The sequence below is a fragment of the Ramlibacter sp. genome (genome assembly GCF_036676645.1).
In the GTDB taxonomy this organism is placed as follows: Bacteria; Pseudomonadota; Gammaproteobacteria; order Burkholderiales; family Burkholderiaceae_C; genus Ramlibacter.
The window spans coordinates 1-56343 of sequence record NZ_JAKFCM010000041.1; the positions used below are offsets into that span (position 1 = coordinate 1).

The 56343-nt window shown below is 71.2% G+C and carries 49 protein-coding genes and 2 pseudogenes (1 of these 51 only partly in view); 29 read left to right on the forward strand and 22 right to left on the reverse strand.

Annotation, left to right across the window (positions count from 1 at the left end):
• Positions 1-10 precede the first annotated feature (10 nt).
• Entirely contained in the window at positions 11-121 is a 111-nt protein-coding gene (locus tag V6M57_RS18515; protein WP_442968788.1) for a DUF6494 family protein, read from the forward strand.
• Between the two features lie 40 nt (positions 122-161).
• Here V6M57_RS18515 and V6M57_RS06680 read toward each other — a convergent pair whose 3' ends face one another.
• Positions 162-299, reverse strand: coding sequence for a hypothetical protein (locus V6M57_RS06680; protein ID WP_332814211.1), 138 nt, complete (start codon positions 297-299; stop codon positions 162-164).
• Here V6M57_RS06680 and V6M57_RS06685 point away from each other — a divergent pair.
• Together V6M57_RS06685 and V6M57_RS06690 are read left to right on the forward strand one after the other, a co-directional pair.
• Positions 298-780 (forward strand): IclR family transcriptional regulator domain-containing protein, encoded by a 483-nt coding sequence (locus V6M57_RS06685; RefSeq protein ID WP_332814212.1) that lies wholly within the window; start codon positions 298-300, stop codon positions 778-780. The genes V6M57_RS06680 and V6M57_RS06685 overlap by 2 nt on opposite strands.
• A gap of 196 nt (positions 781-976) precedes the next feature.
• Positions 977-1531, forward strand: coding sequence for a DUF2939 domain-containing protein (locus tag V6M57_RS06690; protein WP_332814213.1), 555 nt, complete (start codon positions 977-979; stop codon positions 1529-1531).
• A 46-nt stretch (positions 1532-1577) separates the two neighbouring features.
• Here V6M57_RS06690 and V6M57_RS06695 read toward each other — a convergent pair whose 3' ends face one another.
• The 9 genes from V6M57_RS06695 to V6M57_RS06735 all read right to left on the reverse strand — a co-directional run bounded on the left by V6M57_RS06695 (position 1578) and on the right by V6M57_RS06735 (position 9825).
• Positions 1578-1883: an acylphosphatase gene (locus V6M57_RS06695; protein ID WP_332814214.1), complete on the reverse strand. Its 306-nt coding sequence runs from the start codon at positions 1881-1883 to the stop codon at positions 1578-1580.
• A 2-nt stretch (positions 1884-1885) separates the two neighbouring features.
• Positions 1886-2365 (reverse strand): TlpA disulfide reductase family protein, encoded by a 480-nt coding sequence (locus V6M57_RS06700; protein ID WP_332814215.1) that lies wholly within the window; start codon positions 2363-2365, stop codon positions 1886-1888.
• A 58-nt stretch (positions 2366-2423) separates the two neighbouring features.
• On the reverse strand, positions 2424-3323 hold the full coding sequence (locus V6M57_RS06705; protein WP_332814216.1) for a 2-hydroxy-3-oxopropionate reductase: 900 nt from the start codon (positions 3321-3323) through the stop codon (positions 2424-2426).
• Positions 3320-4114, reverse strand: coding sequence for a hydroxypyruvate isomerase (gene hyi / locus V6M57_RS06710; protein WP_332814217.1), 795 nt, complete (start codon positions 4112-4114; stop codon positions 3320-3322). The genes V6M57_RS06705 and hyi overlap by 4 nt, the downstream gene beginning before the upstream one ends.
• Before the next feature lie 12 nt (positions 4115-4126).
• Positions 4127-5917, reverse strand: a complete 1791-nt coding sequence (gene gcl, locus V6M57_RS06715) for a glyoxylate carboligase (protein WP_332814218.1) — start codon at positions 5915-5917, stop codon at positions 4127-4129.
• Between the two features lie 76 nt (positions 5918-5993).
• A complete protein-coding gene (locus V6M57_RS06720; protein WP_332814219.1) occupies positions 5994-6917 on the reverse strand; it encodes a LysR family transcriptional regulator in 924 nt (307 codons plus the stop codon).
• An 83-nt stretch (positions 6918-7000) separates the two neighbouring features.
• Positions 7001-8221: a pyridoxal-phosphate-dependent aminotransferase family protein gene (locus V6M57_RS06725; protein ID WP_332814220.1), complete on the reverse strand. Its 1221-nt coding sequence runs from the start codon at positions 8219-8221 to the stop codon at positions 7001-7003.
• A gap of 81 nt (positions 8222-8302) precedes the next feature.
• Positions 8303-9109, reverse strand: a complete 807-nt coding sequence (locus V6M57_RS06730) for a GntR family transcriptional regulator (protein ID WP_332814221.1) — start codon at positions 9107-9109, stop codon at positions 8303-8305.
• Positions 9100-9825: a maleate cis-trans isomerase family protein gene (locus tag V6M57_RS06735; RefSeq protein WP_332814222.1), complete on the reverse strand. Its 726-nt coding sequence runs from the start codon at positions 9823-9825 to the stop codon at positions 9100-9102. Before V6M57_RS06735 ends, V6M57_RS06730 begins: the two co-directional genes overlap by 10 nt.
• Before the next feature lie 303 nt (positions 9826-10128).
• Here V6M57_RS06735 and hydA point away from each other — a divergent pair, with 303 nt between their 5' ends.
• From hydA to V6M57_RS06775, 8 genes are all read left to right on the forward strand, one after another.
• A complete protein-coding gene (gene hydA, locus V6M57_RS06740; protein ID WP_332814223.1) occupies positions 10129-11550 on the forward strand; it encodes a dihydropyrimidinase in 1422 nt (473 codons plus the stop codon).
• Positions 11551-11562: 12 nt separating this feature from the next.
• Positions 11563-12309, forward strand: a complete 747-nt coding sequence (locus V6M57_RS06745; protein WP_332814224.1) for an aspartate/glutamate racemase family protein — start codon at positions 11563-11565, stop codon at positions 12307-12309.
• 68 nt (positions 12310-12377) lie between these two features.
• Positions 12378-13424, forward strand: a complete 1047-nt coding sequence (locus V6M57_RS06750; protein ID WP_332814225.1) for a TRAP transporter substrate-binding protein — start codon at positions 12378-12380, stop codon at positions 13422-13424.
• Complete coding sequence (locus V6M57_RS06755) at positions 13421-14104, forward strand: TRAP transporter small permease subunit (RefSeq protein ID WP_332814226.1); 684 nt, start codon at positions 13421-13423, stop codon at positions 14102-14104. Before V6M57_RS06750 ends, V6M57_RS06755 begins: the two co-directional genes overlap by 4 nt.
• Positions 14101-15393, forward strand: coding sequence for a TRAP transporter large permease (locus V6M57_RS06760; protein WP_332814227.1), 1293 nt, complete (start codon positions 14101-14103; stop codon positions 15391-15393). The genes V6M57_RS06755 and V6M57_RS06760 overlap by 4 nt, the downstream gene beginning before the upstream one ends.
• Positions 15394-15409: 16 nt before the next feature.
• Positions 15410-16816 carry an amidase gene (locus tag V6M57_RS06765; RefSeq protein WP_332814228.1) on the forward strand — a complete coding sequence of 469 codons (1407 nt, stop codon included), beginning with the start codon at positions 15410-15412 and terminating at the stop codon, positions 16814-16816.
• Between the two features lie 61 nt (positions 16817-16877).
• On the forward strand, positions 16878-17642 hold the full coding sequence (locus V6M57_RS06770; protein WP_332814229.1) for a 2-keto-4-pentenoate hydratase: 765 nt from the start codon (positions 16878-16880) through the stop codon (positions 17640-17642).
• 45 nt (positions 17643-17687) lie between these two features.
• A complete protein-coding gene (locus tag V6M57_RS06775; RefSeq protein WP_332814230.1) occupies positions 17688-19994 on the forward strand; it encodes an NADP-dependent malic enzyme in 2307 nt (768 codons plus the stop codon).
• A 5-nt stretch (positions 19995-19999) separates the two neighbouring features.
• On the opposite strand, the gene V6M57_RS06780 is transcribed toward V6M57_RS06775, so the two are convergent.
• The 3 genes from V6M57_RS06780 to V6M57_RS06790 are packed head-to-tail and all read right to left on the reverse strand — an operon-like array spanning position 20000 to position 25290.
• A complete protein-coding gene (locus tag V6M57_RS06780) occupies positions 20000-21502 on the reverse strand; it encodes an NAD(P)H-hydrate dehydratase (RefSeq protein WP_332814231.1) in 1503 nt (500 codons plus the stop codon).
• An 18-nt stretch (positions 21503-21520) separates the two neighbouring features.
• Positions 21521-24103, reverse strand: coding sequence for a DNA ligase D (gene ligD / locus V6M57_RS06785; RefSeq protein WP_332814232.1), 2583 nt, complete (start codon positions 24101-24103; stop codon positions 21521-21523).
• Between the two features lie 59 nt (positions 24104-24162).
• On the reverse strand, positions 24163-25290 hold the full coding sequence (locus V6M57_RS06790; protein WP_332814233.1) for a ferritin-like domain-containing protein: 1128 nt from the start codon (positions 25288-25290) through the stop codon (positions 24163-24165).
• A gap of 253 nt (positions 25291-25543) precedes the next feature.
• On the opposite strand from V6M57_RS06790, the gene V6M57_RS06795 reads away from it, so the two are divergent.
• The gene (locus V6M57_RS06795) at positions 25544-26434 is read left to right on the forward strand and encodes a hypothetical protein (protein WP_332814234.1); all 891 of its coding nucleotides are present in this window, start codon (positions 25544-25546) and stop codon (positions 26432-26434) included.
• Between the two features lie 122 nt (positions 26435-26556).
• Here the strand turns inward: V6M57_RS06795 and metK are convergent, their stop codons facing one another.
• Positions 26557-27741 (reverse strand): methionine adenosyltransferase, encoded by a 1185-nt coding sequence (metK, locus tag V6M57_RS06800; RefSeq protein WP_332814235.1) that lies wholly within the window; start codon positions 27739-27741, stop codon positions 26557-26559.
• Positions 27742-27878: 137 nt separating this feature from the next.
• Between metK and V6M57_RS06805 the strand changes: the two genes are divergently transcribed.
• Together V6M57_RS06805 and V6M57_RS06810 are read left to right on the forward strand one after the other, a co-directional pair.
• Positions 27879-28697, forward strand: coding sequence for a lysophospholipid acyltransferase family protein (locus V6M57_RS06805; protein WP_332814236.1), 819 nt, complete (start codon positions 27879-27881; stop codon positions 28695-28697).
• On the forward strand, positions 28697-29563 hold the full coding sequence (locus V6M57_RS06810) for an LpxL/LpxP family acyltransferase (RefSeq protein ID WP_332814237.1): 867 nt from the start codon (positions 28697-28699) through the stop codon (positions 29561-29563). Before V6M57_RS06805 ends, V6M57_RS06810 begins: the two co-directional genes overlap by 1 nt.
• Before the next feature lie 220 nt (positions 29564-29783).
• Here the strand turns inward: V6M57_RS06810 and V6M57_RS06815 are convergent, their stop codons facing one another.
• Together V6M57_RS06815 and yihA are read right to left on the reverse strand one after the other, a co-directional pair.
• Positions 29784-30695, reverse strand: a complete 912-nt coding sequence (locus tag V6M57_RS06815) for an alpha/beta fold hydrolase (protein WP_332814238.1) — start codon at positions 30693-30695, stop codon at positions 29784-29786.
• Positions 30692-31372 carry a ribosome biogenesis GTP-binding protein YihA/YsxC gene (gene yihA, locus V6M57_RS06820; RefSeq protein WP_332814239.1) on the reverse strand — a complete coding sequence of 227 codons (681 nt, stop codon included), beginning with the start codon at positions 31370-31372 and terminating at the stop codon, positions 30692-30694. The genes V6M57_RS06815 and yihA overlap by 4 nt, the downstream gene beginning before the upstream one ends.
• A gap of 85 nt (positions 31373-31457) precedes the next feature.
• Between yihA and V6M57_RS06825 the strand changes: the two genes are divergently transcribed.
• From V6M57_RS06825 to V6M57_RS06845, 5 genes and pseudogenes are all read left to right on the forward strand, one after another.
• Positions 31458-32132: a c-type cytochrome gene (locus V6M57_RS06825; protein ID WP_332814240.1), complete on the forward strand. Its 675-nt coding sequence runs from the start codon at positions 31458-31460 to the stop codon at positions 32130-32132.
• 101 nt (positions 32133-32233) lie between these two features.
• Complete coding sequence (locus V6M57_RS06830) at positions 32234-34363, forward strand: cytochrome c biogenesis protein ResB (protein ID WP_332814241.1); 2130 nt, start codon at positions 32234-32236, stop codon at positions 34361-34363.
• Entirely contained in the window at positions 34360-35679 is a 1320-nt protein-coding gene (gene ccsB, locus V6M57_RS06835; RefSeq protein ID WP_332814242.1) for a c-type cytochrome biogenesis protein CcsB, read from the forward strand. The genes V6M57_RS06830 and ccsB overlap by 4 nt, the downstream gene beginning before the upstream one ends.
• A gap of 64 nt (positions 35680-35743) precedes the next feature.
• Positions 35744-36739, forward strand: a complete 996-nt coding sequence (gene msrP, locus V6M57_RS06840) for a protein-methionine-sulfoxide reductase catalytic subunit MsrP (protein ID WP_332814243.1) — start codon at positions 35744-35746, stop codon at positions 36737-36739.
• Positions 36739-37356, forward strand: a pseudogene (locus V6M57_RS06845) (sulfite oxidase heme-binding subunit YedZ); the annotation flags it as partial. The gene msrP and the pseudogene V6M57_RS06845, both read left to right, overlap by 1 nt.
• Positions 37357-38632: 1276 nt before the next feature.
• On the opposite strand, the gene V6M57_RS06850 reads toward V6M57_RS06845, so the two are convergent.
• The gene (locus tag V6M57_RS06850; RefSeq protein WP_332814244.1) at positions 38633-38992 is read right to left on the reverse strand and encodes a hypothetical protein; all 360 of its coding nucleotides are present in this window, start codon (positions 38990-38992) and stop codon (positions 38633-38635) included.
• Between the two features lie 233 nt (positions 38993-39225).
• On the opposite strand from V6M57_RS06850, the gene V6M57_RS06855 reads away from it, so the two are divergent.
• Both V6M57_RS06855 and V6M57_RS06860 read left to right on the forward strand, forming a co-directional pair.
• Complete coding sequence (locus tag V6M57_RS06855) at positions 39226-39516, forward strand: hypothetical protein (protein ID WP_332814245.1); 291 nt, start codon at positions 39226-39228, stop codon at positions 39514-39516.
• Positions 39517-39647: 131 nt separating this feature from the next.
• On the forward strand, positions 39648-39851 hold the full coding sequence (locus tag V6M57_RS06860; protein ID WP_332814246.1) for a hypothetical protein: 204 nt from the start codon (positions 39648-39650) through the stop codon (positions 39849-39851).
• Between the two features lie 10 nt (positions 39852-39861).
• Here V6M57_RS06860 and V6M57_RS06865 read toward each other — a convergent pair whose 3' ends face one another.
• From V6M57_RS06865 to xdhA, 3 genes and pseudogenes are all read right to left on the reverse strand, one after another.
• Positions 39862-40191 (reverse strand): hypothetical protein, encoded by a 330-nt coding sequence (locus V6M57_RS06865; protein WP_332814247.1) that lies wholly within the window; start codon positions 40189-40191, stop codon positions 39862-39864.
• A gap of 28 nt (positions 40192-40219) precedes the next feature.
• Positions 40220-42637, reverse strand: coding sequence for a xanthine dehydrogenase molybdopterin binding subunit (gene xdhB, locus V6M57_RS06870; protein ID WP_332814248.1), 2418 nt, complete (start codon positions 42635-42637; stop codon positions 40220-40222).
• Between the two features lie 263 nt (positions 42638-42900).
• A pseudogene (xdhA, locus tag V6M57_RS06875) lies at positions 42901-44337 on the reverse strand (xanthine dehydrogenase small subunit); the annotation flags it as partial.
• Positions 44338-44431: 94 nt separating this feature from the next.
• Here xdhA and V6M57_RS06880 point away from each other — a divergent pair.
• The 6 genes from V6M57_RS06880 to V6M57_RS06905 all read left to right on the forward strand — a co-directional run bounded on the left by V6M57_RS06880 (position 44432) and on the right by V6M57_RS06905 (position 51443).
• Complete coding sequence (locus V6M57_RS06880; RefSeq protein WP_332814249.1) at positions 44432-45361, forward strand: LysR family transcriptional regulator; 930 nt, start codon at positions 44432-44434, stop codon at positions 45359-45361.
• Between the two features lie 130 nt (positions 45362-45491).
• Positions 45492-47033, forward strand: a complete 1542-nt coding sequence (locus tag V6M57_RS06885) for an ABC transporter ATP-binding protein (protein WP_332814250.1) — start codon at positions 45492-45494, stop codon at positions 47031-47033.
• Complete coding sequence (locus V6M57_RS06890; protein ID WP_332814251.1) at positions 47026-48105, forward strand: ABC transporter permease; 1080 nt, start codon at positions 47026-47028, stop codon at positions 48103-48105. Before V6M57_RS06885 ends, V6M57_RS06890 begins: the two co-directional genes overlap by 8 nt.
• The gene (locus tag V6M57_RS06895; protein ID WP_332814252.1) at positions 48105-49025 is read left to right on the forward strand and encodes an ABC transporter permease; all 921 of its coding nucleotides are present in this window, start codon (positions 48105-48107) and stop codon (positions 49023-49025) included. Before V6M57_RS06890 ends, V6M57_RS06895 begins: the two co-directional genes overlap by 1 nt.
• Positions 49026-49064: 39 nt before the next feature.
• The gene (locus tag V6M57_RS06900; RefSeq protein WP_332814253.1) at positions 49065-50231 is read left to right on the forward strand and encodes a BMP family ABC transporter substrate-binding protein; all 1167 of its coding nucleotides are present in this window, start codon (positions 49065-49067) and stop codon (positions 50229-50231) included.
• A 168-nt stretch (positions 50232-50399) separates the two neighbouring features.
• Positions 50400-51443: an adenosine deaminase gene (locus V6M57_RS06905; protein WP_332814254.1), complete on the forward strand. Its 1044-nt coding sequence runs from the start codon at positions 50400-50402 to the stop codon at positions 51441-51443.
• Between the two features lie 339 nt (positions 51444-51782).
• On the opposite strand, the gene V6M57_RS06910 is transcribed toward V6M57_RS06905, so the two are convergent.
• Positions 51783-52877, reverse strand: coding sequence for a M14 family metallopeptidase (locus V6M57_RS06910; protein WP_332814255.1), 1095 nt, complete (start codon positions 52875-52877; stop codon positions 51783-51785).
• Positions 52874-54070, reverse strand: a complete 1197-nt coding sequence (locus V6M57_RS06915; RefSeq protein ID WP_332814256.1) for a M20 aminoacylase family protein — start codon at positions 54068-54070, stop codon at positions 52874-52876. Before V6M57_RS06915 ends, V6M57_RS06910 begins: the two co-directional genes overlap by 4 nt.
• An 81-nt stretch (positions 54071-54151) precedes the next feature.
• Between V6M57_RS06915 and argE the strand changes: the two genes are divergently transcribed.
• Together argE and V6M57_RS06925 are read left to right on the forward strand one after the other, a co-directional pair.
• The gene (gene argE, locus V6M57_RS06920; RefSeq protein WP_332814257.1) at positions 54152-55327 is read left to right on the forward strand and encodes an acetylornithine deacetylase; all 1176 of its coding nucleotides are present in this window, start codon (positions 54152-54154) and stop codon (positions 55325-55327) included.
• A 190-nt stretch (positions 55328-55517) separates the two neighbouring features.
• On the forward strand, positions 55518-56343 hold the 5' end (the start) of the coding sequence (locus tag V6M57_RS06925) for a molybdopterin-containing oxidoreductase family protein (RefSeq protein ID WP_332814258.1). Its footprint extends 1211 nt past the window's final position; only the first 826 of its 2037 coding nucleotides appear in the window; it begins with the start codon at positions 55518-55520; the stop codon falls past the right edge of the window.

A 56343-nucleotide genomic window follows, 5' to 3' on the forward strand; every position in this document is an offset into this window, starting at 1 on the left:
GGCCCGCGCGATCGAGCAGGGGAAGGTGGCCGGCAGCGAGGCCCTGCCGGCCACCATGACGCTGGAGGTGCCCGCGCTGGACCTGCGCGTCAGCTTCGACGGTGAACTGAAGCTGCAATAGCGCGGCCCCGCCCCGGCGCGGCCGGGCCGGGGCCGCGCCCTCAGGTGCCGAGCAGCACCCCGGGCAGCCAGAGCACCGGCTGCGGGAACAGGATCGTCAGCAGCAGCCCGATCACCTGCAGCACCACGAAGGGCACGATGCCCTGGTAGATCGTGCGCGTGGCGATGTCCGGCGTCATGGGAAAGCGGACGGGCGTCCGGGGGCGGGTCTGGGGCACCTTCGGGCCCACCATCGTGCGGCTGGACGAGCCGGTGCAGCCCATGCACGTGAACCTGCGCGCCGGCTCCGTGATGGCGCTCAGCAACACGGCCACCGGCCGGCTGTTCGCCGCCTACATGCCGCCGAAGGTGATCGCCTTCGCGCGCGAGCACGACCTGACGCTGCAGGGCCGCAATGCCGAGCCGCAGTCGCGCAGCCAGTACGAGGCGCTGGTGGAGGAAACCCGCCGCCACGGCCTGTCGCGCACGCTGGGGCAGCCGATCGCCGGCATCGATGCGTTCTGCGCGCCCGTGTTCGATTCGGCCGGCAACCTGGTATTGGGCATCACCGCCATGGGCCCCTCGGCGAGCTTCGACGGCGACTGGGATGGCGCCGTCGCCACCGCATTGAAGCGCTGCGCCGAAGAGGTGTCGGCGCGGCTGGGACACATGCGGCCCTGAGCGCAGTCCCCGTTCACGGTGGCGGACCGCCGGCCCGGCTGGGTCGGGAGCACCGGCGCATCCCCCGGGCCCGCGGCCTCAACTGGTTACTTCGCTTGAGCCTGGCCGTCGCTACAGTGCCCGGGCATTCCTGCCCGGAGGCATCGCGATGGCATTCCGCCGTAGAGCCCGGCTTGCGGCTGCATGTGCGCTGGTGTTGGCCACTGCGCTCGCAGCCTACTGGTACTTCTCGCCCTACCTGGCGATCCGGAAGCTGCACGCAGCGGCCGAAGCCGGGGACCTCGGCACGATCAACGAACACGTGGACTACGCGCGGCTTCGCGCCAGCCTCAAGGCACAACTCGGCGACGCCATGGCCGGCAGCATGAGGGAAACGGAAGGCCACCCGCTGGCGTCGGCCGGCGCCGCCGTGGGCCGCATGATGATCGCCGGCGTGGTCGAGGCGCTGGTGCAGCCCCCGGTGCTGATGTACAGCATCCGCACCGGCCTGGCCAGGCCCCGGCCGGCCGGGGCGCCCCCGCCCGCAGCCGGCGCGTCGCCGGAGGCGCCGGCGACGGCAAAGGCGCGGGGTCGGTCGCCCATGTGGCGCGCGGAGCGCCTGGGTGCCAACCGGGTGGTGTTCCATCCGGTCGACGGCCAGCGCGACGACAGCGCGGGTCTGGTCCTGGACCGCTACGGCTTCGCCACCTGGAAGCTGACCGGCATGCAGCTGCACCTGCCGTCCTCCAGACCGGCGGGCGCCGGCAGCTGACGCCCTCGCTGCCGGATGGCCGGCGAGGATGGCCGGCCGCGAGCCTTCACACGGTCGATCGCTGGTCGAAGCCGTCGAGCGCGTCGACGTCGGGCGGAACCTCCCGGGCTTCGATCGCGTCGACCCGCGCGCCCGGGACATCCGCGTGCATCCATCGGCACATGCGTTCGACCTGTCCGGGTGGGCCCTGCAGCAGCGCCTCCACCGATCCGTCCAGCCGGTTGCGCACCCAGCCGGTGAGGCCCAGGGCGCGCGCCTGCTGCACGCAGGCGTAGCGGTAGCCGACGCCCTGCACCAGGCCGCGCACCCGCACCAGGCGGGCTGCGCGGGCCGGAGCCTGGGGCGCTGCCAAGCTCACTTCCCTTCGGCCACCAGCGAGCCGATCAGCGCGCCCAGTCCCAGGTCGGGCTGGTGCCCGAGTTCGTTGAACCGCAGGCGCCCCTGCCGGTCGATCAGCGCCACGCTGGGCGTGCCGCCGAAGCCGTAGGCGCGCATCGTCAGCGGGACCGCATCGCCGTCGTGGCGGTCGATGCCGATCGGGAAGGTGAGCCGGTTCTCGTGCACGAAGGCCTTGAGCGCCACCGGCGTCATCGCGTCGTGGTGCTCGAACACGGTGTGCAGGCCGATCACGGCGACCTCGTCGCCCCCGAACAGGTCCTGCAGCTTCTGCATCTGCGGCGTGGCGAGCTGCACGCAGGCCGGGCAGAGCATCTGGAAGGCGTGCAGCACCACCACCTTGCCCTTCAGCTGCTCGAGCGCCAGCGGCGACTTCGTGTTCAGCCATTCATCGACCTGCAGCGCCGGCGCAGGACCCAGGACCTCGAGCATTCGCATGGGGGCCTCCTCGTGCAGGCCAGTGTGGCAAATGACGCGAGGCAGCGCCCGCGCAGGGCTATTGCGCTGGCCCCGGCTCGATGCCGGCCAGGCTTTCGAGTGCGCGCACCAGCGCCGAATGGTCCCATCCGGTGCCGCCCATCGCCACGCAGGCATTGAACAGCTGCTGCACCGCAGCCGTGTTCGGCAGCGGCACGCCCAGTTGCCGGGCGCTGGACAGCGCCAGGTCCAGGTCCTTCTGGTGCAACCCGATCCGGAACCCGGGTTCGAAGCTGCGCCGGATCATCCGCTCGCCGTGCACCTCCAGCACGCGCGAAGCCGCGAAGCCGCCCATCAGCGCCTGCCGCACGCGCGCCGGATCGGCGCCGGCGCTGGCGGCAAACACCAGCGCTTCGGCCACGGCCTGGATGTTCAGGGCCACGACGATCTGGTTGGCCACCTTGGCGGTCTGGCCGTCGCCGTTGCCGCCGACCCGGTTGATGTTCCTTCCCATCAGCTCGAAGAGCGGGCGCACCTGCTCGAACACCGGCTCCGGTCCGCCGACCATGATGGACAGGGTGCCGCTCTTCGCCCCGACCTCGCCGCCGGAAACCGGCGCGTCCAGGTACCAGCCGCCCAGTGCCTCGATGCGGCGGGCGAAAGCCTGGGTGGCCACCGGCGAGATCGAGCTCATGTCGACCACGACCTTGCCGCGGGCCAGGCCCGCCGCCACGCCGGTTTCGCCGAACAGGACGTCCTCCACGTGCGGCGTGTCCGGCACCATCAGGAAGACGACGTCGGCCTGCTCGGCGACCGCCCGCGCGGTCGGGCAGCACATCGCGGCGGCGGCGATCGAAGCCGGCACCTTGCTGCGGGTCTGCACGAAGAGCCGGTGGCCGGCGGCGACCAGGCGCTCGCACATCGGCGTCCCCATGGTGCCCAGGCCGATGAAGCCCAGGCGCTGCACGTCGGTGTTCATGCGGGACTCCCTTCCTCCTGGAACGCTTCCAGCCAGTCCAGGCCGGCCTCCGTGCCGGCCGCCGGCTGGTATTCGCAGCCGACCCAGCCGGCATAGCCGATCCGGTCCAGGTGGCGCAGCAGGAAGTCGAAGTGGATCTCGCCCGTGCCCGGTTCGTGGCGGCCCGGGTTGTCGGCCAGCTGCACGTGCGCGATGCGCGGGAGGTGCCGCTCCAGCGTGGCCGCGAGTTCGCCCTCCATGCGCTGGGCGTGGTAGAGGTCGCACTGCAGGAACAGGTTGGGCGCTTCCACCCGGTCGATCAGCCGCAGCGCCTGCCCGGTGTGCGAGACGAAGAAGCCCGGGATGTCGAAGGTGTTGATCGGCTCGATCAGCAGCCGCAGGTCGTGCGCGGCCAGCCGGCGCGCCGCGTAGCGCAGGTTGTCCACCAGGGTCTGCTGCAGCAGCTCGCCGGAAGTCCCGGCCGGCGCCCTGCCCGCCAGGCAGTTCAACTGCCGGACGCCGAGCCGGCTCGCATAGCCGACCGCCTGCTCCACCCCGGCGCGGAATTCGTCCACCCGGCGCGGATTGCAGGCGATGCCCCGTTCGCCGGCGGCCCAGTCGCCGGCCGGCAGGTTGTGCAGCACCAGGGTGAGGCCGTTCCCCGCGAGCCGGCTGCGGATCTCCTCGACCGGGTACTCGTAGGGGAACAGGAACTCGACGGCTTCGAAGCCGGCCCGGGCGGCGCGTTCGAAACGGTCGAGGAAGGGCACCTCGGTGAACAGCATCGAGAGGTTGGCGGCGAAGCGGGGCATTCGTGTCTCCTGTCAGTCCTGCAGCGCCAGGGCCGTCGGCACGTCGGCGGGGCTTGCGGCCATGGGCTCGAACTCGACGACGTTGTCGATCTCGGTGCCCATCGCGATGTTGGTGACGCGCTCGAGCATCACCTCGATCACCACCGGCACCCGGTACTGCTCCATCCAGCGCTCGGCCTGGCGCACCGCGCCCGCGAACTCGCCGGGCGCATGGACCCGGATGGCCTTGCAGCCCAGCCCCTCGACCACCTTCACGTGGTCGACGCCGCAGGCGCCGTCGGCCTCGGCGGCCGGGCTGTTGACGTTCTCGAAGGCCAGCTGCACGCAGTAGTCCATCGCGAACCCGCGCTGCGCCTGCCGGATCAGCCCGAGGTAGCTGTTGTTGAGGACCACGTGCAGGTAGGGCAGCCTGAACTGCGCGCCCACGGCCAGCTCCTCCAGCATGAACTGGAAGTCGTAGTCGCCCGACAGCGCCACGATCCGGCGCTGCGGGTCGGCGGCGCGCACCCCCAGGGCTGCCGGGATGGTCCAGCCGAGCGGGCCGGCCTGGCCGCAGTTGATCCACTGCCGCGGCCCGTACACGTGCAGGAACTGCGCGCCGGCGATCTGCGACAGCCCGATGGTGGACACGTAGGTCACGTCGCGGCCGAAGGCGCGGTTCATGCACTGGTACACGCGCTGGGGCTTCATCGGCACTTCGTCGAAATGGCTCTTGCGCAGGTTCGCCAGGTCGCCCTTGCGCGCGCTGCATTCGCGGGCCCATTCGCTCCAGCGGCGCAGCCGGCCGGCCGCGAGGCGCTCGCGGGCCACTTCGATGAACAGCCGCAGGGCCGCCTTGGCATCCGAGGCGATGCCCAGGTCGGGCGCGAACACCCGCCCGATCTGGGTCGGCTCGATGTCCACGTGGACGAAGCGGCGGCCCCGGCAATAGACCTCGGGCGAGCCGGTGTGCCGGTTGGCCCAGCGGTTGCCGATGCCCAGCACGAAGTCCGACGCCAGCAGGCTGGCATTGCCGTAGCGGTGGCTGGTCTGCAGCCCGCACATGCCGGCCATCAGCGGGTGGTCGTCGGGAATGGTGCCCCAGCCCATCAGGGTGGGGATGACCGGGATGCCGGTGAGTTCGGCGAAGGCCACCAGCTCGGCCGCCGCGTCGGCGTTGACGATGCCGCCGCCGGCCACGATCAGCGGCCGCTCGGCCGTCTCCAGCAGGTCGAGCGCCTTGTCGACCTGCTTGCGGGTGGCGACCGGCTTCCAGGGCACCAGCGGCTCGTAGGCGTCGATGTCGAACCCGATCTCCGCCATCTGCACGTCGAAGGGCAGGTCGACCAGCACCGGGCCGGGCCGACCCGAGCGCATCAGGTGGAAGGCCTGCTGGAACACCTGGGGCACCTGGGCCGGTTCCAGCACCGTGGTCGCCAGCTTGGTCACCGGCCTGGCGATGGACGCGATGTCGACCGCCTGGAAGTCCTCCTTGTGCAGCCGGGCCCGCGGGGCCTGGCCGGTGATGCACAGGATCGGGATCGAATCGGCGCTGGCCGAGTACAGCCCGGTGATCATGTCGGTGCCGGCCGGGCCGGAGGTGCCGATGCACACGCCGATGTTGCCGGCGCGTGCCCGTGTGTAGCCCTCGGCCATGTGCGAGGCACCCTCCACGTGCCGCGCCAGCACGTGCGCGATGGTCTGGCGTTCCCGCAGCTGCGCGTACAACGGGTTGATCGCCGCGCCGGGCACGCCGAAGGCCTGGGTCACGCTCTCCTTTTCCATCACGAGCACGGCGGCCATCGCCGCCTTCATCCTTGCCATCCGGGCCTCCTGGGTCGAATGGCGCCATTGTTCGGACCGGGGCACGCGGCGTGAACGGCCGCGCGCGCCATAGGACTTATTCCGGCGCCGAATGGCCGGCCGGGCGCTCCCACCAGGCGCCGCCGAAGCGTCCCTGCAGGTAGCCGACCAGGCTTTCCACCTTGGCCGGAACCAGCCGGGGCGAGGGAAACACGGCGTGGATCTCCTGCTCCGGCAGGCTGTGGCCGGGCAGCACCTGCACCAGCGCGCCGGTGCGCAGCGACTCCCAGGCCACGTAGCAGGGCAGGGCCGCGATGCCCAGGTGCGCCCGGGCGGCCGCCAGGATGGCCGACAGGTTGTTGGAGCGCAGCGGACCGCGCACGCCGACGGTGACCGCGCCGGCGGCGCTGCGCAGGCGCCACACGTCGTCGCCCTGCACGCTGCTGTAGACCAGCGCGGCGTGGCCGGCCAGGTCGGCCGGCACCTGCGGGGCGCCGTGCTCGCGCAGGTAGCGCGGCGAGGCGGCCAGCAGCCAGGGGTTCATCCCGAGGAAGCGGGCGCCCAGGCTGGAGTCGGCCAGCCGGCCCAGCCGGATGGCGACGTCGATGCCCTGTGCGACCAGGTCGGTGTAGCGGTCCTCGAAGCTCAGGTCCACCCGCAGCTGCGGGTGCTGTTCCATGAAGCCGAGCGCGAGCGGGACCACCACCCGCCGGCCGAAGGCGACCGAACTGCCGATGCGCAGCAGGCCCTGGGCCTGGCCCTGGCCGGCACCGGCGCCGCGGTCGGCCTCGTCGGCGGCGCGCAGGATGGCGCGGCACTGTTCGTAGTAGAGGCGGCCGGCCTCGGTGGCGCTGACGCCGCGCGTGTTGCGGTTGAGCAGGCGGGCCTCCAGCCGCTGCTCCAGCGCGGCCACCTGCCGGGTGACGGTGGGCTGGGTGGTGCGCAGGTCGGCGGCCGCCTTCGAGAAGCTGCCGGTCTCGACCACCCGCACGAAGACTTCCATCGCCTGCAGGCGGTCCACGGCGGTGCGCTTTCCGGAGGCCTTGCGTGCCCGCGCCCGCGCGGCGCCGCGACCGGCGACGCTGCGACGGGGCGCGCCGCGTGCTACTCGGCGGCCGGGCGGTCGGCCCGCTGCGAAGTCTCGGCCAGGTACTCCATGGCGGCGGCGCAGCCGCTGCCCTTCAGCCGCACGCCGGACAGGCGCAGGCCCATCTCGCAGCCGGACAGGGTGGCCATCAGGGTGAGGTCGTTGCACTCGCCGAGGTGCCCGATGCGGAACATGCGGCCCTTCACCTTGCCCAGGCCCGCCCCCAGCGACATGTTGAAGCGCTGATAGACCAGCTGGCGCACGGCGTCGGCGTCCACGCCCTCGGGCATCATCACCCCGGTCAGCACCGGCGAGTAGACCGCCTCGTCGGCGCACTGGATCTCCAGGCCCCAGGCGCGCACGGCGCGCCGGCAGGCTTCGGCCAGCTGCTGGTGGCGCGCGAACACCGCATCCAGCCCCTCGGCGTGCAGCATCGCGATCGACTCCTGCAGCGCGTACAGCAGGTTGGTGTTGGGCGTGTACGGGAAGTAGCCGGTCTTGTTGATCTCCAGCATCTCGTCCCAGGCCCAGAAGGACCTGGGCAGCCGGGCCGCGCGGCTGGCCTCGATCGCCTTGGGCGACACGGCGTTGAAGCTGATGCCGGGCGGCAGCATCAGGCCCTTCTGGGAGCCGCTGACGGTGACGTCCACGCCCCACTCGTCGTGGCGATAGTCGGCCGAGGCCAGGCCGGAGATGGTGTCCACCATCAGCAGGGCGGGGTGGCCGGCGGCATCGATCGCCCTGCGCACGGCCGCGATGTCCGAGGTCACGCCGGTGGAGGTCTCGTTGTGCACCACGCAGACGGCCTTGATCGCGTGCTGCCGGTCGGCGCGCAGGCGCTCGGCGATCATGCCGGCCTGCACGCCGCGGCGCCAGCCCTCGCTGCCCGGCAAGCCCAGGAACTCGGGCTTCAGGCCCAGCCGCAGGGTCATCTTGTTCCACAGCGTGGCGAAGTGGCCGGTCTCGTACATCAGGACGGCGTCGCCCGGGCTCAGGGTATTGGCCAGCGCGGCCTCCCAGGCGCCGGTGCCCGAAGCCGGGTAGATGACGACCGGATGCTGCGTCTTGAAGATGGTGCGGATGCCGGCCAGCACGCTGCGCCCCAGGGCGCCGAACTCCGGGCCCCGGTGGTCGATGGTCGGGTAGCTCATGGCGCGCAGCAGGCGGTCCGGCACCGGGCTGGGCCCGGGGATCTGCAGGAAGTGGCGTCCGGCGGGGTGGAAATTCAGGTTCGGCACGGGGGTCTCCTCGTTGATGGGCGGCAGCGGCGGCAGCGGGCCACCGCCACCGGGGCGGGAAGGGGTGGGCAGGCCGGGCGCCTAGCCCCTGAAGATCTCGGCGAGGTCGACTTCGCCGTTGTCGACGTCCAGCTTCAGGCTGCTCTCGATGTGCTCGAGGTGCTCCAGCATGAGCTTCTCGGATTTCGCCCGGTCGCGCCGGGCCACCGCGTCCACCAGCCGCTCGTGCTCGTCGTTGCGGCACGAGTGCGCCGTCGGCGCGTCGTACAGGAAGATGGTCAGGCAGGTCAGCATGCACAGCTCGCGCAGGCTGCGCGCCAGCGCCGTGTTGCCGGCCAGTTCCGCCGCCAGGGTGTGGAATTCGCCGGACAGCCGGATCACGGCCCGCTTGTCGCCGCGGCGGCGGGCGTCGGCCTCGAGCTCCTGGTGCTGGCGCAGGCGCGCCACCTTCTCGGGCGTGAGGGTGTCGATCAGGCGCCTGAGCACGGCCGGCTCGATCAGCCGCCGGGCCTCGAAGATGTCGCGCGCCTGCTCGATGGAAGGCTTGGCCACGTAGGCGCCGCGCTGCGGGAACAGCTCGACGATCTGCTCGTGCGCCAGGCGCGCCAGCACCTCGCGGATGCGCGCCCGGCTGACGCCGAAGATGTCGGCCATGCGCTCCTCGCCCAGCTTGGTGCCGGGGTGCAGGCGATGCTCCAGGATGGCGACGTAGATGCGCTCGTAGATCTCGTCGACCGACTTCTCGCGGTCGGCGCGCTTGCCGGTCTTGGCCGGTGCGCTGGCCCGCCGGCGTGCCGGCGCGGCGGGTTTCGACGGGCCGGCGGGCGCGACCTCGGCGCGGCTCATGGTTCGGTCGGCGGCGGCGCCGCGCTGCGGGCTCAGGTCCACTGGAACAACTCCCCCCATCCGGTGATGGCGGCCGGCGAGGCGCCGGCCGCGCGAAGCATCCCCCACACCGTGGTGCTCACGGTGTCGAGCAGCGGGATGCCGTGGGCACGCTCGACCTCGGCGGCCAGCTGGGCCGCCCGCAGGTTGGTGCAGAAGGTGGTGATGGCGTCGGGCCGCTCGCGCGCCACCGCGTCCATCAGGCCGCGCAGCTCGGCCGGCGTGACGACCGCGAAGTCGTGGTTGACCCGGATGTCCAGGTGCCGCTCCGGGCTGGCGTCGATGCCGATGCTGCGGTAGTTGGCGACGATGCGCGCCTGCACGTCCTGCGTGTAGGGCGTGACGAGCGCCAGGCGCCGCACCTGCCGCAACGCCAGCAGCTCGTTGAGCGCCAGCACGGCGGTGGTCGCGGGGATGCCGGTGTGTTCGCGGATGCGCTCGACCAGTTGCCGGTCGCGCTCGAAACCCAGCCAGCCCGAGGAGGTGCCGCTCCAGCCGATCACGTCCACCTTGGCGTCGGCCAGCAGTTCGGCCGCCGCCAGGATCTTGCCGTCGTCGAACTGGCCCAGCGCCGCGGCTTCCAGCGAGATCTCGGTCACCCGGAAGCGCGAGAAATGGACGCTCGCACCGGGCACGCCCGCCACGATCGCGCTGGTCAGGGGCTCCAGTGCGGTGTTGGACGAGGGCGTCAGCACGCCAAGGCGCAGCGGGCGGTTCATCGGATCGTCAATGTCGACAACTGAAGTATGGACCAGAAGCGGCACCCGATTCAGCAAGTTTTGGGTGAAAGTGTCTACATCGGTGTAAACACCAGTCGGCGGACCATGCCCCATCCCCGATAGTCCCCTCACCCCTGCGCTCCCGGGGCAGGATGCATCGGCCTTCCGGCACGGCGTCCGTATCCAGTTACATCCGAGGGTAATTCCGGCTTCGCTGCGGCGGTTCGTTCAATAAATTGTCGACAATGATGTATGCATTTGTCGTGTTCCGCTGTCCGTCCAGTGCCACCCGGGAGGCCGCGCATGGCTGATTCCCGACTGGATCTCGTCATTCGTGGTGGCCGCGTCGCGACCGCCGCCGACACCTTCCTGGCCGACATCGGCATCCGCGACGGGCGGATCGCCCTCCTCGGCGAAGGCCTGCCCGCCGGCCGGCGGGAGATCGACGCCGGCGGGCGCGTCGTCACGCCGGGCGGCGTCGACGCCCACTGCCACCTGGACCAGGCCATGGAGGGGCCGGCCAGGATGGCCGACGACTTCCTCTCCGGCACGCGGTCGGCGGCCTGCGGCGGCACCACCACCGTCATCCCGTTCGCCGCGCAGCTCAAGGGCCACTCGCTGGCGGCGGCCGTCGTCGACTACCACGGCCGCGCCGAAGGCAAGGCCTGCATCGACTACGCCTTCCACCTGATCGTGAGCGATCCCAGCCCCGAGGTGCTGGCCAGCGAGCTGCCGTCGCTGATCGGGCGCGGCTACACCTCGTTCAAGGTCTACATGACCTACGACGACCTCAAGCTGGACGACGGCCAGGTGCTGGACGTGCTGGACGTGGCCCGCCGGCACGGCGCCATGGCCATGGTGCATGCGGAAAACGCCGACTGCATCGAGTGGCTGACCAAGCGGCTGGAAGCCGCCGGGCGCACGGCCCCGCGCTGGCACGCCCACGCCCGGCCGATGCTGGTGGAGCGCGAGGCGACGCACCGCGCCATCGCGCTGTCCGAACTGGTGGACGTGCCGATCCTGATCGTGCACGTGTCCGGGCGCGAGGCGATCGAGCAGATCCGCTGGGCGCGCGGGCGCGGCATGCCGGTCCTGGCCGAAACCTGCCCGCAATACCTGTTCCTGACTGCCGAGGACTTGGGACTGGACGACAGCTACCTGGGCGCGCGCTGCATCTGCAGCCCGCCGCCGCGCGACAAGGCCAACCAGCAGCGCATCTGGCAAGGCCTGACCGACGGCCTGTTCACGGTGTTCTCGTCGGACCACGCGCCGTTCCGCTACGAGGACCCGCAGGGCAAGAAGATCGGCGGGCAGGAAGTGCCGTTCCGCCACATCCCCAACGGCATCCCGGGGCTGGAGACGCGCCTGCCGCTGCTCTACTCGGAAGGCGTGCTGGGCGGGCGCATCACGCTGCAGAAGTTCGTCGAGCTCACCGCCACCAACCCGGCCAAGGCCTATGGCCTGCACCCGCGCAAGGGCACCATCGCCGTCGGCAGCGACGCCGACCTGGTGCTGTGGGACGAGCGCGCCGTGACGGTGCGCAACGACCGGCTGCACCATGCCGTCGACTACACCCCCTACGAGGGCATGCAGCTCAAGGCCTGGCCGGGGCTGACCCTGTCGCGCGGCGAGGTGGTGTGGGACGGCCAGGCCTTCACCGGCCAGCCGGGCCGCGGCCGCTTCCTGCCCTGCGGCACGCCCTCGCTGCTGCCGCGGCGCCCCTGAGGAGATCCCGCCATGCGCGTGCTGCTGATCAACCCCAACATCTCCGACAGCGTGTCGGACCTGATCCGGGCGGAGGCGCAGCGCAGCGCGTCGCCCGGCACGCAGGTCGAGGTGCTGACGGCGCCCTTCGGCGTGGCCTACATCGAGACGCGCTTCGAGGCGCTGGTGGGCGCCTATGCGGCGGCGCAACTGGCCGCCGAACACGCGGGCCGGCACGACGCGGTGGTGGTCGCGGCCTTCGGCGACCCGGGCCTGGCGGGCCTGCGCGAAGTCCTGCCGGTGCCGGTCACCGGCCTGACCGAGGCGGCGCTGGCCAGCGCGCACCTGCTGGGCCACCGCATCTCCATCATCGCGATCTCGCAGCGCATCCAGGCCTGGTACCGCGAGACGGTCGAGGCCTATGGCTTCGGCAGCCGGCTGGCCAGCATCCGCGCGCTGGAGCGACCCCTGTCCAGCATCGGCGGCGTGCAGGAGGAGCACGCGCAGGCGCTGCAGTCGCTCGCCGAACAGGCGGTCCGCGAGGACGGCGCCGAAGTGATCGTCCTGGCCGGCGCGCCGCTGGCCGGACTGGCCCGTTCGCTGCAGGGCCGGCTGCCGGTGCCGGTGGTCGACGGCGTCTCCAGCGCGGTGCGCCACGCCGAGACGCTGGCGGCGCTCAAGCCCGGACGGGCGCTGCGCGGCAGCTTCGCCATGCCGCCGTCAAAGCCTCACCGCGGCCTGCCCGACCCGATCGCCCGGCTGCTGGATGCACCGCGCTGACGCCTGCCCGCACCTCGCACCGCACCGATTCCCCCCTGCCCACCTGTGTCAACCCTGAGGAGCTCACCATGAAACGCATCTTCCTCGCGTCGCTCGCCGCACTGGCGCTGGCCGCTTCCGTGACGCTGCCGTCGGTCGCCGACGACCGGATGAAGTGGAAGGCCATCGGCCAGCCGCTGGCCACCGGCCTGATCCAGAAGAACAAGGAGCAGCCGTTCTTCGAGAACTTCGCCGCCAGGACCGGCCTGCCGATCGACATCGACTACAAGCCGATCGACACCCTCGGCCTGAAGGACACCGAGCAGCTGCGCGTGATGAAGGCCGGCCTGTTCGAGATCGTTTCGCTGCGCGTGTCGCAGAACTCGCGCGACGAGCCCACCCTGCTGGGCCTGGACCTGGTCGGTGCCGCACCCGACTACGCCACCGGGCGCAAGGTGGCCAACGCCTACTTCGACACCATCGACAAGCGCCTGCAGAAGCAGTTCAACGTCAAGCTGCTGGGCGTGTGGCCGTTCGGCCCGCAGGTGCTGTTCTGCAAGAAGCCGATCGCCAAGCTGGCCGACATCAAGGGCATGAAGGTCCGCGTGTACGACCAGAACCTGGCCAAGTTCATCGAGATGGTGGGCGGCACCCCGGTGCCGGTGTCCTTCGCCGACACCCACCAGTCGCTGTCGCTGGGCGTGGTGGACTGCGCCATCACCGGCCCCAGCTCGGCCAACTCCGCCGGCTGGCCGGAGGTGACCACGCACCAGATGCCGCTGGGCTTCCAGATGGCGCTGAACGGCTACGCGATGTCGCTCAAGGCCTGGAGCCAGCTCAAGCCCGACCAGCAGGCCAAGCTGAAGGCCGCGTTCGACGGGCTGACCGGCGAGATCTGGACGTACTCGGAGGAGCTGTTCCAGGATGCGCTGAACTGCAACACCGGCAAGGAATGCAAGACCGGCAAGCCATTCAAGCTGACCAACGTGCCCGTTTCCCCGGCCGACCTGGAGCTGGTGCGCAGCGCCGTCACCAAGGTGTCGCTGCCGGTGTGGGCTGAAGTCTGCGACAAGTCCAATCCCGACTGCTCCAAGCAGTGGAAGGCCACGGTCGCACCGGTGCTGGGGCTGAAATGAAGCAAGGCGCGTCCATGCTCAAGGGCGGTGCGCCGCCGGGCGCGCCCGACTCCCACGGGGGCGCGCCCGGCGCCGCTCCCGCCAACCGGGGAGCCGCCGTGAAGGAACACATCGAAAGCGTGCTGGCCTGGGTGTTCGGCACCATCTTCCTGGTCCTGTCCGTGGTGGTGGCGGTCGAGACGCTCTCGCGCAAGCTGTTCAACTACTCGCTGCAGGGCGCCGACGAGCTCGGCGGCTATGCGCTGGCAGTGGGCTCGACCATCGCCTTCAGCCTGGCCCTGATGGGGCGCAACCACATCCGGGTGGACGTCTTCCACGAGCGGCTGTCGATCCGCGCGCAGGCCTTCCTGAACTGGTTCTCGGTCTTCAGCATCGCCGCCTTCGGCGTCTTCATGGCCTGGGTGGCGACCAAGGTGATCGCCGACACCCTGCAGTACGGCAGCACGGCGCAGACGCCCTGGGCCACGCCGCTGATCTGGCCGCAGGCGGTCTGGTATGCCGGGCTGGTGATCTTTGCCCTGGTGGCGAGCGGCTACGCGCTGCGGGCCACCCTGCTGGCCCTGGGGCGCCGCATCGACACGCTCAACAACGACTTCCAGCCCAAGAGCGCCAAGGAAGAACTGAAGGAAGAACTGGAGGACCTCGCCAACCGGCAGGCCGCCGAAGGAGCCCAGCCATGACCCTCCCGTTCTTCGGCATCGCCTTCGCCCTGATGCTGGGCATGATGCTGATCGGCATGCCGATCGCCGTCGCCATGGCGCTGGTCGGCATCGTGGGTGGCATCGCCGCCTACGGCATCCCCTACATGGACTCGATCGCCCCGGTGGTCTGGGGCGTGCACAACGAGAACCTGCTGACCTGCATTCCGCTGTTCGTGCTGCTCGGCGAACTGCTGCTGCGCTCGGGCATCGCCGACCGCATGTACATCGCCCTGTCGGCCTGGCTGGGGCGCCTGCCCGGCGGGCTGCTGCACACCAACATCGGCAGCTGCGCGCTGTTCGCGGCGACCTCCGGCTCCTCCGTGGCCACCGCGGCCACCGTGGGGACCGTGGCACTGCCGTCGCTGCAGAAGCGCGGCTACTCGATGCGCGGCGCCCTCGGCAGCCTGGCCGCGGGCGGCACGCTGGGCATCCTGATCCCGCCCAGCGTCAACATGATCGTCTATGGCTCGCTGACCAACACCTCGATCGGCCAGCTGTTCATCGCCGGCATCATTCCCGGGATCCTGCTGACCTCGATCTTCATGCTCTACATCGCCGTGTCCAGCGCCCTCAGCGGCGAGGTGATGCGCGAGGCGAAGATCCCGCTGGCCGACAAGGTGCGCACGCTGGTGCACCTGGTGCCGCCGCTGGTGGTGTTCGGCATCGTGATGGGCAGCCTGTACTTCGGCATCGCCACCACCACCGAGAGCGCCGCGCTCGGCGTGATCGCGGCGATGTTCTTCGTCTGGCGCTCCGGCCGGCTCAGCCGCGAGCTGCTGCGCAACTGCTTCATCTCCACCGCGCGCGTCAGCGGGATGATCCTGCTGATCATGACGGCCGCGTTCATCCTGAACCTGGCCATCAGCCTCACCGGCGTGGCCGAGGCCATGACCAAGTGGGTGACCGGCCTGGGCCTGTCGGGCACCGGCCTGATCCTGGTGCTGATCGTGTTCTACCTGGTCCTGGGCATGTTCATGGACGTGCTGTCGATGCAGGTCGCCACCATCCCCATCACCTACCCCATCGCCGTGGCGCTGGGCGTGGACCCGATCTGGTTCGGCATCTTCATCGTGCTGATGTGCGAGATGGGGCTGATCACGCCGCCGGTGGGCATGAACCTGTTCGTGGTGCACGGCATCCGGCCCGACAAGGGCGGGATCGAGGACGCCATCTGGGGCGCGCTGCCGTATGCGCTGATCATGATCGGCTTCACGCTGCTGCTGTTGGCCGTGCCGCAACTGGCGACCTGGCTGCCCAGCCACATGTGAGAGTCTTCAACAAGCGATGACATCGACCGAAACGTGGCGGCTGTCCGCCACCGAACTGCAACGCCGCTACCACGCCGGCGACCTCACGCCGACCACGGTGGCGCGGGCCTGCCTGGCGCGGCTGGAAGCGGTGAACCCGACGATCAACGCGGTGATCGCGCGGCGCGACGCCGCCTTCCTGGCCGAAGCCGAAGCGGCGACGCGGCGCTACCGGGAAGGCCGGCCGCTGTCGGCCATCGACGGCATTCCGCTGACGGTCAAGGACAGCCTCTACACCGCCGACCTGCCCACCAGCTGGGGCTGCCCGGCGCTGCGCGACCACCGCACCGGGCAGGACGAGCTGTCGGTGGGGCGGGCCCGCGCCGCCGGTGCGCTGATCATCGGCAAGACCAACGTGCCGGAGTTCGCGCTGGAGGGCTACACCGCCAACCCGATCCACGGCGCCACCGGCAATCCGTGGAACCCGGCGCTCACGCCGGGCGGCTCCACCGGGGGCGGCGTGGCTGCCTGCGCCGCCGGCATCGCGCCGCTGGCGATCGGCCAGGACGGCGGCGGCTCGATCCGCCGCCCGGCCTCGCACACCGGCCTGGTCGGCCTCAAGCCCTCGTTGTCGGCGGTGCCGCGCGAGCACGTGCTGCCCAGCCTGCTGCTGGACTTCGAGGTGATCGGCCCGCTGGCGCGCACGGTGGCCGACGTGCGGCTGCTGTTCGAGGTGATGCGCGGCCCGGCCGACGTGGACCGCTCCTCGCTCGCGGCCGCGCAGGCGGCGGCTGGCACGAAGGCGGGCGCTGCCCTGCGCATCCTGTACGTGGAGCGGTTCGGCAGCGCGCCGCTGGACCCGCAGATCGCGGCCAGTGTCGGTGCTGCCGTGGAGCAGCTTGCCGCGCTGGGCCATTCGGTGGAGACGGGCCCGCTGCCGCTGGACCTCGACTTCTATGCCGAGGCCTGGCCGCAGATCGGCCAGATCGGGCTGGCGCAGCTGTTCGAGCAGCACCCCGAATGGGCCGCGCAGGCGTCGCCCAAGTACCTGGAGATGGCCGCGAAGGGCCGGGCCCTGCCGGGTGCGCGCCTGTGGCGCATCCTGGAGCAGGTCAAGGCCCTGCGCCGGCAGGTGGCGGCGGTGTACCGGCAGGTCGACGTGATCGTGCTGCCGTCCGCCGCCGCGCTGCCCTGGCCGGCGCACGAGGCCTATCCGACGCACATCGACGGCCAGGAGGTCGGGCCGCGCGGCCACGCCGTCTACACCGGCTGGGTCAACGCGGCCGGCCTGCCGGGCCTGGCGGTGCCCTGCGCGCCCTCGCGCGAGGGCCTGCCGATCGGCCTGCAGATGGTCGGCGCCTACGGCAGCGACGACCGGCTGCTCGAACTGGGCGCGCAGTTCGAGGCGGCCGCCCCCTGGGCGCATCGCTGGCCGTCGCTCTGAGCGAAGGCGCATCATTGGCGATGCAACGAATCCCGCTGCTGCCCCTCGAATCCGGATGTCCATGAATGCCTCTTCCATCCAGGCGGTCGCGCAGGCGCTGCTGCACGCGCGCCGCAGCCGCAGCCCCGCTGGTGCCGCTTCCCTGGCCGGCCACCTGCGCGAAGCGCGCGATGCCTACGCCGTCCAGCAACTCGTGCGCGAGGCGCTCGCGCCGGGCGAAGCGCCGGTCTTCTGGAAGTCCGGCGGGCCCTCGCGCAGTGCCGTGCTCACCCAGGCCCCGCTGTTTGCCGCCACCACCTGGCCGAGTCCCGCGAATGCCCAGGGCCAACACTTCAACTTCACGCTGATCGAGGCCGAGATCGCCCTGCGGCTGGGGTCGGACGTCACGGCCGCCCAGGCCGCCGAGCTCACGCACCAGGACGCCGCTGCACGGGTGGACGCCATGGCCGTGGCGATCGAGATCGTCGACTCGCGCTGGACCGAAGGGGTGGACGCCCCACCGCTGCTGAAGCTGGCCGACCTGCAGTCGCACGGCGCGCTGGTGGTCGGGGAGTGGCAGCGCTTCGAACCCCGGGACTGGGCGACGCAACGGTGCGAGGTGCAGATCGCCTCGACCGGCGCCGCCGAGTATCGCGGCACGCACCCGCTGGGGGACCCCACCTGGCTGCTGCCCAGCTGGCTGAAGCACCTCACCCGCGACGGCGCCACCGTGAAGGCCGGCACGGCGGTGACCACCGGCACCTGGTGCGGCATGCTGCCGGCCCGGCGCGGGGACCGGGTGTCGGTTACCTTCGACGGCATCGGCGAGACCCGCGTCCAGCTCTAGCAGACCGGGCACCGCCGGCACTTCCCCGATCAAGGACGTCATCCGATGGCAGATTCATCTTCACCGCAGCGGGCGCTGTCCGGCGCCGAACAGGCCCTGCGCGAGGCGGCGCGCGAGTACCACCGCAGCCCGACGCGCGGCAAGATCGCGGTCGGCCCGACCAAGCCGCTGTCCAACCAGCGCGACCTGTCGCTGGCCTATTCGCCCGGCGTGGCCTATCCCTGCCTGGACATCCAGGCCGATCCCTCGCTGGCGGCCGAGTTCACCTCGCGCGGCAACCTGGTCGGCGTGGTCACCAACGGCACCGCGGTGCTGGGGCTGGGCGACATCGGTCCGCTGGCGGGCAAGCCCGTGATGGAAGGCAAGGGCTGCCTGTTCAAGAAGTTCGCCGGCATCGACGTGTTCGACATCGAGCTGGCCGAGCGCGATCCGGACAAGCTGGTCGAGATCATCGCGGCGCTGGAGCCCACGCTGGGCGGCATCAACCTCGAGGACATCAAGGCGCCGGAGTGCTTCTACATCGAGCGCAAGCTGCGCGAGCGGCTGAACATCCCGGTCTTCCACGACGACCAGCACGGCACGGCCATCATCTCGGGCGCCGCGCTGCTCAACGGCCTCGAGCTGGTGGGCAAGCGGATCGAACAGGTGAAGGTGGTGGTCTCGGGGGCCGGTGCGGCGGCCATCGCGTGCATCGACCTGATGGTGGGGCTCGGGGTGTCGCAGCGGCAGATCTTCGTGTGCGACTCCAAGGGCGTGCTGTACGAGGGGCGGCCGGGCGGCTTCGACCCGTCCAAGGCGCGCTACGTGCAGAACACGGACGCCCGCGCCCTGGCGGACGTGGTGCAGGGAGCCGACGTGTTCCTCGGCTGCTCGGCGCCCGGCGTGCTCACCGCCGACATGGTCCGCGCCATGGCGGCGCGCCCGATCATCCTGGCGCTGGCCAACCCGGAGCCGGAGATCCGGCCCGAGGTGGCGAAGGCGGCGCGGCCGGACTGCATCGTCGCCACCGGCCGGTCGGACTACCCGAACCAGGTCAACAACGTCCTGTGCTTCCCCTACATCTTCCGCGGCGCCCTCGACTGCGGTGCCACCAAGATCACGGAAGCGATGAAGCTGGCCTGCGTGCGCGAGATCGCCGCGCTGGCCAAGGCCGACATCAGCGAGGAGGTGGCCAATGCCTACGCCGGCAAGGAGCTGGCGTTCGGTCCGGACTACATCATCCCGACACCGTTCGACTCGCGGCTGATCCTGCGCATCGCGCCGGCGGTGGCGCGGGCTGCCGCCGAATCCGGCGTGGCGAGCCGGCCGATCGAGGACCTGGAGGCCTATACCCAGAGCCTCACGCGGTTCGTCTACCAGACCGGGATGATCATGCGGCCCGTGTTCGCGGCGGCCAAGGCCGGTACCGGGCGGCGCTTGATCTACGCGGAAGGCGAGGACGAACGGGTGCTGCGGGCGGCCCAGCTGGCGCTGGACGAGCGGCTGGCCCAGCCCATCCTGATCGGCCGCCCGGCGGTGATCGAGGCGCGCATCGCGCGGGCCGGCCTGCGCCTGAAGCTGGGCCAGGACGTGGAGTGCGTCAACCCGGAGAGCGACGCGCGCTTCCGCCAGTACTGGGAGGCCTACCACCGGCTGATGGGGCGCAACGGCGTCACGCCCGAGGCGGCCAAGGCGGCGGTGCGCCGCTCCAACACCCTGATCGGCGCGCTCTCGGTGCACCTGGGCGACGCCGATGCCATGCTGTGCGGCATGGTCGGGCGCTTCGACGCGCACCTGGCGCACGTGCGCGACGTCATCGGCACCGCGCCGCAGGCGCCCGGCCTGGCCACGCTGAATGCGCTGATGCTGCCGCACCGCACCCTGTTCATCGCCGACACCTACGTCAACGAGAACCCCAGTGCCGAGCTGCTGGCCAGCATCGCGCTGATGGCGGCCCAGGAGGTGCGGCGGTTCGGGCTGCCGCCCAAGGTGGCCTTCCTCTCGCACAGCAACTACGGCTCCTCCACGCGCGGTGCGGCGCTGAAGATGCGGCGCGCCCGCGAGCTGTTCGCGCAGCTGGCGCCCGACATCGAGTGCGACGGCGAGCTGCAGGGCGACGCCGCGCTGTCGGAGCCGATCCGCCGCGAAAGCCTGATGGAGCGCGGCTCGCTGGAAGGCGAGGCCAACCTGCTGATCTGCCCGGACCTGGATTCGGCCAACATCCTGTTCACGGTGCTGAAGATGACGGGCGGGCACGGGATCACGGTCGGGCCCATCCTGCTGGGCGCGCGCGCCTCGGTGCACGTGCTCAATCCGTCCGCCACCGTGCGGCGCATCGTGAACATGACGGCGCTGGCCGCGATCCGCGCCTGAAGCGCTCAGGCCGGCTGCAGTTCGCGCAGCACGGCCAGCATCTCCCGCGGCAGTTCGCGCGCCAGGTAGCCGACCGGCCCGAGCCGCCGAGCCAGCCGGTCGCCGGCGCGGGCGTGCAGCGCCACGCCCCAGGCACAGGCCTGCTCCAGCGGGGCGCCGCGTGCGCACAGGCCGGCGATGGCGCCGGCCAGCACGTCGCCGGAGCCGGAAGTGGCCAGGCCGGCGTTGCCGCCCTCGTGCAGCCACGAGCGGCCGTCCGGCGCCGCGATGGCCGTGGCCGGACCCTTCACCGCCACCACGGCGTTCCAGCGTTGCGCGGCCCGTACGGCGGCAGCCAGCGGGTCGGCCAGCACCTCGTCCTTGCCGGCTCCGGTCAGGTGCGCCATCTCGCCGGCGTGCGGGGTGACCAGCACCGGCCGTGCGAACCGCCCGGCGCCGGCGACGCAATCCATGGCCAGGGCATCGAGCACGACCGGTTGCTCCTGCAGCCGCGGCAGCAGGCGCCACAGGAAATCGCAGGTGGCCTCGCGGTCCAGCAGGCCGGGCCCGACCAGCACGCCGTGCGCGGCAACAGCGGCGTGCTCCAGCATTCCGGTGCCGGCCGGGTCCAGGCCGCCCGATGCGGTCTCGGGCAGCCCGATCACGCGCGCCTCCGGCATGGTGAAGGCCATCCGGGTGGCGATCGAGCGCGGCGTCGCGATGGCGACCTTGCCGGCACCGACCCGCAAGGCCGCCGTGGCAGCCAGCACCGCGCCGCCCGGCATCTCGCGGCTGCCGGCGATCACCAGGATGCGGCCGCGCGCTTCCTTGTCGGCGTCGTCGGCCAGGGCCGGCAGCGGCCAGTCGCGCAGGCGGCCGGTATCGTGCTCCCACGAGGTCACGCCGCAGTTGGGCACGTCGCCCTTGCGGTCCAGCGCCAGGATCTCGTGCTCCTCCAGGCAGTCGACCAGGTAGCGCACGCAGTTGACGATGACCTGGTGCGCCACCACCAGCACGCGCTGGCCCGCGTGTTCGCGCGTGAGCATCTCCAGCACGCTGCGCAGGCGCAGGATCACGTCGCACCAGCTCTCGCCGCCGGGCGGGCGGAAATAGAACTTGCCGACGTGGCCGCGCTGCGCCGCCAGCTCCGGATAGCGCTCGCGGATGCCCAGCACGGTCAGCCGGTCGAGGATGCCGAACTCCTTCTCGCGCAGCCGCTCGTCCACGCGCAGCCGCACCGGCCCCGGCTCGAGCCCGCCGGCCTGCATCAGCAGCCGCGTGGTCTCGCGGGCCCGCACGTAGGGCGAGGTGAGGATGACCTCGGGCCGCCGCGACGGCGGCATCTCGCCGAACCAGTGCCCGAGCGCCGCCGCCTGCTCGCGCCCCAGTGCCGAGAGCGGCACGTCGATGTCGCGCTCGGCGATGTCGATCATCGCGAGGCCGGCTGCCTCGGCGGCATCGCGCGCCACGTTGCCGGCGCTCTGGCCGTGGCGGACGATCCACAGGGTGCGCGGCCAGGCTTTCGGCATCTCGCGGCGGCCTCCGTCTCAGGGGCGAAAGCCCAGCTTGCGCATCGCCTCGTCCAGCCTGGCGCTGCTGTCGCGGTAACCGTCCCAAGGGGCATTGCCTTCGTCCAGGCGCTGGTGCACGGTCGCCACCGACCAGTGCGCGCCACCCTCGAGCCGGTCCAGCTCTTCCCAGCGCACCGGCACCGAGATGCCCAGCCCCGGGCGCGCCCGCGCCGACCAGGCCGCCACCGTGGTGGCGCCGAAGCCGTTGCGCAGGTAGTCGATGAAGATGCGTCCGACCCGGTTCTTCGGCCCGCTCTTGGCGACGAATCGCCGCGGCAGCGTCCTGGCGAGGTGGACGACGATGGCCTGCGAGAAGTCCTTGACCGTGTCCCAGCCGTGCTTCGGAGCCAGCGGCACCACCACGTGCAGGCCCTTGCCGCCGCTGGTCTTCAGCCAGGCCGGCAGCGACAGCTCCTGCAGGAAGGCGCGCACCAGCGAGGCGCCCTCCTGCACCTGCGGCCACCCGACGCCTTCGCCGGGGTCCAGGTCCAGCGTCATGCGGTCCGGCTTGTCCGCCTGGTCGGCCACGGCGTTCCAGGTGTGGAATTCGATCACGTTCATCTGCGCTGCCGACAGCAGGCCCTCGGCGCTGGCGATCTCCAGCATCGGCGGGTGGCCCGGGAAGATCGCGCGGTCGAGCGGCTCGACGCCGGCCATGCGGTAGCGTTCCAGGTGCTTCTGGAAGAACAGCTGGCCGTCGACGCCGTCCGGCGCGCGCACCAGCGCGATCGGGCGCCGGCGCAAATGCTCCATCATCAGCGGCGCCACCAGCGCGTAGTAGCGCACCAGGTCCATCTTGGTGAGCCCGCTCGCGGCATCGATCACGCGCTCGGGGTTGCTCACGCGCAGCATGGGCGGCAGCGTCGCGCCGGGTTCCGCCGCCGGTGCGCGGGCCGGCCCGGATGGCGTTTTCGGGGCGCGGCGGGCCTTGCCGCGCGCGGCGGCCGGTGCCTCGGCGGCCCGGACCGGCGCCTCGATCGAGATCTCCCGGGCCGCCTTGTCGCTGCGCAGGCCGTGGAACACCGAGTGCCGCACCTTGCCCTCGCGCGTCCATTCGCCGAAGGACACTTCGCACACCAGCTTCGGTTCGACCCAGTGCGCGCCGCGCGGCCAGCCGCTGCCCGCCGCGAAGGGATTGCGCTTCGATGCGATCGCATCGAGCCGGCGGCGCAGGTCGCGCAGCACGCGCTCGTTGAAGCCGGTGCCCACGTTGCCGGCGTAGCGCAGCTGGCCGTCGTCGCCATGCACCCCCAGCAGCAGCGAGCCGATGCCGGTGCGCGAGCCCTTGGGATCGGTCCAGCCGGCGATCACGAACTCCTGCCGGTGCGCGCACTTGAGCTTGATCCAGTCGCCCGAGCGGCGGCACACGTAGGCCGAGTCGCGCCGCTTGCCGATCACGCCCTCCAGCCCCAGCCGGCAGGCCGCGTCCAGCATGGCGCCGGGCGGCGCCTCGAACTCGGCGCTGAAGCGCACGTTGGGATGCGGCTTGCGTTCGACGATGCGCTGCAGCACTTCGCGCCGCTGCAGCAGCGGCACGTCGCGCAGGTCGTGGCCGGCGCAGTAGGGCAGGTCGAACAGGTAGTAGACGATCTGCCCGGTGCGGTTCGTGTCGAACGCCCCCTGCAGGGCCTGGAAGTCGGCCGGCGTGTCCTGCCCCGGCAGGATGATTTCGCCGTCGTACCAGCCATCGGGCAGGTCCATGGCCTGCAGCGCCGCCGCCAGGGCCGGCAGGCGCGACGTCCAGTCGTTGCCGTTGCGGGTGAGCAGGCGCACGCGGCCCGACTCGGCGCGCGCCAGCATGCGGTAGCCGTCGAACTTGACTTCGAAGAGCCAGTCGGCGGTATCGGCCGGTGGCGCATCGACCAGCACGGCCAGTTGCGGCTGCAGTGCCGCCGGCAGCGCCGCCGGCACCGCGCCGCCGGGCGGGCCGGACGAGGGTGCCGCGGTGGCCGGGCGGCTGGCCCCCGCTGCGACGGCGGGCGGGCGGTCCTCCAGGTGCCGGACGCTGTCCGGCATCTCGTCGACCACGCTGAATGCGGCGGCCGGCCGGACGAACGCGTCGCGCTCCTTGATCAGCAGCCAGGGATCGGCGCGGCCGTCGCCGCGGCCCTTCATGCGCACCAGCGTCCAGTTGCCGTGCAGCTTGTGGCCGCGCAACTCGAACTTGAGCTTGCCTGCGCGCCAGCCTTCGTGCGGGTCTTCCAGCGGATGCCAGGTGCCCTTGTCCCAGATGATGACCTTGCCGGCCCCGTAGTTGCCCTCGGGGATGGTGCCCTCGAAACGGTTGTAGGCGATCGGATGGTCTTCGGTGGGCATCGCCATGCGCTTGTCGGCAGGGTCATAGCTCGGGCCCTTGGGAACCGCCCAGCTCTTCATGGTGCCTTCCAGTTCCAGCCGGAAGTCGTAGTGCAGGCGGGTGGCCCAGTGCTTCTGCACCACGAAGGCGCGCTGGTCCTCGTCGGCGACCCCACCCTCGGCCGGCTCGGGCGTGACCTCGAACCGGCGCTTGGCCCGGTAGGCCTTCAGCGCATCGGAAGGGGCGGAGGGAACGCGCTCCATTCGTCGATCGGGTGGCTCACCGGCCGGCCGGGGCGCGGCCCGGCGCAACCGGCCCGCGCCTACTGCGCCGCGGCGCGGAGCTGGTCGCGCAGCATCCTCACCTGGTCGTGGTTGCGCTGCACCTGCTGGAACTGGCGCTCCACGACCTGCTGGACCTGCGGCGGCAGGGGCTGCCTGAGCGCCTTGCGGTAGCGGGCCATGGCGTTGTCCTCGCCCCGCTCGGCTTCCTCCAGCACGGCCTTGTCGTCGTAGCTGGACAGCGTGGAGCGGACCGCCACCCAGCCGCGGTGCAGGGCGCCGGCCGCGCTGCCGCTGTCCTTGGGGGTGCCGCCGAGGTCGCGGATCTGCTGGTTCAATTGGTCGGCGCCGCGCCGGCAGTCGTCCGCCCGCTGCAGGAACACCGACTTGAGGTCCTGCCGCTGCACCTGGTCGGCGCAGGCCTGGAAGCCGTATTCGCCGTCCTTGCAGCACTCCACCAGGTCCTGCAGCGCGTCGATCACGTCGCCGTGGTCGCCGCCGGCATGGCCCGAGCCCTGGACCGAGCCGACCCTGCCGGCGGCACCGGTGCCCGGCTCCTGGACGGGCTGGGCGCCGGCCATGTCGGTGCCGCCGGTCATGGCGCGGCGGCCTTCGCCCCCGGCCAGGTCGCCCGCGCGCACCACGGCCGTGTCGCCGGCCATGCCGCCGGAGCCGTACGCGCCGCCCACGCCCGTGCCGGCGCCGCCGCGCTGCAGGTCCACGCGGTCCCAGGCGGCGCGGCTGGCCGGCCGCGCCTGCTCCCAGTTCAGGCCGGAGCCGGCCCGGGCGTTGTCCCACTCGGAGGCCAGGCGCGGCTCGGCCGTGTCCCAGTCGGTCTCGTGCTGCATGCGGCCGTGCACGCCATGCATGTAGGCCGGCCCGTAGTCGTCGAAGCTGCGTCCCTGCTGGTAATACGGCTCGCGCGTGTAGTTGTCGCGCCAGTGCGCTTCCTCGGCGGTGGGGTTGACCACTTCGGCGGCAGCCTTGCCGGCCAGCCCGCCCACCACCGCGCCGATCACGCCTCCGACCATCGAGCCGACCGGGCCGCCGATCGCACCCGCCGCGGCGCCGGCCACGGCGCCACCGGTGGCGCCCACGCCGGTGCCGACCGGGTGCGAGCCGGGCTCGTCGGTGATGGGATCGCGGTTCAGGTCCTTGTCTTCAGCCATGCGAATGCTCCTTGGTATCCAGTGCAACGAACGAGGGCGGCGCAGGCCGCACCGCTGCGAAATCCATCTTGCGGCGCCCCGGGAACTGGGCCGTCAGCCAAGCCAAGGACTGGGTGTAGGAAAACGGCGTGGCCCAGCGAGACGGCTTTCGCCTGGCCCCGCCGTTTTCAAGGGGGCTCGCACAGGCATTCACCCACGCGTCCTACACGCCGGATGCGCGGCCGTGGGCAGGCTTGCGGCCAAGGGTCTGCACATGCATGTGATGAGGATGGTGCTGCGCGTCGCGACCGGCGCGTGCCTGGGACTGGCCGCCGCACTGGCGCCGGCCGGCAGCCGGGCGGACGGGGGCGAGCTGCGTGCCCACTACGACCGGCTGGGCGAAGAACTGCGGAGCAACGGGTTCGGCCGTCCCTTGCACCTCGTCTCCGCCGAGCGGCAGGACCGGCTGGCCGGCGTGGTCCACGCGGTGCTGGACCACCCCTTCGCCGCGGTGAGCGCCGCGCTGCGCAAGCCGGCAGGCTGGTGCGACGTCCTGATCCTGCCGTTCAACACCAAGTACTGCCATGCCGTGGAAGACGCTGCCGGCAGCACGCTGCTGGTGCGCATAGGGCGGCGCTTCGACCAGCCGGTGGAGCAGGCCTATCGCCTGCGCTTCGACTTCCGCGAAGTGGCGGCGCGGGACGACTTCTTCGAGAGCCGGCTGCAGGCGCACGAAGGGCCGGTAGGGACGCGCGACTACCGCATCACGGTGTCGGCGGTGCCGATCGAGGACGGGCGCACCTTCCTTCGCCTGGACTACTCGTATGGCGTGGGATTCGCCGGCCGCATGGCCATGCAGCTGTACCTGGCCACGGCCGGCGCCGGCAAGACCGGCTTCACCGTGGTCGGCCGCGGCCCGGACGGGCAGCCGCAGCTCATCGGCGGCGTGCTGGGGGCGGTGGAGCGCAATGCCATGCGCTACTACCTGGCCATCGATGCCTACCTGGATTCGCTGGCGGCGCCGCCGCAGCAGCAGGTCGAGCGCCGCATCCGGGGCTGGTATGCCGCCACCCAGCGCTATCCGCAGCTGCGCGAAATGGACCTCGCCAGCTACGCCGCGATGAAACGGCAGGAAGTCGAGCGGCAGCAGCAGCTGCTGGAGTGAGGGGCGCAGCCAGACTTGTCATTCCGGCGAAAGCCGGAATCCACCTCCCGCCCCGCGTACCGACGAGCGTGTTCAGTGTTCCGGAGATGGATGGCGGGTCGGGCCCGCCATGACACGCTTGTTCAGCCCTTCAGGCCCGCGGCATCGCGCAGCCTGGCGGCGCGATCGGTCCGCTCCCAGGTGAACTCGGGTTCTTCCCGCCCGAAGTGGCCGTAGGCCGCGGTCTTCTCGTAGATCGGGCGCAGCAGGTCCAGCATCTGGATGATGCCCTTGGGCCGCAGGTCGAAGTGCTCGTGCACCAGCTGGGCGATCTTCTCGTCCGGGATCACGCCGGTGCCTTCGGTGTACACGGTGATGTTCATCGGCTTGGCCACGCCGATCGCGTACGCCACCTGGATCTGGCACTGGCGCGCCAGCCCGGCGGCAACGACGTTCTTGGCCACGTAGCGGGCCGCGTAGGCGGCCGAGCGGTCGACCTTGGACGGATCCTTGCCGGAGAACGCGCCGCCGCCGTGCGGGCAGGCGCCGCCGTAGGTGTCGACGATGATCTTGCGGCCGGTCAGGCCGCAGTCGCCCTGCGGGCCGCCGACCACGAAGCGGCCGGTCGGGTTGATCAGGTAGCGCGTTTCCTTCAGCCACTCCCTGGGCAGCACCGGCTTGATGATCTCCTCGATCACCGCCTCGTTGAACGCCGCCTTCATCTTCGTGCCGTCGCTCATCTCGGGCGAGTGCTGCGAGGACAGCACCACGGTGTCGATGCTGTGCGGCTTCCCGTCGACGTAGCGCAGGGTCACCTGGCTCTTGGCGTCGGGGCGCAGGAACGGCAGGCGGCCGTCCTTGCGCAGCTGGGCCTGGCGCTCCACCAGCCGGTGCGCGTAGTAGATCGGCGCCGGCATCAGCTCCGGCGTCTCGTCGCAGGCGTAGCCGAACATCAGGCCCTGGTCGCCGGCGCCGGTGTTCAGGTGGTCGTCGCTGGCGTGGTCCACGCCCTGGGCGATGTCGTTGGACTGCTTGTCGTAGGCCACCAGCACGGCGCAGCCCTTGTAGTCGATGCCGTACTCGGTGTTGTCGTAGCCGATGCGCTTGATGGTGTCGCGCGCCACCTGGATGTAGTCGACGTGCGCGTTGGTGGTGATTTCGCCGGCCAGCACCACCAGCCCGGTGTTGCACAGGGTCTCGGCGGCCACGCGGCTGCGCGGGTCCTGGCGGAAGATGGCGTCGAGGATGGCGTCGGAAACCTGGTCGGCCACCTTGTCGGGGTGGCCTTCGGAGACGGACTCGGACGTGAAGAGGAAGTCGTTCGCCATTTGAATAAACTCCAGCGGTTGGGTTTGCAAGGCGCGTTGCCTTGGGCCGGGGCTTCGAAGGCGAACGCTTTAGCAGAATTTCTTGGGTCGCCCTGCAAGTAGTTCAGTAACTCGGCGACGGGCGGATTCTAAACGACGTGATATCCCTTTTCCGCGCGCTGGCCGTGCTGCCGTTGTGGCTGTTGCACGGCATCGGCTGGGGGCTGGGCTGGCTGGCGTTCCTCGGCTCGCCCACCTACCGCCGCCGCTTCGCCGCCAATGCCCGCCAGGCGGGATATCGGCCGGCCGACGTGATCGGCGCGGTGGCTGCGTCCGGCCGGCTGGTTGCCGAAGTGCCGCGCCTGTGGTTCGGCCGCAGCCCGCGCGTGCTGTGGTCCGGCGCCGAGCTGATCGACAGCGCGCTGGCGCGTGGCCGCGGCATCGTCTTCCTCACCCCGCACCTGGGCTGCTTCGAGGTCACCGCCCAGGGCTACGCCGGCCGCTACGGCCCGATCACCGTGCTCTACCGCCCGGCCCGCAAGGCCTGGCTGCGCCCGCTGCTGGAGCGCGCGCGCGGGCGGCCCAACCTGGCCACGGCGCCCACCACCCTGGCGGGCGTCAAGCAGATGCTCAAGGCCCTGCAGGCGGGGCAGGCGGTCGGCCTGCTGCCCGACCAGGTGCCGCCCCAGGGCCTGGGCGTGTGGGCGCCGTTCTTCGGCCGGCCGGCCTACACCATGACGCTGTCGGCCCGGCTCGCCCGCCAGACCGGCGCCGCCGTGCTGCTGGCCTGGGGCGAGCGGCTGGCCTGGGGACGGGGCTACCGCATCCACCTGCGCGCCTGGCCCGGCGAGTTGCCGCCGGAACCGGAATCCGCCGCCGGGCAGGTCAATGCGCAGATGGAAGCGCTGATCCGTGAGTGCCCTTCGCAGTACCTGTGGGGCTACGCCCGCTACAAGTCGCCGCGGGAGGCCACCTGATGCTCAGCCGGCTGGGAGTGGGCCTGATGCGGTGGCTGGCGCCCTTGCCGCTGCCCGTGGTGCGCGCCCTCGGCTGGGCGCTGGGCTGGCTGCTGTACGTGGTCGTGCCGAGGCGCCGCCACGTGGTGCGGGTGAACCTGGACCTGTGCTTCCCGCAGTGGACCGCCGGGCAGCGGCGCGCGCTGGTGCCGCGCGTCTTCATCGCTTTCGCGCAGGCCTGGCTGGACCGCAGCTGGCTCTGGCATGGCGACCCCGCGCGGGTGCGCGAGCGGGTCCGGCTGACCGGCGCGCTGGCCGAACTGGAGGGCCGTGAACCCACGGTGGTCTTCTGGCCGCACTTCGTCGGCATGGATGCGGGCTGGACCGCGCTGACGCTGCAGTCCTCGCGGCCCTTCATGACCATCTACACCCACCAGGCCAACCGCGTGGTGGACGCCTGGATCCTGCACGGACGCCGGCGTTTCGGCACCGTGCGGCTGTTCCGGCGCGTGGACGGCGTCAAGCCGGTGATCGGCGCGCTGCGCGAAGGCGTTCCCCTGTGCCTGCTGCCGGACATGAACTTCGGGCCGGAGGAGTCGATCTTCGTGCCCTTCTACGGCGTGCCCGCGGCCACCGTGCCCTCGCTGTCCCGGTTCGCGCGCCTCGGGCGGGCCAAGGTGGTGCCGCTGCTCACGCGCATCACGCCCGACGGCTATGACGTGCAGGTGCTGCCGGCCTGGCGCGACTTCCCGTCCGACGACCTGGAAGCGGACACGGCGCTGATGAACGAGCGGCTGCAGGACTACATCGACGGCATGCCCGAGCAGTACTACTGGGTGCACAAGCGCTTCAAGACGCGGCCGGCCGGCGCGAGGCCGGTCTATTGAGAGGAGAGGGCGCCGGCGGCCGTGGGATGTCATTCCGGCGAAAGCCGGAATCCACCTCCGGTTGCCGAACCGCGCGCAGGAGATGGATTGCGGCTCGAGGCCGCAATGACACGGTCTCTCTTGCGGCTCGAGGCGCAATGACACGGTCTCTCTTCCGGCTGGAGGCCGCGATGTCACGGCCTTTTGCGGTCCGAGGCCGCGATCGGACCGCCCTGCTTCTTCAGGCCAGGAAGGCCTGCAGGCGCCCGGCCACGAACTGCGGGCGCTCGTGGACGATCCAGTGGCTGGCGCCGGGCACGCGCTCCAGCACCAGGTCGCTGACGTAGTCCTCGAGGCCGTCGACCAGGCAGGGCGGCAGCGCGCTGTCTTCCATCGCCCACAGCACCAGCGTGGGCAGGTCCACCGTCAGCGCGTCGCGCGGCAGCGTCACGGCGGCGGCGGCCGGATCGCCGGGCCGCGGCGGCCGCAGCGGCGAGGCGCGGTAGTAATTGCAGCCGCCCACCAGCCCCGCACCGGGCGGGCTGCCGGCGGGACCGTTCCAGACCTCGCGGTACCGCGCCTTGAGCGCCTCGGTCAGCCAGGACGCGCCGCCCAGCTGGGTGAAGAAGGCCCAGAGCCGCCGGTAGTCGTCCTGCGCGAGCAGCGCCTCGGCGTCCGGGCGGATCAGGAAGTTCATGTAGGCGCTGGCCTGCTGCTGCTGCGGGTTGCCCTGCAGCTCGCGCAGGAAGGTGCCCGGGTGCGGCGAGTTGACGATGGCCAGCCGGCGCGTGAGCTGCGGCAGCTGGTTGGCCAGGTTCCAGGCGATGGCGCCGCCCCAGTCGTGCGCCACCAGGCACTCGAGCCGGCCGCCTTCGGTGGCGATCAGCGCGGCGATGTCCTGCACCAGGTGCCTGGCGCGGTAGGCGCCGGCCTCGGCCGGGGCGCTGGACTGCTCGTAGCCGCGCAGGTTGGGCGCGATGCACCGGTAGCCGCCGTTCTCGGGCCGGGCGAAGTGCTCCAGCAGGTCGTCCCACACGAACGCCGCCTCCGGAAAGCCGTGCAGGAACATCAGCACCGGTCGGCCACGCTCGCCCGCCGCGCGGCAGCTGAGGGTGATGCCGTGCGGCAGCGCCTGCCGGAAGCGGTCGATCATGGGTTCTCCTCGTGCGTCCATTGCCACAGCAGCAGCGCGGTTTCGGGCACGCCCTGCCGCTTGAGGGCGGAGAACAGTCTGACCTCTCCGCCGGCCGCCTGCAGTCGCATGATGGACAGCGCCTTGGCCGCTTCGCTGCGGTTGAGCTTGTCGGCCTTGGTCAGGAGCACGAGGAACTTCAGTCCCTGCTCCACGCGCGGACGGATCACCTCCAGCAGGATCTCGTCCAGCTCGGTCAGGCCATGGCGCGGGTCGCACAGCAGGACCACGGCGCGCAGGTTGGGGCGGCTGACCAGGTAGTTGGCCATGACCTGCTGCCAGCGCTGCTTGTCCTGCTTCGGCACGGCCGCGTAGCCGTAGCCGGGCAGGTCGGCCAGCACCGCATCGACCGCGCCCTGCCGGCCCAGGGCGAACAGGTTGATGCTCTGCGTGCGGCCCGGCGTCTTGGACGCGAAGGCCAGTCGCTTCTGCTGCGTGAGCGTGTTGATGCAAGTGGACTTGCCGGCATTGGAGCGGCCGACGAAGGCGATCTCCGGGTGACCGTGCTCCGGCAGGAAATCCAGCGTGGGCGCGGTGGTGAGGAAGCGCGCCGTATGCAGCCAGGACAGGGCGCGCTCGGCGGGGGCCTTCGCGCCGGCGGATCCGGGCGCGGCGCCGGGGGCCGGCGGTGGGGACATGGGCAGGGGCATTGCGGCCGGTGGCGGGGGAGGGCCATTGTAGAATCCCGGGGTTTTGCGCCCGTAGAAACCGAACCGAGAGAACATGAAGTTGCACGCTAGCCTGCTCGCCGCCGCGCTCCTGGCCGCTTTCGCGCTCGACGCCTCCGCCCAGGCGCAGCCGGCCGCCCCCGCCGCACCCGCTCCGGCGGCGGCTCCCGCGGCCGCCGCGCAGCCGGCCAGGCCGGACGCCGCGGAGGGCGAGAAGCGCTATGCCGCGGTGTGCGCCGCCTGCCACGCGGCCGACGGCAATTCCACCATCCCCGCCAACCCCAAGCTGGCGCAGCAGCACCCCGAGTACCTGGTCAAGCAGCTGCAGGACTTCAAGGACAAGAAGCGCGCCAGCGCGATCATGCAGCCGTTCGCCGCGCAGCTGGCCGAGCAGGACATGCGCAACATCTCGGCGTTCCTGGCCGGCAGCCAGGCCAAGTCCGGCTTCGCCAAGGACAAGGACCTGGTCGCCGTGGGCGAGCGCATCTACCGCGGCGGCGTGCCCGACCGGCAGATCGCCGCCTGTGCCGCCTGCCACAGCCCCAATGGCGCCGGCATCCCGGCGCAGTACCCGCGCCTGTCCGGCCAGCACGCCGACTACACCGCGGCCCAGCTGGCCGCCTTCCGCGACGGCACCCGCAAGAACAGCCCGCAGATGACGGACATCGCGGCCAAGCTCAACGATCGTGAAATCCGCGCGGTCGCCGACTACATCGCCGGCTTGCGATAGGACAGGCGCACACGGCCGCGACGGGGAACCAAGCACCCCGCCGCGGGCACTACAGCGGGCGGGGATCCTCGGATGCCCGCCCTTTTTTCCTTAGGTAGCCGATGACCGCTTCCGCCCAGGCCCCGCGCCTGGCCCCCGCCCCCTCCGAACGCCTGCGCAGCGCCCTGGAACTGCTGTCGTCGATGCGGTTCGCCATCGCGCTGCTGACGGTGATCTGCATCGCCTCGGTGATCGGCACCATCGTCAAGCAGCACGAGCCGGCGGTGAACTACGTCAACCAGTTCGGCCCGTTCTGGTCGCAGCTGTTCCTGTCGCTCAAGCTCAATGCCGTCTACAGCGCCTGGTGGTTCCTGCTGATCCTGGCCTTCCTGGTGGTCAGCACCTCGCTGTGCATCGCCCGCAACGCGCCGCGCTTCATCGCGGACATGCGCAACTACAAGGAGAACATCCGCGAGCAGAGCCTGCAGGCCTTCCACCACCGGGGCCAGGGCGCGCTGCCCGACGCGCCGGCCCAGGCGGCCCGCCGCATCGGGCAGGCACTGGCCGGCGCCGGCTGGAAGGTGCGATTGCAGCAGCGCGCCACGCCGAAGGGCGAGGGCTGGATGGTCGCCGCCAAGGCCGGCGCCGCCAACAAGATCGGCTACATCGCCGCCCACAGCGCGATCGTGATGGTCTGCCTGGGCGGCCTGCTGGACGGCGACCTGATCGTGCGCGCCCAGATGTGGCTCGGCGACAAGGCGCCCTACACCGGCGGCGGCATGATCGCCGACGTGCCCGACCGGCACCGGCTGGCCTCCACCAACCCGACGTTCCGCGGCAACCTGCTGGTGTCCGAGGGCACGCAGTCGGGCACCGCCATCCTGTCGCAGTCCGACGGCATCCTGCTGCAGGAGCTGCCGTTCTCGATCGAACTGAAGAAGTTCGTGATCGAGCACTACTCGACCGGCATGCCCAAGCTGTTCGCCAGCGACATCGTGATCCACGACCGCCAGACCGGGCAGGCGGTGCCGGCGCGGGTGGAGGTGAACCACCCGGTCAGCTGGCGCGGCATCGAGATCTACCAGTCCAGCTTCGACGACGGTGGCTCGCGCGTGAAGCTGGCCGCGGTCCCCATGGACGGCAGCGGCAAGCGCTTCGAGGTCGAGGGCGTGATCGGCGGCAGCACCCAGCTCACGCGCGCCGCCGGGCAGGGCGGCGACGACAAGCTGACGCTGGAATACACCGCGCTGCGCGTGATCAACGTGGAGAACATGGCCGAAGGCAGCGGCAGCGGCAGCGGCGCCGACCCGCGCCGGGTGGACCTGCGCGACTCCATCACCGCCCGGCTGGGCGCGGCCGACAAGACCGTGACGAAGAAGGACCTGCGCAACGTCGGCCCGTCCATCACCTACAAGCTGCGCGACGCCGCCGGCCAGGCGCGCGAGTTCCACAACTACATGCTGCCGGTGGACCTGGGCGAGGGCGTGCCGCTGTTCCTGCTGGGCATGCGCGAGAACCCGTCCGATGCCTTCCGCTACCTGCGCGTGCCGGCCGATGCGGAAGGCAGCATGGAAGGCTTCCTGCGGCTGCGCGCCGGCCTGGCCGACCCGGCCCTGCGCGAGGAGGCCGTGCGCCGCTATGCGCGCAACGCCACCGATCCGGCCCGGCCCGAAGTGGCCCGGCAGCTGGTGGCCTCGGCCAGCCAGGCGCTGGCCCTGTTCGCCGGCGATGCCGCGGCCGGCGGCAAGGGCGCCGGCCTGGCGGCCGTGTCCGAGTACCTGGAGGCCCGGGTGCCCGAGGCCGAGCGCAGCCGCGCCGGCGAAGTGGTGGTTCGCATCCTGGGCGGCGTGCTGTTCGAGCTGGCCGAGCTCGGCCGCGAACGCGCCGGCCTGAAGCCACTGGAGCCGGGCGAGCGCACCCAGGCGTTCATGGCCCAGGCGCTGCTGGCGCTGGGCGACGTGCACCTGTACCCGGCGCCGATGACCTTCGAGCTCAAGGATTTCCAGCAGGTGCAGGCCAGCGTGTTCCAGGTGACGAGATCCCCCGGGCGCAATGTCGTCTACCTGGGCTGCGCTTTGCTGATCGCCGGCATTTTTGCGATGCTCTATATACGCGAGCGGCGCCTGTGGGTGTGGCTCGCCCCGTCGGGCTCCGGCAGCGAAGCCTCGATGGCCCTGTCCAGCAGCCGCAAGACGCTGGAGACCGACCGCGAGTTCGACCGCCTGCGCACCCAATTGCTCGGATCCCCATGAACACCGCTACCCAGACCCTGACCCTGAACGAAGGCTTCTTCTCGCGCCGGCGTCCGCTCGACTGGGGGTTCGCCCTGCTGGTCGCGGCCGGCGGGTTGTTCGCCTTCAACCGCTACGCGGCCCACATGGACGTGTACGAGAAGGGCATCCTGCTGGCCAGCATTCCCACCGCCGTCTGGCTGGGCTGGTTCTGGCGCCCGCTGCAGCTGCTGATGGCCGTGGTGGCCGGCCTGTCGCTGCTGGCGATCGGCTCCTACCAGGGCTCGCTGGCCCGCGCGGACGAGGTGTTCTGGCTCAAGTACTTCCTGTCCAGCCAGTCCGCGATCCTGTGGATGAGCATGCTGTTCTTCATGAGCACGGCCTTCTACTGGATCGGCATGGCCGGCCGCGGCGAAAGCGGCACCCTGGAGCGCCTCGGCTCCCGGCTGGCCTGGGCGGCGGTCGCGCTCGCGCTGGTCGGCACCATGGTGCGCTGGTGGGAGAGCTACCTGATCGGCCCCGACGTCGGCCACATCCCGGTCAGCAACCTCTACGAAGTGTTCGTGATGTTCTGCTGGATGACGGCGCTGTTCTACCTGTATTTCGAACAGCAGTACGGCACCCGCGCGCTGGGCGCCTTCGTCATGCTGGTGGTCAGCGCCGCGGTCGGGTTCCTGCTCTGGTACACGGTGGTGCGCGAGGCCCATGAAATCCAGCCGCTGGTGCCCGCGCTCAAGAGCTGGTGGATGAAGCTGCACGTGCCGGCCAACTTCATCGGCTACGGCACCTTCGCGCTGTCGGCGATGGTGGCCTTTGCCTACCTGGTCAAGCAGCAGGCCAGCGAGACGCGCTGGTGGAAGCTGGCACCGCTGTGGATGCTGGGCGTGGTGCTGTGCTTCGAGCCCCTGGTGTTCCGCCGCTCGCAGGAGGCCGGCGGCAGCTACTGGGTGGTGTACTTCGGCATCGCGGCGCTGATCGTGGCCGGCATCCTGTGGGGCCGCCGCCGCATCGCGCAGCGGCTGCCGGCCCTGGAGGTGCTGGACGACGTCATGTACAAGTCGATCGCGGTGGGCTTTGCGTTCTTCACCATCGCCACCGTGCTGGGCGCGCTGTGGGCCGCCGAAGCCTGGGGCGGCTACTGGAGCTGGGACCCCAAGGAAACCTGGGCGCTGATCGTCTGGCTCAACTACGCCGCCTGGCTGCACATGCGCCTGATGAAGGGCCTGCGCGGCACCCTGTCGGCCTGGTGGGCGCTGGTGGGGCTGGCCGTCACCACCTTCGCTTTCCTGGGCGTGAACATGTTCCTGTCGGGGCTGCACAGCTACGGCGAACTCTGACGGCGGCCGGGGGTCCCAAGCGCGTGGTACCGGCCACAGGCACTGACATCGCGAAAGGGAACCCATGCTGATCAAGACCCGCCGGGACGGCTTCAACCACCCCGCCGCCAGCGAGATCACGCCGCAGGCGGCCTACCGGCAGCGCCGCGACCTGCTCAGGCTGATGGCGGGCGGCGCCGCCGGGGCGGCACTGGCCGCCTGGGCCTCGCGCGAGGCCATGGCCGCCGTCCAGCGTCCCGGCAAGCTGCCGGCACTGCCGTCGCAGCCTTCCGCCGTCGCGGGCGCGGTGACCATGGAGAAGCCCACCCCCTACGAAGACGCCACCGGCTACAACAACTTCTACGAGTTCGGCACCGACAAGGCCGACCCGGCGCAGAACGCCCACACCCTGCGCACCGCGCCCTGGGCCGTGGAAATCGACGGCCTCGTGAAGAAGCCGGCCAAGTTCGCGCTGGACGACCTGCTCAAGCTGGCACCGCAGGAAGAGCGCATCTACCGGCTGCGCTGCGTCGAGGGCTGGTCGATGGTGATCCCGTGGGTCGGGTACTCGCTGGCGGAGCTGGTCAGGCGGGTCGAGCCGCTCGGCTCGGCGAAGTTCGTCGAGTTCCACACGCTGGCCGATCGCGCCACCATGCCCGGCATCCGCTCCAGCGTGCTGGACTGGCCCTACGTCGAGGGGCTGCGCATGGACGAGGCGCTGCACCCGCTGACCCTGCTGTCCTTCGGCATGTACGGCGAGGTGCTGCCCAAGCAGAACGGCGCCCCGGTGCGGGTGGTGGTGCCGTGGAAGTACGGGTTCAAGAGCGCCAAGAGCCTGGTGCGCATCCGCTTCACCGAACAGGAGCCCAAGACCGCCTGGAACAAGGCCGCGGCCAACGAGTACGGCTTCTATTCCAACGTCAACCCCGACGTGGCCCACCCGCGCTGGTCGCAGGCCACCGAACGGCGCATCGGCGAGGGCGGCCTGTTCGCCAAGCGCCGCAAGACGCTGCTGTTCAACGGCTACGAGGCCCAGGTCGGGCAGCTCTATGCCGGCATGGACCTGAAGAAGAACTACTGATGCGGGCGCCCGCGCAGCGGCGGCGGGCGGCGTGGCTGCATCCCGCCGCCAAGCCCCTGCTGTTCGCCGTTTCCCTGCTCCCCTTCGCCTGGCTGTTCTACGCGGCCGCCACCGACCAGCTGGGTGCCAACCCGCAGGAGCACCTGATCCGCTCGCTGGGCGACTGGACGCTGCGCTTCCTGTGCCTGACGCTGGCCGTCACGCCCTTGCGCGTGCTCGCCGCGCAGCCGGCGCTCGCGCGCTTTCGCCGCATGCTGGGCCTGTTCACGTACTTCTATGCCAGCCTGCACCTGGTCTCCTATGCCTGGTTCGACATGGGCCTGGACCCTGCCGAAATCGCGGCCGACATCGCCAAGCGCCCGTTCATCCTGGTCGGCTTTGCCGCCTTCGTGCTGCTGACGCCGCTGGCGGCCACCTCGTTCAATCGTGCGATCCGCGCGCTGGGCGCGGCCCGCTGGCAGGCCCTGCACCGCGCCGTGTACGCGGTGGCCGGGCTGGTGATCCTCCACTTCTTCTGGATGCGCGCCGGCAAGAACGACTTTGCCGAGGTGTTCGTCTACGCCGGCATCCTGGGGGTGCTGCTGGGCTGGCGCCTGTGGCGGCGCTGGCGCGCGCCGCGCTGCAGCCGGGCTACGAGGGATAGCCGGCAGCTTTCCTTTTCGCTTCCGTGCTTGCGGGCTGTCCCGGTGACCGGGTCGCCGGCGGGCGGGAGCGCCGCCTGGCGCGGCGGTGGCAAACTGCCGCCCATGAGCACCCCCTCCCCGCAGCTGGCCGTCATCGACGTCAAGCCCGGCGCCGCGCTGGAAAGCCAGTCGGGCCTGCAACTGCTGCGCCCGCGCATCTACGGTGCCTTCGTGCCGCCCGCCGGCGCGAAGCGGGTGGCGGCGATCGTGATGCACCCGACCAGCAACTTCATGGGTCACTACCTGCTGGAGCCCCTGGCCCGGCGCGGCGTGGCCTGCCTGGGGCTGAACTCGCGCTATGCCGGCAACGACACGCTGCTGCTGATGGAGCGGGTGATCCAGGACCTGGGCGCCGGCGTGCAGTGGCTGCGCGCGCAGGGATACGACCAGGTGGTGCTGGTGGGCAACTCCGGCGGCGCCTCGCTGGCGGCCTTCTACCAGGCGCAGGCGGAGCACCTGACGATCGACCGCTTGCTCGATGGCGACCCGGCCGGCCTGTCGCCCGAGGACCTGCCGCCCGTCCAGGGCATCGCCCTGTGCGGCGCGCACGAGGGCCGCTCGGCCCTGATGCGCAAGTGGATCGACCCGTCGGTGTTCGACGAGGCCGATCCGCTGTCGGCCAACCCCGACCTGGACATGTACGACCCGGCCAACGGACCGCCGTACGCGCCGGCATTCCTGGCGCGCTTCCAGGCGGCGCAGCAGGGCCGGCTGGCCCGCATCGACCGCTGGGTGCGCGAGCGCCTGGCCGTGCTGCGCCGCCTGGATGCGCCCGGCAGCCCGCGCGACCAGGTGTTCGTCATCCACCGCACCCATGCCGATCCGCGCTGCCTGGACCTGTCGCTGGACGCCAACGACCGCGAGGTGGGCAGCGTCTGGGGCAGTGGCGCGGCCGGCGCCCGCGCGGTGAACTACGCGGCCAGCCAGATGGGCCGCATCACCTCGCTGACCGCCTTCCTGTCGCAGTGGTCGCCGGCCAGCCGCGCCGACGGGCCGTCCAACCTGGCGAAGACCCGCGTGCCGGTGCTGCTGCACACCTATACGGCCGACCAATCGACGTTCCCGAGCACGCGCGAAGCCTGGCTGGCCGCGGCGCCCGGCCGCATCCGCACCATCGACGTGAAGGGCGGCAACCACTACCTGGCCGGCCAGCCCCGGCTGGTGGAGCAGGTGGCCGACGAGATGGCGGACTGGATGCTGGCGCTCTGACTCAAACCCGCCCGCGCCGCAGGCCGAGCAGGTAATCCTCCAGCATCCCCACGGGCCCCTGTCGCAGCCCCGCACCGCCGGTCGCCGGCAACCTGCCGACTTCCTGCCGGGCCGCTTGCTCAGCGTCCCGCAGGGCCAGGTGCGCGTGGCGCCGCGGCGGGTCGGTGCAGCCCTTGAGCAGGCCGGCCGCTTCCCAGTAGCCGGCGGGCGGGTCGGTGCAGACCTTGTAGTAGCCGACGAAGCGGCCGGGCCCTTCGGCCGTTTCGCAGGCGCAGAGCGCGAGGTAATAGCCCTTCACGGGGCCGACGGAGCGCTCGTGCGAATCCCAGTCCGTCTTCACCTCCAGGTTCACCGGGCTCATGGGGCCTCCCAACGATTGCGCCGATGGTGGGGCGGGCGCCGGCCGGGGCTTGTAGGCGCCGGTGACAAAGCTCAGGTTGGGATACACCGACACCGCTGGCCCGTTCGGGCTGGCCCGTCCGGGTGTGGGTGGCCCGCATCGCAGCCGTGCAGCGGCGCACGCGACCCCGGTTTTGCAGGCCCCGGCCATGGCTGGCCCAGCGCCCTGGCCCATCCAGGCTGCATGATGAGTTCATGTTCGCCCACCTGTCCCGGGCTCTTGCCCGCTCGCCCGCGCGCCTGGTGCGGATGGGGATCTGGATGTTCTTCGCAGGCGCCATCGCGCTGGTGTGCGCGGCCCTGGCGCAGGTGGCCGGGCCCGAGCAGGCCCTGGGCCTGGCGCTGGCTGCGCGCTACCCCTGGCTGCCCACCTGGTTCGTGCCGGAGACGGCACTGGGCTTCACCGTGGCCGCCACCCTGGTGTGCTGGGGCGTGTGGGCCATGGGTGCCGGCCTGCGCCTGGCCCGCACGGGTCGGCGCCGCTAGTCCTTTCGGGGTACCCCAGGACCGGTTTCGGCGGGCTTGGGCGGATGTCCGCCGGCCGGAGCGGCCCGATTCCTACACGGCCGCGGCGATATCGCCCGGAGCATCGACGGCTTCACCTGCCGGAGTCCGCCATGCATCGAGAGCTGTTCTTCGCGAGCGCTGCCACGGCCTTGCCGTTCCCCGAGAGCGGCTGGGTGTCCTGGGCGCCCGAAGTGGCCGACATGGCGGACATGGCGGATCCCGGCGCGCCGGCCGAGCCCATGTTCCGTTTCGCGGGCGCGCTGTCGCTCCTGATGTGGGGGTGCGCCTGCCTGCTGGCCGCCTGGTACGCCTGAAGGTGGCGCTTCAGCCTTGCAGCAGGCGCTCCGCCTGCGCCGGCGTGATCCCCAGCAGGTAGCCACGCGACAGCGTCCGCGCGAAATGCCGGATGCCGCCCGGCTGGTAGCGCAGCGAGACGCGATAGGCCTCCACTTCCGCCCACAGCCGGAAGGCGCGGCAGCTGAAGTACAGCCACCAGAAGCGCAGCAGTCCGACATCGCGCATCTGCCGGCAGTGCACCGCCTCGTGCGCCAGCAGGCCGGCGTCGCCGCGCACCCGCGGGTGCAGGAGCACCAGGCCGGGCGCGACGGTCATGCCGTCGGCCCAGAAGAGCAGGGGCGTGGTGAGGATGCGCATGGGCCGATTCTGCCCATGCGCACCGCGTTCAGGGGGCCGTCGGCGCTGCCGCCCTGGGCTGGCCCAGGGCTTTCAGCAGGTTTTCGGCGGTGGCCGGGGCCGGCAGCGGCGCCTGCCGGTCGCCGCGCGCCTGCGCCACCGCATCGCGCAGCGCCTCCCAGGCACTGACCGCCAGCATGAAGGGCGGCTCGCCCACGGCCTTGCTGCCGCCGACGTTGTCCTCCCGGTTGGCTTCGGGCCACAGCTCGATGTGGAAGTGCGCGGGCACGTCGCCAGTGGCCGGGATCTTGTACGTGCTGGGCGCGTGGGTGGCGAGCTTGCCGTCGCCGCTCCAGACCAGCTCTTCGGTCGTCAGCCAGCCCACGCCCTGGATGAACCCGCCTTCGATCTGGCCCATGTCGATGGCCGGGTTCAGCGAGGTGCCCACGTCGTGCAGGATGTCCACGGCCAGCAGCCGGCTCTCGCCGGTCAGGGTGTCGATCGCCACCTCGGTGCAGGCCGCGCCATAGGCGAAATAGAAGAAGGGGCGGCCGGTCAGGGTGGCCTTGTCGTAGTGGATCTTGGGCGTGCGGTAGAAGCCGTCGCTCCACAGCTGGATGCGGTTGGCGTAGGCGGCCTTGACCACCTCGTCGAAGCTGCGCGTGGCCTTGGGCGAGATGACCTGGCCGCCGCGCAGGGTCACGGCGCCGGCGCCGCAGCCGTCCAGCCCGGCGACGAAGGCCGCCAGGTTGTCGCGCACCTTGCGCGCGGCGAACTGGGCGGCGCGGCCGTTCAGGTCGGCGCTGCTGGACGCCGCCGTCGCCGACGCGTTGGGCACCTTGCCGGTCTCGGTGGCGGTGCAGCGCACGCGCTCGAAGGGCACGCCCAATTCGTCGGCCACCACCTGCATCACCTTGGTGTGCAGGCCCTGGCCCATCTCGGTGCCGCCGTGGTTGACCTGCACGCTGCCGTCGGTGAACACGTGCACCAGCGCGCCGGCCTGGTTGAAGAAGGTGGCGGTGAAGCTGATGCCGAACTTGACCGGCGTGATGGCGAGGCCGCGCTTGATGATCGGGCTGCGCGCGTTCCAGGCGGCGATTTCCTTGCGGCGCTGGCGGTAGCGCGAGGTCCGCTCAAGCTGGTCGATCAACGGCTGCAGGATGTTGTCCTCCACCTTCATCTGGTAGTGGGTGACGTTGCGCTCCTCCACCCCGTACAGGTTGGCCTTGCGCACGTCCAGCGGGTCCTTGCCCAGGTGGCGCGCGATCTCGCCCAGGATGGCCTCGATCAGGATCACGCCCTGCGGCCCGCCGAAGCCGCGGAAGGCGGTGTGGCTCTGGGTGTTGGTCTTGCAGCGGTACGACGCGATCTCCACGTCGCCCAGGAAGTAGGCGTTGTCGGTGTGGAACACCGCGCGGTCCGCGACCGGCCCCGACAGGTCGGCCGAGAAGCCGCAGTTGGCCAGCATCGCGATCTTCAGGCCGGTCAGGCGGCCGTCGTCGTCGAAGCCGGCGTCCCAGTCGAACGCGAAGGAATGGCGCTTGCCGGTGACCATGAAGTCGTCGTCGCGGTCCAGCCGCAGCTTGACCGGCCGGCCGAACTTGCGCGCCGCCAGCGCCGCCCACACCGCCATGTGCCCGGCCTGCGTTTCCTTGCCGCCGAAGCCGCCGCCCATGCGCCGGCACTCCACCGTCACCGCGTTGTTCTCCAGGCCGAGCGCATGCGCGACCCAGTGCTGCACCTCGCCGGGGTGCTGGGTGCTGGAGTGGATCCACCACTGGTCCTGCTCCAGCGGCAGCGCGTAGGCGACCTGGCCTTCCAGGTAGAAGTGCTCCTGGCCGCCGACTTCGAGCTGGCCGGACAGGCGATGGCGCGCGGCCGACAGCGCTGCTTCCGGCTCGCCGCGGCGCACCACCACCGGCGGCAGCACGTAGCTTTGCTTCGCGCGCGCCTCGCGCACGTCCAGCACCGGCGGCAGCGGCTCGATGTCGAGCTTGACGTGGCGCGCGGCGCGGCGCGCCTGCATCACGGTATCGGCGACCACCAGGCCGGCCACCTGGCCGACGTGCTGCACGGTGTCGCGCGCGAACACCGGTTCATCGTGCACGAAGGTGGCCAGCACCGGGTCACCCGGGATGTCGCCGGCCAGCACCACGCCGTGCACGCCCGGCATCGCCTGCGCTGCCGCGACGTCGATGCCGCGCAGTCGCCCATGCGCCACGGTGGACAGGATGGGCGCCGCGAACAGCGTGCCCTTGACCTCGGGGATGTCGTCGACGTAGGTGGCGGTGCCGGTCACCTGGGCGCGCGCGCTCTCGTGCGGGTGAGCGCGGCCGACCGCCGGCTGCGGGCTGGCCGGGGCGTGCCGGGAGATCGTCGCCGGCGCCAGGTTGCGCTCGCCCGCATCGGCTGGGCCGCCGGGGCCCAGGCCGGTCGCGGAAGTGAATTCGCCGTCGCGCGCGTTCATGATGCGCTCCCCCCCTCCTTGCGGGCAGATCCTGTCCCGGACCCGATCGTGGGACCCGCGATCCACTCGTCCTTGTCATGGCGGGCTTGACCCGCGATCCACCCGTCCTTGTCATTGCGGGCTTGACCCGCAATCCACGAATGCGCGGGGTGCTGGAGTGCGGGAGATGGATCCCGGCTTTCGCCGGGATGACATCTGGGACGGCTTGCGCCGGTATGACCCCCTGGAAGGCTTTCGCCGGGATGACACGAAGGGGGTGTCATTGCGTCAAGGTTGATTCCAGCCACCCCCTGGCTCTCCAGCCAGAACCGCTGCAGCAGGTTGCCCAGCACCTCGGTGCGGTAGGCGGCGGAGGCCCGCATGTCGGAGATGGGCTGGAACTCCGCGCGCAGCACCTGCGCGGCCTGCTGCACGGTCTCGGCGGTCCACGGGCGGCCGGCCAGGAACCCTTCGGTCTGCCGGGCACGCACCGGCGTCGCCGCGACCCCGCCAGCGCCGATGCCGATGCGGGCCACCCGGCCGTCCTCCCCCCGCTCCAGCCGGATCACCAGGCACACCGCGGAGATGTCGTCGTCGAAGCGCCTGGAGACCTTGTAGGCGCGCAGGAACTCGCCGGGGCGCGGGCGCGGCACCAGGATCCAGGCCACCAGTTCATCGGCTGCGAGCACGTTGGCGCGATACCCGGTGTAGAAGGCTTCCAGCGGCAGGTGGCGGTGGCCGCCCTGCTTCATCAGCACCAGCTGCGCCTCCAGCGCGATCAGCAGCGGCATGGAATCGCCGATGGGCGAGCCGTTGGCGACGTTGCCGCCCAGCGTGCCGGCATTGCGCACCGGCAGGCCGGCGAAACGGTTGGCGAAGGTCCTGAGCTGGGGGCGTTCGGCGACCAGCGCCGCGAACGCGTCGGCCAGCGTGACCGCCGCGCCGATCGCGACGTGGTGCTCGTAGACCTCGACGCGGCGCAGCTCGCGGGCACGGGTGACGTCCAGCAGCCGGCCGAAGCGGCGGTGCTGCTTGGTGACCCACAGGCCGACGTCGGTGCAGCCGGCGACGACCTGCGCGTCCGGATGGGCCGCGCGGGCGGCCAGCAGGTCCTGCAGGGATTCGGGTGCCAGGTACGAATCCGTCGAGGCGTCGCGGGGAGGGCGGATGGCGTCCAGCTGCGCCAGCACCGCGGCCTCGTCCACGGCGACCCGCGGCATCTCGCCCATCTTCTGCGCCGCATCCAGGATCGGCCGGTACCCCGTGCAGCGGCACAGGTTGCCCGACAGCTCCTCCTGCGCCAGCGCGCGGGTGACGGCTTCGCCGCGCGCGACGTGGTTCTGGTACATGCCGAACAGGCTCATCACGAACCCGGGCGTGCAGAAGCCGCATTGCGAGCCGTGGCACTCCACCATGGCCTGCTGCGCCGGGTGCAGCGTGCCGTCGGCGCCGGCCAGGTCCTCGACCGTCCACAGCGCCAGGCCGTCGACCGAGTGCGCCAGCTTGATGCAGCTGTTGACGGCGCGAAAGTGCAGGCGGTCGCCGTCCGGCTCGGCCACGACCACCGTGCAGGCGCCGCAGTCGCCTTCGCCGCAACCTTCCTTGGTGCCGGTGGCGCCCAGGTCCTCGCGCAGCACCTCGAGCAGGGTGCGGTCGGGTGGTACATTGCCCAGCGCGACCAGCTGGCCGCGGCGGATGAATCGGATCGTCTTGCTGTCCATGGGTGGTGATGAGGGCAAACCCGGATGACAAGCGTAGAGCGCCAGCATGCCACGGGCATAAGCCACGCCATATGAAAACCATGCCGCCGCGGGTATGAGAGACCAGGACCTTTTCGACAAGATCGACCTCCACCTCATCCGGGTCCTGCACACCGTGTTGACCGAACGCAGCGTCTCTCGCGCCGCCCTGCGCATGGGCATGCACCAGCCGCAGGTGTCGGCCTCGCTGCGGCGCCTGCGCGAGCTGGCCGGCGACCCGCTGCTGGTGCGATCGGGCTCCGCCATGGTGCCCACCGACGCCGCGCTGCGCATGGTCGAACCCAGCGCCCGCATCCTGCGCGCGGCCGAGTCGCTGTTCAGCGATGCCCGCGGCTTCGACCCGGCCACCACCGGCCAGACCTTCCGCGTCGCCGCCAGCGACTACCTGGACCCGCAGTTCCTGCCGGCGCTCGTCGCCGACGTGAAGGGCCAGGCGCCGCAGGCCGGCATCGAGATCCACCCGCTGTCGCCCGACGGCTACTACCACGAGCGGCTGGCGCAGGGCGAGATCGACGTGGTGATCGGCAACTGGCTGCAGCCGCCCGGCGACCTGCATCGCGCCGAGCTGTTCACCGACGAAGTCGTGTGCCTGGTGGCCCGCGAGCACCCGGCGGTGCGGCGCGGCTGGAGCGCCGACGACTGGCTGGCCGCCGAGCACGTCGCGCCCACGCCCATGCATCCCGGCGCGCGCGGCGTGATCGACGAGCACCTCGAAGGCCTGGGCCTGGCGCGCAACATCACCGCCCGCTGCGCCCACTTCGGGCTGATCCCGGCGATGGTGGCCGCCAGCCTGCTGGTGATGACCACCGGCCGCCTGTTCTGCGAGCGCTATGCCGGCCGCCTGCCGCTGGCCATCCTGGCGCCGCCGATAGACTTCCCGCCGCTGACCTATTACCAGCTGTGGCACGAGCGCAGCCACGCCTCGGCCGCGGCCCGGTGGCTGCGTGGCCGCATCAAGGCCGCGGCCGGCCAGCTGCGCAAGTGATGGACCACCCCCGAAGCGCCTTCGGCGCTCCCCCCTCGAGGGGGCGCCCCCAGCGGCCCGGCAAAGCCGGTTCCGCGGGGGCACTGTGCTTGGCGCTTCGTGTCACGCCCGGTGTAGAACCAACAAGGAAATGACGAAACCCGCCGCCCGCCTGCAGCTGCAGGACATCACCAAGCGTTACCCCGCCGTCGTGGCCAACGACGGCATCTCGCTGTCGGTGCGGCCCGGGCAGGCGCACGCGGTGCTGGGCGAGAACGGCGCGGGCAAGTCCACGCTGATGAAGATCATCTACGGCTCGGTCAAGCCCGACGCCGGGCAGATCGTCTGGAACGGCCGGCCGGTGCAGGTGCGCAACCCGCAGGAGGCGCGGGCGCTGGGCATCAGCATGGTGTTCCAGCACTTCAGCCTGTTCGACACGCTGACCGTGGCCGAAAACGTGTGGCTGGGGCTGGGCCGGGGCCTGAAGCTGGCCGAGGTCGCGCGGCGCATCGAGGCCAAGGCCGCCGAGTACGGCCTGCCGATCGACCCCTCGCGCCCCGTGCACACGCTGTCGGTGGGCGAGATGCAGCGGGTGGAGATCATCCGCGCGTTGCTGACCGATCCGCAGCTGCTGATCCTGGACGAGCCCACGTCGGTGCTGACGCCGCAGGCGGTCGAAAAGCTGTTCGTGGTGCTGCGCCAGCTGGTGGCCGAAGGCTGCAGCATCCTGTACATCAGCCACAAGCTGCACGAGATCCGCGCGCTGTGCGATGCCTGCACGGTGCTGCGCGCCGGTCGCGTCACCGGCGAATGCGACCCGCGCGAGGAGAGCAATGCGTCGCTCAGCCGCATGATGATCGGCGCCGAGCCGCCCGAGCTGGAGCACCACGACCGCCAGCCGGGCGAGGTGGTGCTGCAGGTACAGGGCCTGGCCCTGAAGCGCGAGTCGCCCTTCGGCATCGACCTGGAGGGCGTCGGCTTCGAAGTGCGGGCCGGCGAGGTGGTGGGCATCGCCGGCGTGTCGGGCAACGGCCAGCGCGAGCTGCTCTATGCACTGTCGGGCGAGGACCGCCGGGCGCGACCCGATGCCATCCGCCTGGGCGGCCAGCCGGCCGGCCGGCTGGGCCCGTCGCACCGCCGCCACCTGGGGCTGCACTTCGTGCCGGAAGAAAGGCTGGGGCGCGGCGCCGTGCCCTCGCTGGGCCTCGCGCACAACCTGATGCTCACGCGCACCGACGCCGTGGGCCGTTCCGGCTGGGTGGACGTGCAGGCGCTGCGGCGCCAGGCCGCGGACATCATCCGCCGCTTCAACGTCAAGGCCGGCGGGCCGGATGCGGCCGCCCAGTCGCTGTCCGGCGGCAACCTGCAGAAGTTCATCGTCGGCCGCGAGATCGACGCCCGGCCGAAGCTGCTGGTGATCTCGCAGCCGACCTGGGGCGTGGACGTGGGCGCGGCGGCGCAGATCCGCAGCGAGATCCTGGCGCTGCGCGACGCCGGCTGCGCCGTGCTGGTGGTCAGCGAGGAACTGGAGGAGCTGTTCGAGGTGAGCGACCGCCTGCACGTGATCGCCAAGGGCCGCCTGTCGCCCTCGCTGCCGCGCGCGCAGGCGACGGTGCAGAAGATCGGCGAGTGGATGAGCGGGCTGTGGGACGCGCCGGCCGCGGTGGCCGCGCGGGAGGCCGCCGATGCTTAGGCTGGAAGTCCGCCCCGAACCTTCGCGCTTCTGGAGCCTGGGCTCGCCGCTGCTGGCGCTGGTGCTGACCGTCGTCATCGGCGTGCTGCTGTTCGCCGCGCTGGGCAAGGACCCGGTGCGCGGGCTGCAGGTGTTCTTCTGGGAGCCGGTCAAGTCGGCCTATGCGCTCGGCGAGCTGACCGTGAAGGCGACGCCGCTGCTGCTGGTGGCGCTGGGGCTGGCGGTGTGCTTCCGCTCCAACGTCTGGAACATCGGGGCGGAAGGCCAGTTCATCATCGGCGCCATCGTCGCCGGCGGGGTGGCGCTGATGGCCGGCAAGGACACCAGCCGCTGGATCGTGCTGGCGCTGCTGCTGGCGGGCACGGCCGGCGGCATGGCCTGGGCGGCGATCACCGCCGTGCTGCGCGACCGCTTCAACGCCAACGAGATCCTGGTCAGCCTGATGCTGGTCTACGTGGCCGAGCAGCTGCTGTTCTACCTGGTGTTCGGCCCCTGGAAGGATCCGGCCGGCTACAACTTCCCGCAGACCCGCACCTTCGAGGCGGTGACCCAGGTGCCGCGGCTGATGGCCGGCTCGCGCATCAGCATCGGCGTGCTGGTGGCGCTGGCCGGCGTGGCGGCGCTGTGGATCTTCCTGTTCCGCACCCGCGCCGGGTTCGCCCAGCAGGTCGGCGGGCTGGCGCCGGCGGCGGCGCGCTACGCCGGCTTTTCCTCGCGCAAGGCGCTGTGGCTGGCGCTGCTGGTGTCCGGCGGCACGGCCGGACTGGCCGGCGCGCTCGAAGTGGCCGGGCCGCTCGGCCAGCTCACGCCGCACGTGCCGGCCGGCTACGGCTTCGCCGCCATCATCGTGGCCTTCGTCGGGCGCCTGCACCCGGTCGGCATGGTGTTCTCGGCCATCCTCATGAGCATGTTCTACATCGGCGGCGAACTGGCGCAGTCGCGGCTGGGCCTGCCCAAGTCCCTGACCGGCGTGTTCCAGGGCCTGCTGCTGTTCACGCTGCTGGCGTGCGACACGCTGATCGCCTACCGGGTGCGGTTCGGGCGCGGCGCGCGACTGAAGGGGGCGGCCTGATGGAGAGCTACGCGCTGCTGCTGGCCGCGACCCTGAATGCCGGCACCGTGCTGGCGCTGGCGTCGCTCGGGCTGCTGATCAACGAGAAGGCCGGCATCGTCAACCTCGGCGCCGAAGGCATGATGCTGTGCGCGGCGCTGGCCGCCTTCGTGGCCGTCGTGCACAGCGGCAGCGACGTGCTGGGCTTCCTGGCCGGCGTGGGCGCGTCGGCGCTGCTGGCGGCCCTCTTCGGCGCGCTGGTCATCTGGCTCAACACCAACCAGTACGCCACCGGCCTGGCGCTCAGCCTGTTCGGTGCCGGCTTCTCGGCGTTCGCCGGCATCGGCTACGTGCAGGAGAAGCTGCCCGAGCGGCTGCACTTCGTGGTGCCGCTGCTGGGCGACATCCCCCTGCTGGGGCCGGCGCTGTTCCGCCAGCATCCCATGGTCTACCTGGCGATCGCCTTCGTGGGCTGGCTGGTCTGGTTCCTGTACCGCTCGCGCGCCGGGCTGGTGCTGCGCTCGGTCGGCGAGTCGCCCGAGTCGGCCCATGCGCTGGGCTATCCGGTGCGCTGGATCCGGCTGGCGGCGGTGGTGGCGGGCGGTGCGCTCTGCGGCCTGGCCGGCGCCTACCTGATCCTGGTCTACACGCCGCTGTGGGTCGAGGGCATGGTGGCCGGCCGCGGCTGGATCGCGCTGGCCCTGACCACCTTCGCCACCTGGCGGCCGGCGCGGGTGCTGCTGGGTGCCTACCTGTTCGGCGGCGTGACCATGCTCCAGTTCCACCTGCAGGGCGCCGGGGTGGACGTGGCCACCCAGTTCCTGACCATGCTGCCCTACCTGGCCACCATCGTGGTGCTGGCGCTGATCTCGCGCAACCCGACCTGGATCCGGGTGAACATGCCGGCGTCGCTGGGGAAGCCCTTCCATCCCGGCACATAATTCGCGCTTTCGTCGTCACCACCCCCTCAGAGGACTTCCATGACCGATCTGAAGAAACGATCCCTGCTGCAGGTTGCGGCCCTGTCCGCCGTAGCGGCGACCGCCCTGGTCGCCTGCGGCAAGAAGGAAGAGCCGGCGCCGGCTCCGGCGCCCACCGCCGCTGCGCCCGCGCCGGCCGCGGCCAAGCCCGAGCCGCTGAAGATCGCCTTCGCCTACATCGGGCCGGTGGGCGACGGCGGCTGGACCTTCGCGCACGACAACGGCCGCAAGGCGGTCGAGAAGGAATTCGGCGACAAGGTGGCCACCTCCTTCGTCGAGAACGTGCCCGAGTCGGCCGACGCCGAGCGCGTGATCCGCGACATGGCCTCGCAGGGCAACAAGCTGATCTTCGGCACCACCTTCGGCTACATGGAGTCCATGGTCAAGGTCGCGGCCGACCACAAGGACGTCAAGTTCGAGCACGCCACCGGCTACAAGACCGCCGACAACCTGCGCACCTACGACAGCCGCACCTACGAAGGCGCCTACATGGCCGGCGTGATCGCCGGCAAGATGACCAAGTCCAACGTGGTGGGCGTGGTCGGCTCGGTGCCCATCCCCGAGGTGGTGCGCAACATCAACAGCTTCACGCTGGGCGCGCAGTCGGTGAACCCCAAGGTCAAGACCAAGGTGGTCTGGGTCGGCAAGTGGTTCGATCCGCCCAACGAGACGGCCGCCGCCACCTCGCTGATCAACGGCGGCGCCGACGTGCTGATGCAGAACACCGATTCGTCGGCCGTGCTGCAGACCGCCGAGAAGATGGGCAAGCGCGCCTTCGGCTGGGACAGCGACATGACCCATTACGGCCCGAAGGCGCACCTGGGCTCGGCCATCATCAACTGGGGTCCGTACTACATCAAGGCCACGCGCGACGCGCTGGAAGGCACCTGGAAGGGCAACGAGCAGGCCTGGTGGGGCGTCAAGGAAGGCGCCATCGACATGGTGTCGATCGCCGAGGACGTGCCGGAGGAAACGAAGAAGAAGATCGAAGAGGTCAAGGCCGGCCTGAAGGACGGCAGCTTCGCGATCTGGAAGGGCCCGATCAAGGACAACGCCGGCAAGGAAGTGCTGGCCAAGGACCAGGTCGCCGACGACAAGTTCCTGGGCGGCATCAACTTCTACGTGCAGGGCGTGGAAGGCAAGGTGCCGGGCGGCGAGAAGAAGTAGGGCAGGCGGGGCCGCGTGCCCCTGCTGACCAGCAAGGGCCGGGATCTTCCCGGCCCTTTGTCGTTGGCGAATGGCCCTGCTGCCCGGCCCGCCGGTGGACGGCCGGGCGCAGGTAGAGTCAGGGCATCGCCACCTTGCCCGCCTGGGCGCCACCCTGGAGTCCCTTCGATGGCCACGATCCCCGCCATTGCCGCCGACCGCGTGCCCGAGCTGCTGCGCCGCATGCCCAAGGCCGAACTGCACATCCACATCGAAGGGTCGCTGGAGCCGGAGCTGATCTTCGCGATGGCGCGGCGCAACGGCGTGCCGATCCCGTATGCCAGCGTCGACGAACTGCGGCGCGCCTACGCCTTCACCAACCTGCAGAGCTTCCTGGACATCTACTACGCCGGCGCCGGCGTGCTGGTCGCCGAGCAGGACTTCTTCGACATGGCCTGGGCCTACCTGGAAAAGGCCAGGGCCGACAACGTGGTGCACGCGGAGATCTTCTTCGACCCGCAGACGCACACCGCGCGCGGCGTCGCCATGGAAACCGTGATCAACGGGCTGCACCGGGCCTGCGAGCAGGCGCGCGAGCAGCTGGGCGTGAGCGCGTCCCTGATCCTGTGCTTCCTGCGCCACCTGAGCGAGGAGGAGGCCTTCCAGGCCCTGGAGCAGGCGCTGCCCCTGCGCGACAAGTTCATCGGCGTGGGCCTGGATTCCAGCGAGGTGGGGCATCCGCCGGAGAAGTTCGCGCGGGTGTTCGCGCGCTGCGGCGAACTCGGGCTGCACCGGGTGGCGCACGCCGGCGAGGAGGGGCCGCCCGAGTACGTCTGGACGGCACTGGACGTGCTCGGGGTCGAGCGCATCGACCATGGCGTGCAGTCGGCCAGGGATCCGCAGCTGATGCGCCGCCTGGCGCAGGAGCGGGTGCCGCTGACCGTGTGCCCGCTGTCCAACCTGAAGCTGTGCGTGTTCCCGCGGCTGGAGGACCACAACATCCGCCGGCTGCTGGAAGCCGGGCTGGCGGTGACCGTCAACTCCGACGACCCGGCCTACTTCGGCGGCTACCTGAACGACAACTTCCTGCAGACGTTCGAAGCCACGGGGCTGACGGCGCAGCATGCCTGGCAGCTGGCGAACAACAGCTTCGAGGCCAGCTTCGTCGGGGCGGAACAGAAGCGGCGCTGGCGGGACCGGCTGGACGAAGTCTTCGCGTCATTGCAGGCCTGATCGACGTGACATGTCTATGCGGGCCTGACCGAAGCAACATGTCATTGCGGCTTGACCGAAGCAACATGTCATTGCGGGCTTGACCCGCAATCCATCACCCGTCGTCTGAATACGGCACGTGCGCATTCAGCGCGACAGGAGATGGATCCCGGCTTGCGCCGGGATGACACGGGGTTTGCTGTGCGACGCTGCGTGACACGCAGCGCGCGGCAGGGGCGGCAGCGCGGCCCATTGCGGCGCGCGGTTGGGGCGGCAGCGCACCCACGCGCAGTGCGGCTGAGGCGGCAGCGCGGCTGAGGCGCGCCACAGCCGGTGACGCGCAGCCGACGCCGCGCAGCTTCAGCGCCCCAGTCCCTCCACCGCCTGCCCCATCGCCTCGCGCGCCTGCTCCCAGATGCGCTGCTGCCATTCGGGCGTGTCGGTGTAGAAGGCCTCCAGCATCTGCCGCTTGATCGAAGCGGCCAGGTCGGGGGCGGCCTCGGGGTGCTGGGCCAGCCAGTGCTCGGCGCGCACGGCCTGCAGCACCTGCAGCAGCGGCTGGGTGCCGTACTCCATGGCGATGCCGGTGTACTCGGCATCGGGGCACTCGTCGCCCACGCAGGACCACATCATCCCGGTCAGCTTCGAGGAAGTCGACGAGCCGTCGTAGATCGAGGTGACGGGCGTGCGGCCGGCGCCATCCCACCAGCTGCGCGCCCGCGCCACCTCGGCGGGATCGTCCGGGCCGGCATAGATGCGCTCGCCCAGGCCGCTGGGCCCCAGTCCGGTGTGGAAGTCGATCCAGGCGAGGCGCCGGGTGGTGCGCCCATGCGCCTGCAGCACCTCGCGCAGGGTGCGGTTGCTCCAGGTCGGGCCGAGGCCGCCGTAGTACATGCCGTCCGGGAACTCGTGCTGGCCGCTGCTGATGGCCGCCTGGTAGGCGGCCGCGCCGTTGCGGTCCACCCAGCGCTGCAGTTCGGCCTCGTTCTCCTGCGAAGGCGGCCAGTGGTCGGGGAACATCAACCGGTGCAACTCGGCATAGCCGGGGTTCCTCGGCAGCGGTTTCGTGAAGTCGTGGAAGTTGCGGTTCAGGTCCACGTTCTCGTGCGTGGTGCGGCGGATGTGGGAGAAGCCGTAGGGGTTGAGCGCATGCACGTACAGCACGGCCACGTCCCGGTCGCGCGCCAGCTCGCGCCAGGCCTTGTCCTTCAGCGCGGCGACCTGCACGCCGCTGCCGCAAAAGCCCTCCACGCCATGGCAGGCGCTGGACAGCACCAGCAGGGCCGGCGCATCGACCGGGCCGTCGCGCACCACGTCCATCGCCAGTTCCTCGCCGTCGCGCCCCGGCTCGGGATGGATCCTGGACTCGGCCTGCAGCCCGGCGTCGGCCGCGGCGTCGAGGAATCGCTGCCGCGCCTGCGCGTAGCTGGCGGAGAAGCAGTCCTGCAGCTTCATGCGCGCTCCCGGGCGAACCAGGCCTCGGCCAGCCGCACCCAGTAGGTGGCGCCCAGCGGGATCAGCTCGTCGTTGAAGTCGTAGCTGGGGTTGTGCAGCATGCAGGGGCCGGCGCCGTGGCCCATCTCGCGGTGGGTGCCGTCGCCGTTGGCGATGAAGCAGTAGGCGCCCGGCTTGGCCTGCAGCATGAAGGCGAAGTCCTCGGAACCCATGGTGGGCTCCTGCACCATCACGTTGGCCTCGCCCACGATGGACGCCATCACCTCGCGGCAGAACCCGGTCTCGGCGGCGGAGTTGACGGTGGGCGGGTAGTTGCGCACGAACTCGAATTCGCACTGCGCGTCGTGGGCCGCGCAGATGTGTTCGGCCACCTGCTTCATGCGGCCCTCGATCAAATCCAGCACTTCCGGCGTGAAGGTGCGCACCGTGCCCTGCAGCTCGCAGCTGTCGGGCACCACGTTGGTGGCCTCGCCGGCATGGATCATGGTGACCGAGATCACGCCCGCGTCGACCGGCTTCTTGTTGCGGCTGATGATGGTCTGGAAGGCCTGCACCATCTGGCAGGCGACCGGCACCGGGTCGATGCCGTTGTGCGGCAGGGCGGCGTGGCTGCCCTTGCCGCGGATGGCGATGCGGAACTCGTTGGACGAGGCCATCACCGGCCCCGGGCTGACGGCAAACCTGCCGACCGGCATGCCCGGCCAGTTGTGCATGCCGAACACGGCGTCCATCGGGAAGCGCTCGAACAGGCCGTCCTTGATCATCTCGCGCGCGCCGCCGCCGCCTTCCTCGGCCGGCTGGAAGATCAGGTAGACGGTGCCGTCGAAGTTGCGGTGCCTGGCGAAGTGCTGCGCCGCCGCCAGCAGCATGGCCGTGTGGCCGTCATGCCCGCAGGCGTGCATGCGCCCGGCATGTTTGCTGGCATGGGCGAAGGTGTTGAACTCCTGCATGGGCAGGGCGTCCATGTCGGCGCGCAGGCCGATCGCGCGCGGGCTGTCACCGCCCTTGACGACGCCCACCACGCCGGTGGTGCCCAGGCCGCGGTGGACGGGGATGCCCCACTCGGTGAGCCTGGCCGCCACCACGTCGGCGGTGCGCACTTCCTGGAAGCACAGTTCGGGGTGGGCGTGCAGGTCGCGCCGGATGGCGGTGATCGCCGCTGCCTGCGTGACGATGGAGTCGAGGACGTTCATGGTCGCAACTTCGTGTGTTCGAGCCGGGCAGTCTAGCCCGTGGCGCAGGGCGGCGCAGGCCTATCCGCGACAATCCCGGCCATGCCTGCCGCCTCCCCCACGCTTTCACCGCGCGCCCTGGAACTGGCCCAGTCCCTGGTGCGCATGAACACCATCAGCGACCGCAGCAACCTGGAGCTCATCCACTTCATCCGCGATGAGCTGGGCCGGCTGGGCGTCACCTCCCGCCTGACCTTCAACGCCGACCGGACCAAGGCCAACCTGTTCGCCACGCTGGGCGAGGGCAAGCCGGCCGGGGTGATCCTGTCCGGCCACACCGACACCGTGCCCTGGGACGGGCAGGACTGGTCGGTCGACCCGCTGTCGGCCGTGGTGCGCGACGGCAAGCTCTACGGGCGCGGCTCGGCCGACATGAAGGGCTTCATCGGGCTGGCGCTGGCGCATGCGCCGCAGTTCCTGGCCGGCGACGCCCCGTTCGCGATCCACTTCGCCTTCAGCTACGACGAGGAGATCGGCTGCTTCGGCGTGCGCGAGCTGATCGCCGACCTGCGCGAGGCCGGCGTGAAGCCGCTGGCCTGCATCGTGGGCGAGCCCACCTCCATGGTGCCGGCGATCGCGCACAAGGGCGTGTACCGCTTCCGCTGCTGCGTGCGCGGCAAGGAGGCGCACTCGTCGCTGACGCCGAAGTCGGTCAACGCGATCGAGATGGCGGCGCGGGTGGTGGGCAAGGTGCGCGACATGGCCGAGGGCTTCGAGCGTGAGGAACCGCGCTACGAGGGCTTCGACGTGCCGTTCTCCACCGCCAGCGTGGGCCAGTTCCACGGCGGCATCGCCGACAACGTGGTGCCGCGCGACGCCGAGTTCCGCTACGAGTTCCGCGACCTGCCCACGGCGGACGCCGGGGCGATGCAGCGCCAGGTGGTGGACTACGCGCGCTCGCTGGAGCCGGCGATGAAGCAGGTGGCGCCGGACGCCGGCTTCCGCTTCGAGACGATCTGCGAGATCCCCAGCTTCCAGGGGCGGGCGGACGACCCGGTGACGCGCCTGGCGCAGCGGCTGGCGGGCGAGGCCGGCACCACCCTGGTGGCCTTCGGCACCGAGGCGGGGATCTTCAGCAACGCCGGGATTGCGTCGGTGGTGTGCGGACCGGGTTCCATCACCCAGGCGCACCAGCCCGACGAATACGTGAGCCTGGAGCAACTGGCCCGCTGCGAGGCGTTCATGCGGGGGCTGGCGGCGGCGAAGGCGGTGGGCTGACGAGTTGCCACCCTCGCGAAGGCAGGGGCCCACCCGGCGTCCGCACGGGCCAGGGCGAGGACCGTTACCATGGCGGGCCCGACTCCGGATCCGCTCCCATTCCCGGGTCCCCGGTTGCGGTAAGCGGATGTAAGTCGTGGGGCAGGTCTTGGTGAACACGTTGAGCGCCGGCATCGGCAATCCCCCTGGCATGAACGCACCGCAACAGGTGCGGGGTGCCTGTCCGCACGACTGCCCCGACACCTGCTCGCTGGTGACCACCGTCGTCGACGGCGTTGCGACCCGGGTGCAGGGCAACCCGGCCCACCGCCCCACCGACGGCGTGCTGTGCGCCAAGGTCTCGCGCTACGCCGAGCGCACCTACCACCCCGGGCGCGTGCTGCGGCCGCTGCGGCGGGTCGGGCCCAAGGGGTCGGGCCGGTTCGAGGCCGTGAGCTGGGACGAGGCGCTGCAGGACATCGCGTCGCGCCTGTCCGCTATCGCCGCGCGCGACCCGCAGGCGATCCTGCCCTACAGCTACTGCGGCACCATGGGCTGGGTCCAGGGCGACGGCATGGCTTCGCGCTTCTTCCATCGGCTGGGCGCTTCCCTGCTCGATCGCACCATCTGCTCGGTGGCCGGTTCCGCCGCCATGGTGCACACGCTGGGCGCCAAGGTCGGCATGAAGGTGGAGTTCTTCGCCGAGGCGAAGCTGATCCTGATCTGGGGCAGCAACTCCATCACCAGCAACCTGCACTTCTGGCGACTGGCGCAGGAGGCCAAGCGGCGCGGCGCCCGCCTGGTGTGCATCGATCCGCGCCGCACCGAGACCGCCGAGAAGTGCCACGAGCACCTGCAGATCCTGCCCGGCACCGATGCGGCGCTGGCACTCGCGCTGATGCACGAGCTGGTCCGCAACGACTGGCTGGACCACGACTACATCGCCCGCCACACCCTGGGCTGGGAAGCGTTGCGCGAACGCGCGCTGCGCTGGTCGCCCGAGCGGGCCGCCGCCACCTGCGGCATCGATGCCCAGC

Excerpts from the sequence above, each read along its gene's own strand:
- V6M57_RS06685 (WP_332814212.1), top strand. The coding sequence starts at position 298 with ATGGGAAAGCGGACGGGCGTCCGGGGGCGGGTCTGGGGCACCTTCGGG.
- V6M57_RS06680 (WP_332814211.1), bottom strand. The coding sequence starts at position 299 with ATGACGCCGGACATCGCCACGCGCACGATCTACCAGGGCATCGTGCCC.
- V6M57_RS06700 (WP_332814215.1), bottom strand. The coding sequence starts at position 2,365 with ATGCGAATGCTCGAGGTCCTGGGTCCTGCGCCGGCGCTGCAGGTCGAT.
- V6M57_RS06705 (WP_332814216.1), bottom strand. The coding sequence starts at position 3,323 with ATGAACACCGACGTGCAGCGCCTGGGCTTCATCGGCCTGGGCACCATG.
- hyi (WP_332814217.1), bottom strand. The coding sequence starts at position 4,114 with ATGCCCCGCTTCGCCGCCAACCTCTCGATGCTGTTCACCGAGGTGCCC.
- gcl (WP_332814218.1), bottom strand. The coding sequence starts at position 5,917 with ATGGCAAGGATGAAGGCGGCGATGGCCGCCGTGCTCGTGATGGAAAAG.
- V6M57_RS06735 (WP_332814222.1), bottom strand. The coding sequence starts at position 9,825 with ATGAACCGCCCGCTGCGCCTTGGCGTGCTGACGCCCTCGTCCAACACC.
- hydA (WP_332814223.1), top strand. The coding sequence starts at position 10,129 with ATGGCTGATTCCCGACTGGATCTCGTCATTCGTGGTGGCCGCGTCGCG.
- V6M57_RS06745 (WP_332814224.1), top strand. The coding sequence starts at position 11,563 with ATGCGCGTGCTGCTGATCAACCCCAACATCTCCGACAGCGTGTCGGAC.
- V6M57_RS06750 (WP_332814225.1), top strand. The coding sequence starts at position 12,378 with ATGAAACGCATCTTCCTCGCGTCGCTCGCCGCACTGGCGCTGGCCGCT.
- V6M57_RS06755 (WP_332814226.1), top strand. The coding sequence starts at position 13,421 with ATGAAGCAAGGCGCGTCCATGCTCAAGGGCGGTGCGCCGCCGGGCGCG.
- V6M57_RS06760 (WP_332814227.1), top strand. The coding sequence starts at position 14,101 with ATGACCCTCCCGTTCTTCGGCATCGCCTTCGCCCTGATGCTGGGCATG.
- V6M57_RS06765 (WP_332814228.1), top strand. The coding sequence starts at position 15,410 with ATGACATCGACCGAAACGTGGCGGCTGTCCGCCACCGAACTGCAACGC.
- V6M57_RS06770 (WP_332814229.1), top strand. The coding sequence starts at position 16,878 with ATGAATGCCTCTTCCATCCAGGCGGTCGCGCAGGCGCTGCTGCACGCG.
- V6M57_RS06775 (WP_332814230.1), top strand. The coding sequence starts at position 17,688 with ATGGCAGATTCATCTTCACCGCAGCGGGCGCTGTCCGGCGCCGAACAG.
- V6M57_RS06780 (WP_332814231.1), bottom strand. The coding sequence starts at position 21,502 with ATGCCGAAAGCCTGGCCGCGCACCCTGTGGATCGTCCGCCACGGCCAG.
- ligD (WP_332814232.1), bottom strand. The coding sequence starts at position 24,103 with ATGGAGCGCGTTCCCTCCGCCCCTTCCGATGCGCTGAAGGCCTACCGG.
- V6M57_RS06790 (WP_332814233.1), bottom strand. The coding sequence starts at position 25,290 with ATGGCTGAAGACAAGGACCTGAACCGCGATCCCATCACCGACGAGCCC.
- V6M57_RS06795 (WP_332814234.1), top strand. The coding sequence starts at position 25,544 with ATGCATGTGATGAGGATGGTGCTGCGCGTCGCGACCGGCGCGTGCCTG.
- metK (WP_332814235.1), bottom strand. The coding sequence starts at position 27,741 with ATGGCGAACGACTTCCTCTTCACGTCCGAGTCCGTCTCCGAAGGCCAC.
- V6M57_RS06810 (WP_332814237.1), top strand. The coding sequence starts at position 28,697 with ATGCTCAGCCGGCTGGGAGTGGGCCTGATGCGGTGGCTGGCGCCCTTG.
- V6M57_RS06815 (WP_332814238.1), bottom strand. The coding sequence starts at position 30,695 with ATGATCGACCGCTTCCGGCAGGCGCTGCCGCACGGCATCACCCTCAGC.
- yihA (WP_332814239.1), bottom strand. The coding sequence starts at position 31,372 with ATGTCCCCACCGCCGGCCCCCGGCGCCGCGCCCGGATCCGCCGGCGCG.
- V6M57_RS06825 (WP_332814240.1), top strand. The coding sequence starts at position 31,458 with ATGAAGTTGCACGCTAGCCTGCTCGCCGCCGCGCTCCTGGCCGCTTTC.
- V6M57_RS06830 (WP_332814241.1), top strand. The coding sequence starts at position 32,234 with ATGACCGCTTCCGCCCAGGCCCCGCGCCTGGCCCCCGCCCCCTCCGAA.
- ccsB (WP_332814242.1), top strand. The coding sequence starts at position 34,360 with ATGAACACCGCTACCCAGACCCTGACCCTGAACGAAGGCTTCTTCTCG.
- msrP (WP_332814243.1), top strand. The coding sequence starts at position 35,744 with ATGCTGATCAAGACCCGCCGGGACGGCTTCAACCACCCCGCCGCCAGC.
- V6M57_RS06850 (WP_332814244.1), bottom strand. The coding sequence starts at position 38,992 with ATGAGCCCGGTGAACCTGGAGGTGAAGACGGACTGGGATTCGCACGAG.
- V6M57_RS06855 (WP_332814245.1), top strand. The coding sequence starts at position 39,226 with ATGTTCGCCCACCTGTCCCGGGCTCTTGCCCGCTCGCCCGCGCGCCTG.
- V6M57_RS06860 (WP_332814246.1), top strand. The coding sequence starts at position 39,648 with ATGCATCGAGAGCTGTTCTTCGCGAGCGCTGCCACGGCCTTGCCGTTC.
- V6M57_RS06865 (WP_332814247.1), bottom strand. The coding sequence starts at position 40,191 with ATGCGCATCCTCACCACGCCCCTGCTCTTCTGGGCCGACGGCATGACC.
- xdhB (WP_332814248.1), bottom strand. The coding sequence starts at position 42,637 with ATGAACGCGCGCGACGGCGAATTCACTTCCGCGACCGGCCTGGGCCCC.
- V6M57_RS06880 (WP_332814249.1), top strand. The coding sequence starts at position 44,432 with ATGAGAGACCAGGACCTTTTCGACAAGATCGACCTCCACCTCATCCGG.
- V6M57_RS06885 (WP_332814250.1), top strand. The coding sequence starts at position 45,492 with ATGACGAAACCCGCCGCCCGCCTGCAGCTGCAGGACATCACCAAGCGT.
- V6M57_RS06890 (WP_332814251.1), top strand. The coding sequence starts at position 47,026 with ATGCTTAGGCTGGAAGTCCGCCCCGAACCTTCGCGCTTCTGGAGCCTG.
- V6M57_RS06895 (WP_332814252.1), top strand. The coding sequence starts at position 48,105 with ATGGAGAGCTACGCGCTGCTGCTGGCCGCGACCCTGAATGCCGGCACC.
- V6M57_RS06900 (WP_332814253.1), top strand. The coding sequence starts at position 49,065 with ATGACCGATCTGAAGAAACGATCCCTGCTGCAGGTTGCGGCCCTGTCC.
- V6M57_RS06905 (WP_332814254.1), top strand. The coding sequence starts at position 50,400 with ATGGCCACGATCCCCGCCATTGCCGCCGACCGCGTGCCCGAGCTGCTG.
- V6M57_RS06910 (WP_332814255.1), bottom strand. The coding sequence starts at position 52,877 with ATGAAGCTGCAGGACTGCTTCTCCGCCAGCTACGCGCAGGCGCGGCAG.
- V6M57_RS06915 (WP_332814256.1), bottom strand. The coding sequence starts at position 54,070 with ATGAACGTCCTCGACTCCATCGTCACGCAGGCAGCGGCGATCACCGCC.
- argE (WP_332814257.1), top strand. The coding sequence starts at position 54,152 with ATGCCTGCCGCCTCCCCCACGCTTTCACCGCGCGCCCTGGAACTGGCC.